The organism is Nocardioides ginsengisoli (assembly GCF_039537225.1).
Taxonomy (GTDB): Bacteria; Actinomycetota; Actinomycetes; order Propionibacteriales; family Nocardioidaceae; genus Nocardioides; species Nocardioides ginsengisoli.
Map to the genome: position 1 here is coordinate 1 of NZ_BAABAC010000040.1, position 53981 is coordinate 53981.

Consider the following 53981-nt stretch of genomic DNA (forward strand, 5'->3'; position numbering starts at 1 on the left):
GACAGGGGTGTACCGGCAACAACCGCTGGCCGACAGCGAGCCGCAACCACCCACCTCAACCACCGCGGCGCGCCACCACGCCATCGATAAAAAGAACCCCGCACCGCGCCCACCGCAACCGCTCGGCGCAGTACCCCCGAGAGCCTAGAGCCGCCCCCGCTGCTCGATCCGCTCGACGATCCCCCGCTCCCGATCCCGTACGGCGAGCACGGTGTCGACGAAGCGCGCGACCACCGGCGAGCGCTCCCCGACATGCCAGCCGAGCGCGACCGTCGAGCCCGGCCAGTCCTCGATCGGCAGGAACCGGATGCCGGGCGAGGGCGCATAGGCGATCACGGCTGCACCGGTGACGCCGATGGCGGCGCCCGCGGCGACGAGCGAGGTCTCCTCGGTGACCGAGGAGACCGCCACGAAGCGGCCGGGCTGGTCGCGGGCGGCGTACAGGCCCCAGAAGGCGCGGTAGACCTCGTCGGTCGTGTCGGAGAGCGTCAGCGGGTGGTCGATCAGGTCGCGCGCCGAGACCGACGTCCGCGCGGCCAGCGGGTGGCTCTCGGCGACCATCGCGACGACCGGGTCGACGAAGAGCTCCTCGGTCTCGATCCGCTGCGTGCCCTGCGGCAGCCGGATGAAGGCGACGTCGGTGACGCCCGACGCGAGGCCGGCCGAGGGGTCGTTGGCGGGAAACTCCCGCATCTCGACCTCGACGTCCGGGAACGCCTCCCGGTAGGCGGCCATGATCGGGCCGGTGAGCTCGAGCGCGGCGCCGGGGATGAAGCCCAGGCGGAGCCGGCCGGTCAGCACGCGACTCGTACGACGGGCCGCGGCGACCGCGTCATCGAGCCGGCCGAGCACCTCCCGCACCGCTTCGGCGAACGCCTCGCCCGCCGGGGTCAGCGCCACCTTCCGCGTGGTCCGCTCGAAGAGCCGGACGCCGAGCTCGTCCTCGAGCTCCTTGATCTGGCGGCTCAGGGCCTGCTGCGTGAGGAACACGCGGGCGGCCGCGCGGCTGAAGTGCAGCTCCTCCGCTACGGCGACGAAGTAGCGGAGCTTGCGGGTCTGGAGGTCGATGTCCGTGATGCTAGGGCATCCGGTCGCGGGAGGGCCGGGAGCGCCAGCAGGGTGATCGCGGCGAGCAGCAGGAAGGCGCCGAGCGGCGCGTGGACGAGGGTTCCGGCGACGCCGGTGACCACGAGCGCGCCGAGCTGGCCGGCGAGCCAGACCAGGCCGGCGGCGATGCCGGCGGCGGGCCCGGAGGCACGCTCGCTGATCTCGAGCACGATCGGCAGCGCGGGCAGCAGCAGCACGCCGATGACCACGAAGCTCACCAGTCCGGTGCCGAGCCCGGGCGCGAACCCGAGCAGCAGGCAGCCCACCACGGTGACCAGGACGCCGGCCAGGACGGCCTGGCGCTGGCGGCTGCGCGCGGCCGCCCAGACCGGTACGACGGCGCAGCCGACCACGCCCGCGGTCACGTTGAGGAGAAGCAGCAGCCCGGCCTGGTCGGCGCTGACGCCGGCCGGCTCGAGCAGCGGCTGACCCCAGGTGGTCAGTGCCGTGAACGTGCCGAACGGGATCGGCACCAGCAGGCACATCCGGCGCACGACCGGGTTGCGCCAGGCGTCGCGGAAGTCGCGGAGCCCGGCCGGCGCCAGTTCGGGCAGGAAGCCGGGCCGCGCCCGCAGCGCGACGAGCAGCACGCCGGCGGCGAGCACCGCGGCGACCGCACCCACGACGAGCGCGGTGTGCAGGCTGACGACGGTGCCGAGCAGGAAGGCGGCGATCATGCCGGCGAAGGTGCTGGCCGAGGCGGCGGCGATGCCCTTCGGCCGGTCCTCGGGGCGCAGGTAGCGCGCGGGCACTGCGGACGTCGCGGTCACGACGAGCGGCTGGGCGAGCGCGACCAGCGTCTGCCCGGCCAACGCGGTGCCGAAGTCGTCGCCGGCCAGGCGCACGCAGGCGCCGAGGGCGGTGAGGATCGCGCCGAGCGCGAGCGTCGGGCGCAGCCAGCGGTCGAGGGCGAGGCCGGTCGGGATGGCCAGCACGACGTACCAGAGCGGGAAGACGTTCGCGAGCCAGCCGATCGCCGCCTCGGAGACGCCGTAGTGGTGCGCGGCGACGGTCGTCACCGGCGCATAGGTGAGCCAGAGCAGCTGGGTCACCGCGCCGACGACGGCGAAGGCGGCGAGGACGGCCCAGCGTGAGCGCGGGCCCGGGACGGTGTCGGCCATGGGTGAAGCGTGACGCCGATCACGGCACCGGTGAAACACCAACCGGAGCCCGATTGACAACCGTTGCGATGTGGGTCGGACCCGATTCTCGTGCTTCACCGCGACGCCGGAGCGGGGCATCGTTCCTGGCAGGCCGAACCGAGGGAGTGAACATGTGGAGCAACTGGACCGGCGACCAGAGCTGTAGCCCGGCCCGCCGCGCGGAGCCGTCGTCGGTCGCCGAGGTCGCGGCCGTCGTGCGCGAGGCCGCCGCGCAGGGCCAGGGCGTCCGGGTCGTCGGCGCGGGCCACGCGTTCGGCGACAACGTGCTCACCGACGGCACCCTGATCTCGCTCGACCGGCTCTCCGGCATCCAGGTCGTCGACCGGCCCGCCGGCCGGGTCCGCGTCAGCGCCGGCACCCGTCTGTTCCGGCTCAACGAGCTGCTCGACGACCACGGCCTCGCCCTCGCCAACCTCGGCGACATCAACGTGCAGAGCGCCGCCGGCGCCATCTCCACCGCGACCCACGGCACCGGCGCGAAGCTCGGCAACCTGGCGACGCTCGTCGAGTCGATGGAGCTGGTCACCGCCGACGGCTCGATCGTCGAGCTCAGTGGCGAGGACCTGCGTGCCGGCCGGGTCAGCGTCGGCGCGCTGGGCGTCGTGACGGCGTACACGCTGCGGGCGGTGCCATCCTTCCGGCTGCACGAGCGCCGCGACCGCCTGCCGCTGACGCAGGTCCTCGCCGAACTCGACGCCTACGCCGACGGCAACGACCACTTCGAGTTCTTCGTCTTCCCGCACGCCCCCGACGCGCTCACCAAGGAGCTCAACCGCACCGAGGCGCCGATCAAGGCGAGCGGCAGGGCCAAGGCGTACGTCGACGAGGTGATCGTCGAGAACCGGATCCTCGACCTGGTCTGCCGCGCCGGACGCCGCTTCCCGTCGGCGATCCCGCGGCTCAACCGGATGGTCACCGGGCTGGCCGGCGCGTCGGAGCGGGTCGACGTCAGCCACCACGTCTTCTCCAGCCCGCGCCTGGTGCGCTTCACCGAGACCGAGTGGGCGTTCCCGCGGGAGGCGTGCGCCGACGCGCTGACCGACATCCTGGCGCGCATCGACCGGCGCCGGCTCGACGTGAACTTCCCGCTGGAGGTGCGCTTCGTCGCCGCCGACACCGAGTCGATGCTGAGCCCGTCGTACGGCCGGCCGACGGCCTATATCGCCGCGCACATGTACGCCGGCATGCCGTGGCAGGAGCTCTTCACCGAGGTCGAGACGGTCGCGGCCGCCTACGGCGCCCGCCCGCACTGGGGCAAGCGGCACACGCTCGGCGCCGACACCCTGAGCGGGCTCTACCCCGAGTTCGAGGAGTTCCGCGAGGTGCGCAAGCGGCTCGACCCCACCGGCGTCTTCGCGAACGCCCACGTCGAGCGGCTCTTCGGATGACGCCCACCCAGGCCCTCGACGTCGCCTCGATCTCCGCGACCACGAGCAGCTTCCCCGAGCTGGAGGCGGCGACCGCCGAGCTCGAGACGCCGTACGCCGTCATCGACCTCGGCGCCCTCGCCGCCAACGCCCGCGCGCTGACCACGCGGGCCGCCGGCAAGCCGGTGCGGCTGGCGACGAAGTCCGTGCGCTGCCGCGCGATCAGCGACGCCGTCCTCGACCTCGACGGCTATGCCGGCGTGCTCGCGCTGACCCTGCCCGAGGCGCTCTGGCTGGCGGAGTCGTGCACCGACGTCGTGGTCGGCTATCCGTCGGTCGATCGCGCCGCCCTGCGCCGGCTGGCGGCCGACGAGACGCTCGCGTCGCGGGTGACGCTCATGGTCGACTCGATCGAGCAGATCGACTTCATCGAGTCGACCGTGCCGGTGGGCGCGCCGCCGATCCGGGTCTGCCTCGACCTCGACGCGTCGCTGCGGCTGCTGCAGGGGCGGGTCCACCTGGGCACCCGCCGCTCCCCCGTCCACACGCCGGAGGCGGCGGGCCGGCTGGCCCTCGCGATCACGGCCCGGCCGCGGGTGCGGCTGGTCGGGCTGATGGCCTACGAGGGGCAGGTCGCCGGGCTCGGCGACAACACCGGGTCGCGGCTGCACCAGCTGCAGATCCGCGCGGTGCAGGCGCTCTCGATCGGCGAGCTGGCCCGGAGACGGGCCGCCGCCGTGGCCGCCGTACGGGAGGTCGTGGAGCTGGAGTTCGTCAACGGCGGCGGCACCGGCAGCATCGAGTCGACCGTCGCCGAGGACGCCGTCACCGAGGTCGCCGCCGGCTCGGGCCTCTACTGCCCGACGCTCTTCGACGGCTACCGGCGCTTCCGGCCGCGGCCGGCGGCGTACTTCGTCACCAGCGTCGTACGCCGTCCGTCCCCCACCATGGCGACCGTGCTCGGCGGCGGCTGGGTGGCGAGCGGCGTCCCCGCACCCGACCGGCTGCCCAGCCCCGTGTGGCCCACCGGACTCGCGCTCACCGGCCTGGAGGGGGCCGGCGAGGCGCAGACCCCGCTCGCGCACGGGGGCGAGCTGCGGGTCGGCGACCGGGTGTGGTTCCGGCACGCGAAGGCCGGCGAGCTGTGCGAGCGCGTCGACACGTTGCACCTGGTGCACGAGGGGCGGCTGGTTGCCTCCGTGCCGACCTACCGGGGCGAGGGGCGGGCCTTCCTGTAGCGCCCCACCCGTCTGCCTGACCCGACCGGAGGTACTGCCCAAGCACGACATGGGGACACAACCACACCGGGGGGACACCTCATGCACATCTCAGACAGTTTCCAGAACGCGATGGACAGGTTCATCGGGTTCCTGCCGAATCTCATCGGCTTCCTGGTCCTGCTGGTGATCGGCATCATCGTCGCCAAGCTGGTCCAGGTCGCCGTCCGCAAGGCGCTCGACATGTCGGGCATCGACGGCCACCTCGAGCGCTCCCACTCCCACGCCTTCGTCGCGCGGGTCATGCCGGGGATGGGGGTGGCGCGGGCCGTCTCGCTCGTCGTCTTCTGGTTCATCCTCGTGTTCTTCGCCGTCGCCGCGGTCACCGCCTTACAGGTTCCGGCTCTGACGACGTTCATGAACCAGGTGCTCGCCTACCTGCCGAACGTCCTGGTCGCCATCGCGATCTTCGTGATTGCCGCGCTGTTGTCGACGGCCCTCGCGACCAGCCTCACCCGGATGATGGGCGACACCGCGACCGGACGGATCATCGCCGTCGTCGTGCCCGCCGTGGTGATGGTCGTGGCGCTGTTCATGATCCTCGAGCAGCTGCGGATCGCGCCCGAGATCGTGCGGATCGCCTTCGCCGCGACCATGTTCGCGCTGGCGCTCGGACTCGCCCTGGCCTTCGGCCTCGGCGGACGGCCGGTCGCCCAGCGGGTGCTCGAGGAGGCCTACGCCCGTGGCCGTGAGGAGGCCGAGCGGGCCCGCCTGCACCGTCGTACGGCGGCCGCGTCGACCACGACCCAGCGCTACGACGTCCGCGCGGACTCGACCGGCACGGCCGAGACGCCGGCCGGCGGCCGCTACGCCCGGGAACGGGAGGACCCGGGCGCAGCGGGTCGCTGACGACGCCGCGTCAGACTGACCGGGATCAGGCGGTCCCGGTCAGTCGATCTCGTCGACGCCGTCGCGGCGGCGGACCACGGTCCGTCGCCGCCACGGCGGCGCATAGATCAGCGACAGCACGATCGCGAGCGCGCCCGCGAGGATGAGGATCCATCCGAGGGCGTGCTCGTCGACGTTCTTGATGTCGACGGTGATCACGTCCGTCTCGAGGACGAGTCCGGCGATGAGCAGGATGATGCCGAGTCCGATGTACATGGTCCGCCGGTACCCGCTGGGATTTCCGCCAGACCTCTGCGGCGCCTCAGCGGAAGTCGACCGAGCCGCAGCCGTCGCACGCGTACTCCGCGGCCGCAGCGCCATCCTCGAGATGGACGACGACCAGGTGCCACTCATGCTCGTGCACCAAGTGCCCCGTCAACGTCACCCCCGGACAGTACCCCGCCCGAGCGGCACGACACCTGCGTCGACGGCCGGTTCTGGCTGGGTCTCGCGGGATTCGGGCCCGACCTCAGGGCAGTCGCTCCGCCACGGCATCCTTGGCCTTCGACGCCTTCTTGCCCATGCTCTTGCTGGCGTTCTTGCGGGCCTTCCGGCCCGACCTGCGGGCCTTCTTGCCCTGCTTGCGGGCCTTCTTGCCCACGTCCTGGCCCTGCTGCTGCAGCTCCTCCAGCGGATGCCGCACCGGGTGCGGGATCACCAGCCGCCCGGCGAGACCGAACACCTTGCGCGCCAGGTAGAGCACCGGCAGACCCACCGGCGCCAGGACCAAGGTGACCGTCAGGAGCACGCCGACCAGCCCGAGCAGTCCGCCGACGATCCAGAGGAGACTCGCGAGCGTCCAACGCAGCAGCTTCATGGCGCGCTCCTCAGACCGACTGGGCGACTTCGACCAGATGGGCCATCATCGAGACGCTCGGGAACCGCGCCTCGCTGACCTTCTCCATCAGCACCGCCGCGTAGGCGGGCCTCTCCTCCGGCGTCAGGAGCTGCTCGAGCAGCACCATCATCGGCAGGGACGGGAAGGGGTCGTCCGCGATCTTCTCCAGCAGCATGTCGACGATCCGCGCGCGTACGTCGTCCTCGTCGCCGTGGTTGCCGTTGCCGTGTCGGTTGCCGCGGTTCTGGTCGTCCATCGTGCTCCCCCTAGGAATGGCCGTTCTCGGGCCTGTTCGGTACCCCGCACCACCCCCGCGGATGCGCCCGATCCGACCGTCTCGGCCTCCTTATCCCCCATATGGGGTAAGCCTCGGCGTCCTTGCCGTTCGTAGCCGAATGCCGCCCCGGTGGCGGGGTACGGCGCTCCCACGAGGGAGGCGGTCACGACCTGTACTCGGGGGGAGTGCATCGTGACCGAACGAGATGTCTGCCAATTCGAAGATCGCCCTGGCCGTCGCCGGGGGCTACCTGCTGGGGCGCACCAAGAAGCTGCGCCTCGCCGTCTCACTCGCCGGCCTGATGGCCGGGCGAAAACTCGCCACCAACCGGCAGCTGCTGGCCCAGGGGTCGAAGCTCATCGAGAGCAATCCCCAGCTCAAGCAGCTGCAGAACCAGCTCACCGGGCGGCTGATGGACGTCGCCAAGGAGGCCGCGATGGTCGCGGCCGCCGGACGCGTCGAGTCGATCACCGGGCGGTTGCAGGCGAGGGGCGCCGAGGACGAGGACGACGAGACCGACGAGGACTACGACGACGCGCCGGAGGACGAGACGTCCGACGCCGAGGCCGAGCCGGACGACGAGGCCGAGGACGAGGACGAGGACGAGGACGACGCCGAGGCCGAGGCCGAGGAGCCGGCCCCGCGGCGGCGTACCCGACGGAGCGCCGCGAAGCGGGCCCCGGCGAAGAAGACCGCCGCTCAGAAGACCCCGGCGAAGAAGGCCCCGGCGCGCAAGTCCGCGCCTGCGAAGAAGACCGCGGCGAAGAAGACCGCTCCCGCGAAGAAGTCCGCCGCGAAGAAGACGGCGTCGAGCCGATCCTCGGCCCGGAAGTCGACCAGCGGCTCACGCCGTACCGCTGCGAAGACGTCCTCCTCCGGCTCGAGGCGGTGATCGCGATGGCGAGCAGCACGGGTCGCGATCGGCTGAAGTCCGCGGGCGGCGGCTTGGCCCAGGCGCTCACCGAACGGGCGGCGAGCTCGATCGGCGACAAGCTGTCGGGCCTGACCGACCGGCTCGAGGACGTGGTGTCCGGCAACTCGTCGGGGAACGGCGGTGGATCGGGCCTTCTGGGGGGAGGCGTGGTCACCGGCGCGCTCAAGGGCGCGGCCGGCTCCGCTGTCGGGGCGGTGAAGGACAAGATCCCCGGCCTCGGCGGCGGGTCCGGCTCCTCCGGCTCCTCCGACGTGGCCAAGGCCACCAACATCATCGAGGAGATCGACGTCGGCGTCCCGGTCCGGACGGCCTACAACGAGTGGACCGAGTTCGGCCGCTTCCCGACCTTCATGAAGAAGGTCGAGACGGTCGAGGCCGAGGAGGACACCAAGCTCACCTGGCGGGCCCAGATCGTCTGGTCCCACCGAACGTGGGACGCGACCATCATCGAGCAGGTCCCCGACGAACGGATCGTGTGGCGCTCCACCGGCAAGAAGGGCCACGTCGACGGCGCGGTCACCTTCCACGAGCTGGCCCCGAATCTCACCCGGATCCTCGTCGTCCTCGAGTACCACCCGCAGGGCCTCTTCGAGCGCACCGGCAACCTCTGGCGCGCGCAGGGCCGCCGCGTCCGCGCGGAGCTGCGCAACTTCCAGAACCACGTGATGACCTCCGCCGTCCTCGATCTGGACGGCGCCGAGGGCTGGCGCGGCACGATCCAGGACAGCGAGGTCGTGGAGTCCCACGAGGACGCGATGGCCGCTGAGGAGGAGTCGCAGGACGAGTACGACGACCAGTCCGAGGACCAGTCCGACGAGGAGTCCGACGAGGGGCCCGTCGAGGAGCCGGAGGACGAGTACGAGGACGAGGAGTCCGACGAGGAGTCCGACGAGGAGCCCGACGAGGAGTCCGACGAGGAGCCCGAGGACGAGTACGAGGACGAGGAGTCCGACGAGGAGCCCGAGGACGAGTACGAGGACGAGGAGCCCGAGGACGAGTACGAGGACGAGGAGCCCGAGGGCGAGTACGAGGACGAGGAGCCCGAGGGCGCCGACGAGTACGAGGACGAGGACGAGTACGAGGAAGAGGAGCAGCCCGAGCCGGCTCGCTCCCGCTCGCGGCGCCGCGCCAGCTGACGCACCCCGACCCCCACCCGAACCACCTGATCTGGAGGCAAGGCAGTGACCGTGCAGACGACCCAGCGCCGCGGTGGCGGCTATCTCGAACGTCCCGCCCCGAGCGGCCTCGCCGACGTCATCGACGCGATCCTCGACAAGGGCATCGTGATCGACGCGTACGTGCGCGTCTCGCTCGTCGGCATCGAGCTGCTCACGATCGACGCGCGCATCGTGATCGCCAGCGTCGACACCTACCTGCGGTTCGCCGAGGCCACCGGCCGGCTGGACCTCTACGAGAAGGGCGGCAAGGACCTCGGCGAGATGGTCCACGACCTGCAGCAGTCCGGCGCATCCGGCAAGGCCCAGGGCGCGGTCGAGGGCGTCAAGCGCGCGCTCACCGGCGGGGGCAAGAAGGACGATGACGACGAGGAGAAGGAGCGCCGCCCGGCCCGCCGGCCCGCCAGCCGCCGACGCTCCGACGACGACCGATGAGCGCCGAGCTCGCCACGGCCGTCGATCCGGCCGCAGGTCCCCAGCCCCTCCTCGTGTACGGCGTCGTCCGCTCCGCCGACACGGGCGCTGACCGGCTCGACGGCCTCGCCGCCGAGCTGGTCGACGCCGGCGGCCTCGCCGCCGTCGTGGGCGAGGTCGACCCGGGCCGCATGCGGGTCCGCCGGGCGGACCTGCTGGAGTACAACTCCGTCCTCGACACCCTGGCCGGGCGCGGACCCGTGGTCCCCGTCCGCTTCGGCTCGGTGCTCCCGGATCGGGAGGCCGTCGCCGAGTTCCTCACGCAGCAGCGCGACCAGCTCGCGGCGGCCCTCGACCACCTCACCGGCCGTCGGCAGTACAACCTGCGCGTCTCCTACGTCGAGGAGGTCGTGCTCGCCGAGCTGGTGGCCGAGGACCCGGAGATCCGCGAGCTGCGCGCCCGCACGGTCGCGGCGCCCGGGCCGGCGTCGTACGGCGACCGGGTGCGGCTCGGCGAGCTGGTCGCGCGGGCGCTGGAGAACTGGAGCGTCCAGGACGGGCAGGCGCTGCTCGCCCGGATCGCCCCGGACGTGGCGGCGTACCGGGTGCGCAGCACGTCGTCGGCCACGCAGGTCCTCGACGTGGCCCTGCTCATCGACGACGCGCGCGCCGAGGAGGTCGTCGACCGCCTCGAGGATCTCGCCCGCGAGCACCGCGACAGCCTGCGGATGCGCCTGGTCGGCCCGCTCGCGGCGCACGACTTCGCGAAGGACGCCGGATGGGCCTGATCACGGGCATCCTCACCTTCCCGCTCGCTCCCGTGCGCGGGACGGTCGCCGTCGCCGACCAGATCCTGCGCCATGCGGAGGATCGCTACTACGACCCGGCCGCGATCCGCCGTGAGCTGGAGGAGGTCGACCGGCTGCGCCAGGACGGCCGGATCGACGAGGACACCGCGGTCGCCTGGGAGGACGAGCTGGTCGAGCGGCTGATGATCGGCCAGGAGCGGAACCGCCATGGCTGACGCCGAGCGAGCACCCGAGCGAGCACCCGAGCGCACACCCGAGCGGGCCGAGAAGAGGCCGGCCGCGAAGGCGCCTGCGGCCAAGCGCACGCAGCCGCGCCCGTCCCGGATCTCCGGGGCCGAGGCGGCCCTGCGGGGCGCGCAGCAGCTGGCCGCGCTGACCGGGCGGACCTTCGAGGGCATCGTCGGGTTCGCCAAGGACGGCGACGGCTGGTCGGTCGAGGTCGAGCTGCTCGAGATGCGGCGGATCCCCGACACCACCGACGTCCTGGGCGTCTACGAGCTCGACCTCGACCGGACCGGCGACCTGGTCGGCTACCGCCGCGTCGACCGCTACCTGCGCGGCGCTGCCGGGGAGGGTGAGCGATGAGCGAGACGCCGAGCACCCGGTACGCCGACCTGGCCCCCTCCGGCTACCACGGACGCCCCGAGCCGGCGTCCCTCGCCGACATCCTGGAGCGGGTCCTCGACAAGGGCATCATCATCGCCGGCGACATCCGGGTGAACCTGCTGGAGATCGAGCTGCTGACGATCAAGCTGCGGCTGCTCGTCGTCTCGGTCGACAAGGCCGAGGAGATGGGCATCGACTGGTGGCGCCACGACCCGATGCTCACCGTCGGCGAGCGCGGGATGGCCGAGGAGAACCGGCAGCTGCGCGAGCGGGTCGCCGAGCTGGAGGGCCGGTCGGGCCAGGAGGAGCGCGACGATGAGCGAGCCTGAGACCGGCCGCTACCTGTACGCCGTGTGCCGCGGCCTCGACCCGGCCGTCGTGCGCGAGGTCACCGCGCTGTACGCCGCGCCGCTCGAGCTGGTCGCCCACCAGGACCTCGCGGCCGTCGTCTCCACCGTCCCGATGGCGGTGTTCGGCGAGGAGGCGCTGCGCCGCAACCTCGAGGACATGACCTGGCTGGAGGACGTCGTCCGGCTGCACGACGACGTGGTGCGCGCGGTCGCCGTCCGGGCACCGACGGCGCCGATGCGCCTCGCGACGGTCTGCTTCGACGACGCGGCGGTGCGCGCCCGGCTGCGCGCGATGTACATCGACCTCAGCCACGTCCTCGACCGGGTCGAGGGCTGCTCGGAGTGGAGCGTGAAGGTGCTGGCCCCGCCCGACGAGCTCGCCGAGGCGCAGGTCGCGGCCGCGGCCCCGTCGAGCGGCGCGGACTACCTGCGCCGCAAGCAGACCGAGGCGAGGCGGCGCGCCACCCGCGACGACTCCGCGGCCGATGCCGCGGCCCGGATCCACGACGAGCTGGCCCGGCTCTCCCGCGCCAGCCGCCGGCTGCCGCCGCAGGACCCGCGGCTGTCCGGGCTGCGCGGCACGATGGTCCTCAACGCCGCCTTCCTCGTCCCGGACGCCGACCGCGCGAGCTTCGCGACCCTGCTCGACCAGCTGCGGGCCGACGGCGGCGAGGTGGTCGTCGACGCACGCGGGCCGTGGCCGCCGTACTCCTTCGCGATGCTGGACGCGCGGTGACGCCTGAGCGCACCCCGGCCCGCGACCTGGCGCCGGTCGCCCTCGTCGACCTGCTCGACCGGCTGCTCGGCACCGGCGTGGTCGTCGCCGGCGACGTCGTCGTCTCGCTCGCGGGCGTCGACCTGGTGGAGATCCGGCTGCAGCTGCTGATCAGCTCGGTCCGCGCGCGGATGGAGCCGAGCTCGTGACCGGTGCGACCGGGGGCCGCCACCGGGCCGTCGTCCCGCAGCGCCTGGAGACCGACGCCGAGGCGATCGAGCGCGACCTGCTCAAGCTCGTGCTGACGATCATCGAGCTGATCCGCCAACTGATGGAGAAGCAGGCGATCCGGCGGCTCGACGAGGGCGACCTCAGCGACGCGCAGATCGAGGGCCTGGGCAACGGCCTGATGCGGCTGGAGCAGGCGATGAACGACCTCAAGGACCGCTACGGCCTGTCGACCGAGGACCTCAACATCGACCTCGGCCCGCTCGGCACGCTGCTGCCCGAGTGACTCCCTTGCTCAGCCGCGGTCGTCCGCCAGCCCGGCGAGGACCGCGTCCACGTCGGCGGCGGAGGTCAGCGGGTTGACGAAGCACAGCCGGAGCACGGTCTCGCCGGCGAGCGTCGTCGGCGTGACCAGTGCCAGCCCCTGGCCGTGCACCTGCTGCGACCACCGCCGGTAGTCGTCGGGTGCCCAGCCGCGGCGCCGGAAGAGCACCACCGACAGCCCCGGCTCGGTGGCCAGCTCGAGCACCGGGCTCGCCTCGATCCGCCGTACGGCGTCGCGCGCGGTCGCCAGGCAGGTCGCGACCGCGTCCGCATAGGCCTCGACGCCGTTGGCGACGAGCGAGAGCCACAGCGGCAGGCCGCGGGCCCGGCGGGTCAGGTGCACCGCATAGTCGGACGGGTTGTCGTGGTGCTGCTCCGTGACCGGCTCGAGGTAGGCCGCGCGCTGTTCGTGGGCGGCCCGGGCGACGGCCGGCTCACGGTAGAGCACGCCGGCGCAGTCGAAGGGCGTGAACAGCCACTTGTGCGGGTCGATGGTGACCGAGTCGGCCCGCTCGATGCCCGCGAAGAGCGGGCGCAGCTCGGGAACGAGGAGCGCGCCGCCGCCGTACGCCGCGTCGACGTGGAGCCAGATGCCGCGCTCCGCGCACACCGCGGACAGCTCGTCGAGGGCGTCGACCACGCCGTTGTTGGTAGCCCCGGCCGTGGCGACGACCGCGACGACGGCACCCGGGTCGAGGGCGTCGAGCACCGGCGTCAGGTCGGCCGCCCGCAGCGGCACGTCCGGTGAGCCGGCCGACACGACTGAGCAGCCCATGATCCCCGCCGCGGCGGCGATCGACGCGTGGGCGGCGGCGCCCGCGACGATGGTGCCGGGCAGCGCACCGTCCGCCGTACGACGGGCGTGGCGCGCGGCCACCAGCGCGCTCAGGTTGGCGAGCGAGCCCCCGCTCACGAAGACGCCGTGGGCCTGCGGCGGATAGCCGACCAGGTCGCAGAGCCAGCGGGCCGCCGCCCGCTCGGCGGCCACCACCGCGCCCGCCTCGAGCTCGCTGCCGCCGTAGACCGCTGCCGCGGAGAGCGCGGCGTCGGCGAGGACGGCGGCCGCCGTCGGCGCTCCCCCGACGAACGCGAGGTAGCGGGGATGGTCGGCCGGGAAGACCGTCGGCAGCACCTGGTCGCGCAGCACCTCCCAGGCCGCCTCGATCCCGATGCCCGTCGGGCCGACCGCGGGCAGCCGCGGCCGGTCCGCGCCCGCGACCACGCCGCGCCGCCCGGAGCGGCTCAGCCGGCCGGCGATCCAGTCGGCGACGGCAGCGAGGACCCGGCGCTCATCCGGGGCGAGCTCGTGCACGAGGACCGATCGTAGGGCCGCGGCTCCCGGCGCGCTCCGTCCGGGACCGCCGGCTGCCACCGGGCGCGGTAGGCGATGCTGACCGCAGCCAGCTGCGACGTGACGCCGAGCTTGCGCAGGATCGAGCGGACCTGGGTCCGCACGGTGGCCTCGGCGACGACATTCACCTCGGCGATGTCGCTCACGCTGTCGCCGTACATGAGGTGGGCGAGGACCTCGCGCTCACGCTGGGTCAGCGACGCGAGCTGCTCGCGCGACGCCCGCCGCGCGCTGCGCTCGCGCTGGTACAGCTCCATCAGCCGGTGCCGCTCCTCACGCGGCATCAGCTCCTTGCCGGACGCCAGCGCACTGAGCCCGTCGAGCAGCGTGTCGAGCCGCACGGACGTCGCGACGACGCTGTGCGCGCCGAGCCACAGCCACTGCCCCCAGCGGGCCCGGTCGACGTCCTCGGTCAGGACGACGACGAGCACGCCCGAGTTGCTCAGGGTCCGCAGCACGACTGCGGTGTCGCTGCTGTCGGCCTCCGGCTCGACCAGCAGGATCTCGGGCCGCGCGCGCTGCAGCACCTGCAGCATGCGGGCCGGCGGCAGTGTCTGCTCGTACGGCGTGATCCGGTGGACCTCGTGACCGGCGCGCGTGAGCGCCAGCTCCAGGGTCTCCGCGAACAGCTCGTGGCGAGCGAGCACGGTGATGCGGGAAACGCGTGTGGGGCCCATCGGGCCACCCCCTCCGAGTCGGCGTTCCGCGGTTCCAGGGCGGAACCGGGAGCGGGGAGGTGATAGGGCCTCACGAAGAGACAGGCGCACGCCAAGGAGACATCAGAATGGTCATCACTCGGCGGCACGGATCCGGCACCGCTTGTTTGCCACGCCCGGACGCATCCGCAGATGCCCTCGAGCGCCGACTCCCCCGCCGGATCGGTATCCACCCTAGGCGCCGTACCCGGCGGCGTTCACGAAGTCTCACGAAATGTCGACAAGTTCATCCGATCGGACGGCCCCGACCGAGACGAAGTCCCGGCTCGAGGGCGTCTCACGCTGCCACCACTCCCCCGAGCGCGGCTCGTCAGGGAGGTATCCCCGCTCGGCGAGGCGACGCCGCCTCGACCGATCCGCCGCTCCGACCCGAGGGCGAGCCCGCAGACGACGGCGACGGGGCGGCCGGTACCGAGACTCCCCGGCCGGCACGGCATACTGAGCCCCCGGGGGCCCCTAGCTCAATTGGCAGAGCTGAGGACTTTTAATCCTTAGGTTGTGGGTTCGAGTCCCACGGGGCCTACTGCAGTCGGCACCCGCCGGCGTCACTGCGACACGACCGCTCCTCGGCGGCCCCGGCACGCTCGTCGTCCTCACGGCCGACGGCACGCCGTCCGACGAGATCGGCTACGTGCGCGCCGACGACGAGACGGTCAGCGCGATGCGCTTCCACGGTCGGCTCGGGCGGCGCATTCCGCGCACAGCCCCATGAGCTCGACCGTGTGACTGACCTCCGAGAACCCGTGCTCCTCGGCGACTGCGTGCGCCCACCGCTCGACCGCGGACCCGGTGATCTCGACAGTGCGGCCGCACGAGCGGCAGACCAGGTGGTGGTGGTGCGAGTCGCTGCACCGGCGGTACGTCGCCTCGCCCGCCGGGTTGTGCCGGACGTCGACGTCGCCGGTCTCGGCCATCGCCTGCAGCGTGCGGTAGACGGTGGCCAGGCCGACCTTGTCGCCCGCCTGGCGCAGGCTGTCGTGGATCTCCTGGGCGCTCTGGAAGTCGGTCGCCGCGGTCAGCGCATCGGTGATCGCGCGGCGCTGCCGGGTCGGCCGGAGCGCGGGCGAGCGGGACTCGGTCTCGGGCACCTGACCTCCTCGAGGGACTGGGAATCGCTCTCAAATCTACCGGCTCGACCCGCGGACGTCGTAGTCCGTCCGGTCCCGGCCCGCCGGGACCACCGGCACGGCCCGTCCGAACGAGGGACGGCGGCGCTACCGGCCGGTACCCTGAGCGGCGGGAGAGGGAAGGAAGGGACTCCGTCATGGGGAGCAGTGACGAGTTCGGGCCCGACACGGAGACGATCCGTGCCTGGCTGAACAAGCGCGCCACCTATGCGAAGGACGCCCGGGTCACCGGCGCGCCGCGCGGGGGCGCGCCCGCGCCGACTCCTGCGCCGACCCCTGCGCCGACCCCTGCACCGACTCCCGCGCCCGAGCCGCCCGCCGCCCGCGTCGACGGCACCACCGCGGGCCGTTCCGTGCTCGACGCGCTCGGCGTCGAGGCGCCGCCCGAGCCGCCGTCCCGGATCGCCCATGTCGACCTCGACAGCACCGACCTCGGCCGGTCCGTCGTCGACGCGCTGCGCGCCGACGCACCCCGCCGCGCCAAGCCCGAGCCGAAGCCCGAGCCGACACCCGAGCCGAAGCCGGCCCCGCGGACGGCGGTCCGGATGACCACACCGCCACCCGAGCCGATCGTCGCCGCCGACCCGCGCCCCGCTCCCCCGCCGCTGCACACCACGCCGCCCGAGATCCGCCGCGGGCGCTGGACCGAGCCCGCCGACAACCTCACCGCGCTCAACGCCAGCACCGACGCCGACTTCCCGGCCCGGGGCGGCGTACGCCGCACGCTGTCGATCGTCCTGCTGTCGGTGCTCGTCGCGACCGGCGTCGCGTCGTACGCCGCGGCGAAGTCACCCACCACCGCCACCCTCGGCGTCGCCGCGACGCTCGGCTTCCTGCTGCTCGTCGTCTGGGCGGTGCGGGCGGGCAGCACCACCACCCAGCTCTCGATCCGCCGCGGTCAGCTGACCATCCGGCGCAACGGCCAGTCCGAGCTGATCGACGTCGGGGCGGCGTACACCCCGATCGCGATCGTCGGCGAGCCCGGCGAGCGGCGCTGGACCGTGCTCATCGAGCGCGAGGGCCTGCCGCTGGTGGTGATCACCCGGACCATGGTCGACCCGCACTGGTTCACCACCGTGCTCTACCGGCTGCGCCCCGAGCTGCGCCCCTGAGCAGCCGGGATCCTAGGCAGTCGGGATCCAGAACCGCAGCTTGCCGTCCCGTTCGTCCTCGAGCACCCCGCCGCCGGACAGGATGGTCCGCCGCGACGCCTCGTTGTCGGCCTCGCAGGTGACCAGCACCCGGTCGAGGCCGAGCCCCGCCGCCGCCCGCACACCCAGCGCGAGCGCGCGCGACGCGTGTCCCTGACGGCGAGCGGACGGCTTCACGCCGTACCCGATGTGGCCGCCCTGCTCGAGCAGCCACGCGTTGAGCGTGTGCCGCAGGTGCAGGAAGCCGACCAGCTCGTCGTCGGGGCGGCCGTCGTCGGCCGCGATCCAGAAGTACGTCGACGCGACCCGCGTGCCGTCGAGGTCAGCAGTCGACGTCACCTCGGTCATGGTCACGTAGGCGTCGCACCCGGCCTGGGTGGGGACCGGTGGCCCCTCGAGCTGCCAGTAGCCGGAGCCGTGCATCTCCTCGACGCCGTCGAAGTCCTCGATCATCGCGGCCCACTGCTTCCAGCGGGCGGTGTCCGGTGCCACGAGCGCGGTCATGTCCCCATCCCATCATTCCGACGCAACGGCATTTCCCGGAGCCCCGAACGAGAACGTGTTCTACCCTGGCGGACATGACCGTCCACTTCCCCGAAGACGCCGCGTCCGACCCGGGCGCCGCCGAGGACGCCGCGACCTGGCGCCCGCTGGCCGAGGCCGCGCGCGAACTGGTCGACCTGTGCGTGATGTCGGACGTCGACGCCGAGGAGGTCCGCGCAGCCCAGGCAGACATCGAGGCGGCGGTCGCGCGCCTGCGCAAGGTACGGCGCGCCCAGACCATGGGCATGGAGTACCTCGCCGCCGGACGCCGACGCCCCTGGGGCAACCCGGTCATCGGCCTGCGCAACCCGATCGCCCCGCCGCTCGTCGTCCACAGCGACCCCAGCGGGCGGGTGGAGAGCGACTTCCACTGCGGCGCGGCGTACGAGGGCCCGCCGGGACTGGTCCACGGCGGCATGGTCGCGCTCATCCTCGACCAGATCCTCGGCCACGCCGTCGGCGCGGCCGGGCGCCCCGGCATGACCGGGACGCTGACCCTCGTCTACCGGCGCGGGACGCCGCTGGGCGACCTGCGCGCGGAGGCGTGGGTCGACCGCGAGGACGGCGTGAAGACGTGGGCCAAGGCCCGCATGATCGGCCCGCAGGGCGTGACCTGCGAAGCCGAGGGCGTCTTCATCCTGCCGCGCGCGGTGCGCGAGCGGCTCGGACTTCCTGACGGAAACTAGCGCTTCCTGACGGTTGCAACCGTCAGGAAGCGCAGGAATCCCCGCTGAAGCGGGGATTCCTGCAGCCGGGCGACAGCGTCAGCCGCCGACCTTCACCCCACGCTTGTTCTCGTCGGACAGCCGCGCCTCCTCGGCGGCGACCTGCTCGAGCTCGGCCCGGCGCAGCGCCTCGTCGAACTGCCCCGGCTCGGAGACCAGGTCGGTCGCACCGCGCGCGAGCCGCTGCAGCGCCACCCGGGCGAAGATCTGCTGCTCGGTCGAGGTGCGCTCGGAGCGGCCCTTGCCGATGAACGAGACGAACCAGTGCATGACCGCCGTGACGCGGTTCTTGAAGCCGGTGATGTAGAAGAGGTGGACGACCAGCCACATCAGCCAGGCCAGGATGCCGGTGAGCCGCAGCTTGCCGACCATCGCGACCGCGCGGAAGCGGCTGATGATCGCCATCGAGCCCTTGTCGAAGTACTTGAAGGGGCCCTGCGCGGGCTTGCCCTGCAGCCGGCCCTCGATCTCCTTGGCGGCGTACTTCGCGCCCTGGATCGCGACCTGCGCGACCCCCGGGAGGTTGTCGAGCGAGATCATGTCGCCGACCACGAACACCTCGGGGTAGCCCGGCAGGGTGAGGTCGGGGTTGACCGAGATCCGCCCGGCGCGGTCGAGCGGGGCGCCGGTCTGCGCGGAGAGCTGCTTGCCGAGCGGGTTCGCCTGGACGCCGGCGGCCCACACCTTGGCGATCGCGTCGATGCGCTTCTCGCTGCCGTCCTTGTACTTGACGGTCAGGCCGCGCTCGTCGACCTGGGACACCAGCGCGCCGAGCATGACCTCGACGCCGAGCTTCTCGAGCTTCTCCTGGGTCCACTTGCCGAGCTTGTGGCCGAACGGCGGCAGCACCTGCGGCGCCGCGTCGACCAGGATGACGCGCGCGTGGCGGGTCGAGATCGCGCGGAAGTCGCGGGTCAGCGTGCGGTGCGCGAGCTCGGCGATCTGGCCGGCCATCTCGACACCGGTCGGGCCGGCGCCGACGACGACGAAGGTGAGCAGGTGGTCGACGTTCTCACCGCGGGCGGCGCCGAGCTCGGCCATCTCGAAGGCGCCGAAGATCCGGCCGCGCAGCTCGAGGGCGTCGTCGATGCTCTTCATGCCGGGGGCGAACTCGGCGAAGTGGTCGTTGCCGAAGTAGGACTGGCCGGCGCCGGCGGCGACGATCAGCGAGTCGTACGGCGTCACGAGCTCGCGGCCCAGGACGTGGGAGGTGACCAGCCGGTTCTCGAGGTCGATGCCGGTGACCTCGCCGAGCAGCACCTGGGCGTTCTTCTGGCCGGCCAGGACCTCGCGGGTCGGCGGCGCGATCTCGCCCTCGGAGAGGATGCCGGTCGCCACTTGGTAGAGCAGCGGCTGGAAGAGGTGGTGGGTCGTCTTCGCGATCATCGTGACGTCGACGTCGGCATCCTTGAGCTGCTTGGTGCCGAACAGGCCACCGAAGCCGGAGCCGATGACCACGACCTGGTGACGGTCGGAGCGGGGAACGATGACGCGATCGGGCAGGTCCGGCTGGGTGTCGCCTGCTGCCATGGCTTCCTCCTGGGCGCTTCGGTTGGACGACGCTGTGGTGTCCTCTCGGTGCCCATTGTTCCGTGTCGTGTACGGGGCGCCCAATCCGAGGTCGCGGTCTGGTCGATCACACTCCTTGCGAACCCTCTTCTGGGGGCGCGAAAGACGTTGGTTTAGGGCAGGATCGAGCGGGGTATCGCACTCGGGATCGGGACCTCACCCACTCCCTGGAAGGTTCATCAGTGCAGAACCGGCAGACCCTGGACCTGGCCCCCGGGCCACGCATCGTGCACGACGCACGACGCTGGGTGGTCCAGACCTGTCAGCAGATCGGCCGCGACGACGTCGCCGACTGCGCCGAGCTCGCCGTCTCCGAGCTGGTGACCAATGCCGTCCTGCACGGGCTGCCCCCGGTACGCCTCCAGCTGCGCGGCACTGCCGAGCACCCCCGCTTCGAGGTCCACGACGCCTCGACCATCGCGCCGCAGCCGGCCACGCAGGGCGGCGGCTTCGACCTCGACGCCTTCGACCTCGACGCCTTCGACGCCCTCGACGAGGAGCAGCTCGCCGCGCTGACCACGGTCGGGCGCGGCCTCGACATCGTCTCGCGCGCCTCGACCGCGTGGGGCGCGGAGATCGAGGAGGACGGCAAGGCGGTCTGGTTCGAGCCTGCCGCCGAGCTCTCCGAGAGCGCGGGAGCGCCCTACCAGCTGACCCACAGCGCGCCGCCGCTTGCCGAGGACCACACCCGGGTCGGCGAGGTCGCCGTCCAGATCAACGGCGTGCCGGTCGTCGACTTCGGCCGCTTCCAGCGCCACTACCGCGACCTGCGCCGCGAGATCCGCCTGCTCGCGCTGGCCCACGAGGACGACTACCCCCTGGCCAAGGTGCTCTCCGAGCACTTCGACGCGCTCGAGCGTCCGCTGCGCTCCAACATGGGCCGCGAGCAGGTCGACACGGCCTACGACGAGGGGCGCTCCACCGTCGACCTGCGACTGCGCATGCCCCGCGAGGCGGCACGCCAGATCGGCGGCCTGGTCGACCTGCTCGACGCCGCCGACGAGTTCTCCCGCGCGCAGCGGCTGCTCACCGCGCCGCGCTCGCCGGACCAGCGTGCGTTCCAGATCTGGTTCCTCGGCGAGTTCCGCCGACAGTCGGTCGGCGCGCCGCCGGTCGCCTGGCAGGGCAGTGCCGGCTCCGGCGCGCCCTCACGCGCTCTCTAACCTGGCGGCATGACCCCGTCCCCGCGCGTGCTCCTGGCGGTGGCCGCGGGCGGCGCCGTCGGCGGCCTCGCGCGCTACGGGCTGACCCGGCTCGCGGCCGACGGCACCGGCTTCCCGTGGACGACCTTCGCGATCAACCTGTCCGGCTCGATGCTGCTCGCCGCGCTGCTGCTCCTCCCCCTCGCCCGCCAGTCGCCGATCTGGGCGGCGGCGCTCGGCCCCGGCGTCCTCGGCGGCTACACGACCTTCTCCGCCGCCTCCGAGCAGACCCGCGACCTGCTCGACCGCGGCTGCTACGGACTCGCGGCCGGCTATGTGCTCGGCTCGCTCGCCGCCTGCCTGGTCGCGGTCTCCGTCATCGGCCGGCTCGCTCCGCCGCTGCCCGAGGAGGACGAGCTGTGACGGCTCTCCTCGTCGCGCTCGGCGCGGCCGTCGGCGCCGCCCTGCGCTACTACCTCGGCCAGCGCCTCGACGGCCACTGGCACCACGGCACGCTCACCGCGAACACCCTCGCCAGCCTGCTGCTCGGCGCCTGCGTGGGCTGGTCGCTCGACGGCACCGGGCTGGCGCTGCTCGGCACCGGCCTCTGCGGCGGGCTGTCGACGTACTCCTCGCTCGCGGTGCAGACCCGCGACCTCGGCGTGGTGCGCGGCGCGATCTATGCCGGCGCGACGATCGCGCTCGGGCTGGGCGCGGCGGCGCTGGGGTACTGGGCGGCGCGTTGAGCCGGGGTCAGGCGTAGCCGAGGTCGTGCAGCCGGTCGTCGTCGATGCCGAAGTGGTGGGCGACCTCGTGGACGACGGTGATCCGGATCTCCTCGGCGAGCTCGTCGGCGTCGGCACACATGTCGAGCAGCGGGCGGCGGAACAGGAAGATCCGGTCGGGCAGCTGGGGCAGCATCGAGCCGTCGCGCTCGGTGAGCGCCACGCCGTCGTAGAGGCCGAGGAGGTCGTCGGGCTCGTCGTCGGGCGGCTCGTCCTCGACCAGGACCACGACATTGCTGACCAGCCGGGCGAGCTCGTCGGGGATCTCGTCGAGGGCACGGTCGACGAGGGCGTCGAACTCCTCGGGGCTCATCTCGACCGGCACGCTGCCATTGTGCGGGATCGCCCCAGGGGCCAGCGGCTCGGGCCTCGCACCCGAAGGACGTGAGAAAAACACATCAGGCGGCTTGTTCCGCGTTTCCGCAGATCCAAGCCGCCTGATCCTTGCGACCCTGACGAGACTCGAACTCGCGACCTCCGCCGTGACAGGGCGGCGCGCTAACCAACTGCGCTACAGGGCCAGATTTCGCTTTGCACTTGTCGTGCGCAGCGGATGGAACTCTAACCCATGGGCGGTCACAGCACCCAATCGGGAGCGCACCCGTGAAGATCGGGGTGGACCGCGGGGTAAACCGGCGGGGGGACCGCGGGCTGGACCGCAGGGTGGACGCCGGGGTCGACACCGGGGACTTCCGGCCCCACCACCCGGGATCATCGGATGTCTGGTCCAGGACTCCGGCCCGATCCGCTCAGGTCGCCCCGAGGTGCCCCGACCGGTGGGGGAAGCGCCCGCTTGGTTGGTGAGCGGGCTCATCTCGAGGAGATTCACCGATGCCCCTTCCCCCCGACCTGACCATCGACGAGATCCGCGCGACCGCCCGGCGCGATGCCGACCGGATCCTGCACGACCACTGGCCCTCCCGTACGACGTCCGTCGACCCGCGCGCCATCGCGCACGCCCTCGGCGCCCGGGTCCGCACCGCCCCCCTCGGCGAGCACGCCTGGGGAATGCTCGTCGGCCAGGCCGACGGCGTCGACCTCGTCGTCGACGACCACGGCTCCGAGCTGCGCTCGCGCTTCGCCTGCGCCCACAAGATCGGCCACCTCGTCGAGCGCGGCGGGGCCATCTCCCCGCAGGAGGCGCTCACCGACATGCGCTCCGCCCACCATCGCACCCGCGCCGAGGAGACCTACGCCAACGAGTTCGCGGTGGCGCTGCTGCTGCCCGAGTCCCCCTTCCTCGCCGCCCGCGCGAACGGCGACGACGACGTCGCGATCGCCCGGAGGTTTCTCGTGCCGCCGGTCGCCGTGCGGTGGCGGGGCATGCACCTGCGCCGGGAGGGGAAGGCCGCGCGGCCCGCGGCCTGAGCCGGGATCGGGCGGACTCGCTCCGCGCGCCGAAGCCCCCGTGATGCACGAGGCCCTGCTCGTTCGAGCAGGGCCTCTGTCGTACCCCCAACCGGATTCGAACCGGCGTACCCGCCGTGAAAGGGCGGTGTCCTAGGCCGCTAGACGATGGGGGCCCGCCGCGGTGGCACGAGGCCGTCGCGGCGCGGGCCAGCATAGTCCCCCGGCCGCACGGCCCACTCATCGCGCGCGCGGGCGAACACCGGACGACGTCCGGATGTCGCGCCGCTTTCGCCCCTGGGCCCACCCTCCGGTAGGGTTGGCGACTGCTTGGGCAGGTAGCTCAGTTGGTACGAGCGATCGCCTGAAAAGTGATAGGTCGGCGGTTCGACCCCGCCCCTGCCCACCAGCACGACGAAACCCCGCCGGGTGATCCCGGCGGGGTTTCGTGTCTGTCGAGCGAGCTAGAGCCCGAGGAAGCGCTCGGCGTTGCCGAAGCGCAGCGCCGCCCGGTCGGCGTCGCTGAGGAAGTCGGCGTCGTCGACGACCTTGCCGACCGGCCGCTCCCCCAGCGGATAGGGGTAGTCGCTGCCGACCATGACCTGCTCGACGCCGAGCGTGTCGACGAGGGTGCGCAGGGCGCGGGGGTCGAAGACGACGCTGTCGACGCTGAACCGGTTGACGTACGACGACGGCGGCTCCGCCGAGGTCGCGATCAGGTCGGGGCGCCGGTGCCAGGCGTTCTCGAACCGGCCGAGCCAGAACGGGAACGAGCCGCCGCCGTGAGCGAAGCAGATCCGCAGCGTGTCCGGGACCTTGTCGAAGACGCCGCCGAGGATCATCGCCAGCACCGACAGGTGGGTCTCGGCGGGCATGCCGGCCAGCCAGCGCGCCATCCAGCGCTCGAGACGCGGCGAGGACGCCATGTCCCACGGGTGCACGAAGACCGGTACGCCGGCGTCCGCGGCGTGCTGCAGGAAGGTCACGACGCCGCCGTCGTCGAGGTCGCGGTCGCCCACGTGGTTGCCGATCTCGACTCCGTGGTGCCCGGCCGCGACGGCGCGGTCGAGCTCGGCGCAGGCGAGGTCGGGGTCCTGCAGCGGGACCTGGGCGAACGGCAGCAGCCGGTCGCCGCCGGGCTCGCAGATCTCCAGCGCCAGGTCGTTGAAGATCCGGCAGACCGAGGCGGCCTGGGCGCCGGGCAGGTCGTAGGAGAAGAAGACCGGCGTCGGCGAGACGACCTGCCGCGCGACCCCGTCGGCGTCCATGTCGGCGAGGCGTACGCCGGCGTCCCAGCAGTCGCTCTGGATCCGGCGGAACTCGCTGTCGCCGACCAGGATCATCGCGTCCCGCTCGGAGTCGACGCGCAGCCAGGGCTGTCCCTCGCCGAGGTCGGGCCAGCCGCGCGGGACGTAGTGGGTGTGGACGTCGACGGTGCCACGTGGGTCCATCGACTCAGCCCTTGCCGGGGTGCAGGGTGCCGCAGTTGGCGCAGGTCCGCGCCTCCACCGAGCCGTAGAACTGCTCGAAGACGGGCGGCAGGTCGGCGACGATGTCGCGGACCTGGAGCTCGACCTCGTGCACCTGGTGGTGGCAGGACTCGCAGAACCAGACGAACTTCTCGAGCGTGCCCTCCTCGCGGATCCGCTCGATCACGATGCCGATCGAGCCCTCCTGCGGACGCTGCGGCGAGTGGTGGACGTTGCGCGGCAGCATCCACATCTCGCCCTCGCGGATGTCGATGCGCACCGGACCGTCGTCGGTCATCAGGTTGACGTGCATGTCGCCCCTGACCTGGTAGAACCACTCCTCGTACGGGTCGAGGTGGAAGTCGGTGCGCTGGTTGGGTCCGCCGACGACCTGGACGATGAAGTCACCCATCGGCTCCCACATCTGGCGGTTGTTCACCGGCGGCTTGAGCAGGTGCTCGTGCTCGGCGACCCACTTCTTGAAGTCGATGACGGGCGGGATGGTCATGCGTCGTCCTTCCGGTCGTCGGCGCCTGGCAGGCAGGCCACCGCTTGGATCTCGATGAGCAGGTGCGGGTGCGGGAGCTGGTGGACGGCGACCGTCGTCCGGGTCGGGCCGGTGTGGTCGAAGTACTCGCCGTAGACCTCGTTGTAGCCCCCGAAGTCGTTCATGTTGACCAGGTACGTCGTGACCTGGACCAGGTCCTCGAGGCCGGCGCCGGCCGCCTCCAGGAGATCGCGGATGTTCTCGATGACGGCTCGCGTCTGCGCGCGGATGTCGAGGTTCGTCACGCCGAGCTCGTCGACCTCGACGCCCTCGAAGGTGTTGTCGGGACGGCGGCTGCTCGTGCCCGAGACGTAGACGAAGCCGCCCGCGATCTTCACGTGCGGGAAGCGTCCCCGCGGCGTCGCCTTGCCGGCGACCAGGTGCGCCTCAGCCATCGGTGCCCCCGATGGTGACCGACACGCGGCCGAGGCCGGCGACCGAGGCCACCACCTCCGCCCCCGGCCGGTCGGGCAGGGGGACGGCGGCGGTGGCCGCGCCGGCGAGGATGATCGATCCGGCCGGCACGCGAACGCCGTAGCGGGTCGCCATCCGTACGACGGCGGCCACGGCGTGCAGGGGGTCGCCGAGGATGTCGCCGGTGGAGCCGGTGGCGGCGGGCTCGCCGTCCACCGCCAGCTCGACGGCGAGGTCGGCGAGGTCGAGCTCGGCGCGCACGGCGGCGAGCTCGCGCCACGGCCCGATGACGAAGCCGGCGGCGGAGGTGTTGTCGGCGACGACGTCCTCCAGCGCGAACCGGAAGTCGCGGTAGCGGCTGTCGATGATCTCCAGCGCGGGCGCGACCTGCGCGACGGCGGCGAGCTGGTCGTCGGCCGGGGCGTCGGGGTCGAGGTCGGCGCCGAGGAGGAAGGCCACCTCGGGCTCGATCCGCGGGTGGATGAAGCGGCTGCGGTCGACTGCGTCGCCGTCGCCGACCTGCATCTCGTCGGTGATCACGCCGAGGATGACGTCGGAGACGCCCATCTGCTCGGCCTTCGCCTTGCTGGTGAAGCCGAGCTTGACGCCGACGACGGACTCGCCGCGGCCCCGGCGCAGCTCGATGCCCGCGCTCTGCACGTCGTACGACGCGTCGAGGTCGACGGACTCGGCCTCCGCCAGCTGCGGGATCGGCACGCGGTCGAGGCGCGCCCGGTCGATCCGGGCCGCGAGCTCGAGGATGTCGGTCACAGGCTCTCCCTGGAGTCGTGGGTCTGGTGGATGCTCTCGATCATGCCCCCGCGCCGGCTCATGCCGCCTCCCCCGCCACGAAGGTCGCGGTGACCGCGCCGAGGCCGGCGATCCGCGCGTGGAAGGAGCCGGGCCCGCGGACCGGGACGACCGGTCCGACCGCGCCGGAGAGGACGACGTCGCCGGCGCGCAGCATGGTGCCGGCGGCGGCGAGGGTTCGGGCCAGGCAGGTGACCGCGACGACGGGGTTGCCGAGCTGTCCGTAGCCGCAGCTCTCCAGCTCGAGGCCCGCGCCGACCAGCTCGACCTCGCGCAGCGCGCGCGGCGTGCTGCCGAGGACGTACGCGCCGCTGCACGCGTTGTCGGCGATGGTGTCGGCGACGGTGGTGTCCCAGTCGAAGATCCGCGAGTCGATCACCTCGATCGCCGGCAGCACGAACTCGGTCGCCCGGATCACGTCGCTCACCGTCGGCCGCTCCATGGCGAGGTCGCGCCCGAGGACGAACCCGACCTCGGCCTCGACCCGCGGCTGCAGCAGGGTGCCGAGCGCGATCGGCTGGCGGTCGCCGTAGGCCATGTCGTCGAAGAGCGTCCCGAAGCACGATGACGGGCCGATCTTGCGCCCGACGACGCGATGGCCGTTCTCCTGGCGGTGCCGGCTGACCAACGCCTGCACGGCGTACGCCGTGACCAGGTCGTCCTCGTCGATCAGGTCGCGGACCGGGTCGCAGGGCTCGCCCCACTTGGCGGCCGCGACCAGGCGGAAGGCGGCGTCGGTGACGTCGTCCGGGTCGGTCACAGCTGCACGCACACGTTCGTGGGCTCGGTGTAGAAGTGCATCGAGTGGGTGCCGCCCTCGCGGCCGATGCCGGAGAGGCCGACGCCGCCGAACGGCGAGCGCAGGTCGCGCAGGTACCAGGTGTTCACCCACGACATGCCGACCCGCATCTGCTGCGCGACCCGGTGGCCGCGCTCGAGGTCGCTGGTCCAGGTCGCGGCGGCGAGCCCGTAGCGGCTGTCGTTGGCGAGCTTGACCGCCTCGTCCTCGCTGTCGAACGGCATCAGCGCCGCGACCGGCCCGAAGACCTCCTCGCGCAGCACCCGCGAGGAGTGGTCGAGCCCGGCCCACAGGGTCGGCTCGATCCACGCGCCGTCGGCGAGGTCGGCGCCGAGGTCGGGGATCCCGCCGCCGACGAGGACGTCGGCGCCGTCCTCGCGGGCGAGGTCGAGGTAGCCGTGGACCTTGGCGCGGTGCTCGCGGGAGATCAGCGGTCCGGTGGTGGTGCCCTCGGCCTCGGGGCGGCCCAGCCGGAGGCCGCGCGCGTGCTCGACGAGACCGGCGACCACCTCGTCGTACACGGGGCGCTGGATGTAGACCCGCTCGGTGCACAGGCAGACCTGGCCGGTGTTGGTGAAGATCGAGCGGCCGAGTCCGGCGACGGCCTTCTCGAGGTCGGCGTCGGCGAAGACGAGGGCGGCGTTCTTGCCGCCGAGCTCGAACGAGACCGGCCGGACGTACGGCGCCACGCCGCGCATGATCGCCGCGCCGGTCGCGGACTCGCCGGTGAACGTGACGCCGTCGATGTCGGGGTGGGTGGTCAGCATCTCGCCGGCGGAACCGGGCCCGAAGCCGTGCAGCACGTTGTAGATGCCCGCGGGCGCGCCGGCCTCGGCGATCACCTCGGCGAGCAGGGTCGCCGTCGACGGCGTCTCCTCGGACGGCTTCACGATGACCGCATTGCCGCAGGCCAGCGCCGGCGCGACCTTCCAGGTCAGCAGCAGCAGCGGCAGGTTCCACGGGACGACGACCGCGACCACGCCCAGCGGACGGGGCACCGCGTAGTTGAGCGCGCGCCGACCGTCGGCCAGCTCGGTGAGGAAGGAGTCGAGCCCCGTCGCGCTCACCGTGTCGGCGAACGAGCGGAAGTTGACGACCGCCCGGGCCACGTCGAGCTCGCGCGCCTGCTTCAGCGGCTTGCCGGTGTCGCCGATCTCGGCCGCGACGAAGTCGTCGAAGCGGGCCTCGATCCGGTCCGCGATCCGGCGCATGAGGGCGGCACGCTCGGCGACCGAGCTGCGGCCCCACGGCCCCTCGAGCGCGCGCCGGGCCGCGGCGACGGCGGCGTCGACCTGCTCGGCCCCCGCCTCCTCGACGACGGCGACGAGCGAGCCGTCGACGGGACTGCGCTTCTCCCAGCTGGAGACGCCGTCGATGTAGGCGCCGTCGACGAAGCTCTGCAGACGTCGTACTGATTCGTTGACCACCCGCCGAGCGTAAGAACGGCGAGATATGTCCGTCCAATGCCCTTTTGCGGATCAGGCATGCCCGGAAGGACATACTTGGTGGCATGGTCAGCGATCGCCTCCTCGACGGCAGGCTCAAGCTCCGGCACCTGGTGCTCCTGGTGCGGATCGAGGAGGCCGGCAGCCTCGCCGCCGCGGCCGAGGCGCTGCACATCACCCAGCCCGTCGTCACCCGCGGGCTGCGCGAGGTCGAGGACATCCTCGGCGTCAGCCTGTTCGACCGCGGCCGCCGCGGCGTCACCCCGACCCTCTTCGGCGAGGCCTTCCTCGAGCACGCGCGCGCCGTCATCGCGCAGCTGCGCCAGGCCGACCGGCAGATCGAGCAGCTCGCCCAGGCCGACCTCGGCAGCGTCACCGTCGGCACCCACCTGGCCGGCTCGAATGTCGTCCTGCCGCGCGCGATCGTGGCGCTCAAGGAGGCGCACCCGCGGCTCACGGTCGTCGTACGGGAGGCGACGCCGGACGCGCTCCAGGCCGCACTGCTCGCCGGCGAGTGCGACCTGGTGCTCGGGCGACTCACCGGCAGCGCGCCGAGCTCGATCGTGCAGCACATGCTCTACCGCGAGCCGATCCGCGTCGTCGTGCGCGAGGGGCACCCCGTCACCCGGCTGGGGGAGCCGACGCTGGCGCAGCTCGCGCCGTACCCGTGGGTGCTGCCGGTCGACCAGACGACGCTGCGCCAGGAGCTCGAGGACGCCTTCCTGCACGAGGGCGTCGACCTGCCCGCGAACCGGATCGAGTGCACCACGATCCTCACCCTGCGCGAGCTGGTGCTCACCTCGGACGCCGTCGCCGTCCTGCCCGAGCTGATCGCGACGCGCGACCGCGAGCTCGTCGTCCTGGATGCGCCGCTCGGGTCGATCCGGCGCGCGGTCGGCGTGTCGCGTGCCAAGAACCGGCCGCTCTCGCCGGCCGCGCATGCGCTGTTGGAGCACCTGCGGACGCAGGCGTCGGCGCTGCCGCGGGAGCGCTGAGGCCGGACTTCCTGACGAAAACTGGCACTTCCTGGCCGTTGCATCGGCCAGGAAGTGCAGGAATCCCCGCTGAAGCGGGGATTCCTGCACCCGCGTCAGCGGCGCCGCAGCACCTTCACCGCGGCGCCGACCACACCCACCACACCGGCAGCCGCCGCGCCGGACAGCACCCGACTCTGCAGCCGGCTCCGCCGCAGCACCTCCGCATACGGCACCGTCGAGAACGACACCAGCTCGTATCGCGACACCACCAGCGACGGCAGCCACCGCTCCAGTGCGTGCACGATCGTGTTCTTCGTGCGGTGCACCCGCGAGTTGACCAGGTCCCGCATCTCGACGAAGTTCTGCAGCGCCATCTCGGCGATCGCGTCGGTGTTGGGCTTGCGCGCGGCCTCGTACGCCGGGAGCACGCGCGACCAGTCGCCGTCGTGCTTCTCGAGGAGCGCGTCGATCTCGATGGCGTCCTCGAAGGCGCAGTTGGCGCCCTGCCCGTAGAAGGGCACGATCGCGTGCGCCGCGTCGCCGACCAGGGCGACGGATGCCCGGGCGCCGTGGGCGGTCCAAGGCCAGGCGCGGACGGTGACGAGCGAGCCGACCGGGTTGATGAGGTAGTCCTCGACGAGGGTCGGCATCAGGTCGACGACGTCGGGATACTCGCGCTGGAAGTGGGCGCGCACCGCCTCGGGCGTGGTGAGCGAGGCGAGGCCGCCGGGGCCCTCCTTGGGCCAGAAGAGCGTGCAGGTGAACGACTTGTCGAGGTTCGGCAGGGCGATCATCATCGAGCCGCCGCGCGCCCAGATGTGCAGCGCGCCGGGGTCGACGGCGAAGTCGCCGTCGCGCGCGGGGATGGTGAGCTCCTTGTAGCCGTGCTCGAGGAAGTCCTGCGCATAGTTCGCGCCCTCACGGAACTGCACCGCGCGCCGGGTGGCGCTGTAGGCGCCGTCGCAGGCGAGCACGATCGACGCGGCCCGCTCCTGGACGCCGTCCGGCCGGGCGACCGTGACGATGCCCCGGTCGAGGTCGACCGCCTCGACGCGCGACTCGAAGAGCACCGTGACGCCCGGGGTCTTCTCGGCGGTCTCGAGCAGTGCCTCGTTGAGACCGGAGCGGCTGATCGAGTTGATCGCCCGCGTGCCGTCGGCGCTGTAGGACTGGAAGTTCGGGCTCGCGCCGAGCGGGTGGACCATCCGGCCGCGCATCGGCAGCGCGGCGGCGAGGGCGTCCTCGCGCAGCCCGACCCGCTCCAGCGCGTCGAGGCCGCGGGCCGAGAGCGCGAGGTTGATCGAGCGGCCGCGCTCGGCGCCCGCGAGCCGCGGGTCGGAGCGGCGCTCGAGCACCGTCACCTGGTAGCCGCGGCGCCCGAGCAGGGTGGCGAGCAGGCAGCCCGCCAGGCCGGCGCCGACGAGGGTGACGTCCTTCTCGGTGGACTTGTCGGTGGTCACGCGGACTCCTGGATCCGGCGCAGCGCGTCGTACGCGCGCCAGCAGTCGTGGTAGGTCGAGTAGAGCGGCACCGGCGCCAGCCGGATCACGTCGGGACGACGCGCGTCGGCGACGACGCCGTACTGGTGGCGCAGGGTGTCGGCGAGCTCGGTCACGTCGATGTGGTGCGAGCGCAGCGACAGCTGGCAGCCGCGGCGGGCGGGGTCACGCGGGGTGATCACCTCGAAGTGCTCGGTGCCGAGCGTGTCGAGGAGGCTCTCGAGATAGCCGGTCAGCCGCAGGCTGCGCTCGCGCAGCGCCGGCATCCCGACCCGGTCGAAGAGCTCGAGGCTGAGCAGCACCGGCGCCATCGCCAGGATCGGCGGGTTCGACATCGACCACGCGTCGGCGCTCGGCTGCGGGGTGACCTCGGGCGCCATCTGGAAGCGGACGGCGGGGTCGGTGCTCCACCAGCCCTCGAGCCGGGGCAGCGACCGGTCCTGCAGGTGCCGCTCGTGCACGAACGCGCCGGCCACCGCCCCAGGCGCGCTGTTGAGGTACTTGTAGGTGCACCAGGCCGCCCAGTCGACGCCCCACTCGTGCAGCTTGAGCTCGACGTTGCCGGCCGCGTGGGCCAGGTCGAAGGCGACGATCGCGCCGGCGGCGTGGCCGGCCCGGGTGATCAGCTCGAGGTCGAGGTGCTCGCCCGAGTAGTAGTTGACCGCGCCGAGCAGCACCAGCGCCACGGTGCTCCCCTCCTCCTCGAGGAAGGCGACGACGTCCTCGCTGCGCAGGTTGTTCTCGCCCTCGCGCGGCTTGAGGCGGACGACGGTCTTGTCCGGGTCGAGCCCGTGCCAGGCGGCCTGGCTGCGGACGGCGTAGCTGTCGCTGGGGAAGGTGGTGTCCTCGATGACGATCCGCGTGCGGTCGCCCTCCGGCCGGTAGAAGGAGGCCATCAGCAGGTGCAGGTTGACCGTCAGCGAGTTCATCATCACGACCTCCTCGGGTCGTGCGCCCACCAGCCGGGCCGCGGGCTCGCGGAGCAGCTCGTGGTAGGAGACCCACGGGCGGCGGGCCTCGATGTGTCCCTCGACGCCGAGGTTCGCCCAGTCGGTCAGCTCCTCGGTGAGCCGCTCGGCCAGTGCCGCCGGCTGCAGGCCGAGGGAGTTGCCGGCGAAGTACGCGATCCGGTCGTCGCCGTGCGGCGGCACCAGGAACTCGCCGCGCAGCGAGCCCTCGGTGTCCGAAGCGTCCAGCGCGAGGGCGTCCCGCTCAGTCGGTGCGGGGTAGGAATCCATGACTCTCCCAAACTCGTCTCTTGTCCACCTGGGCCGAGCGTAGGAACGGTCTGCTATGTCCGTCCAATGCCCTTTTCCAGGTCAGGCATGCCCAGACGGACATGCCTGCTCCCGTTCGTACGGCGCTCAGCGCACCCGTCGCAGGAAGCTCGCCGTGCGCTCGTGCCGGGGGTCGTCCAGCACCTCGCTCGCCGTACCCTCCTCGACGACCACGCCCTGGTCCATGAAGACCACGCGGTCGGCCACCTCGCGGGCGAAGCCGATCTCGTGGGTCACCACGACCATCGTCATGCCACCCTCGGCCACCCGCTTCATGACCGCAAGCACCTCGCCGACGAGCTCGGGGTCGAGCGCGCTCGTGGGCTCGTCGAACATCATCAGCTGCGGCCGCATGGCCAGCGCCCGGGCGATCGCCACCCGCTGCTGCTGACCGCCGGACAGCTCGGAGGGATAGGAGTCCTCCTTCTGCCCGAGCCCGACGCTGGCGAGCAGCTCGCGCCCGTGGGCGACGGCCTCGGCCCGTGGCCGCCTGAGGACCTTGACCGGGCCGTAGGTGACGTTCTCCAGCGCGGTCAGGTGCTGGAAGAGGTTGAAGTGCTGGAACACCATGCCGATCCTGCGCCGGGCCCTGGCGACGTCCCGCTCGGACTGCTCGTAGAGCGTGCCGCGCCTGGTCTCGTAGCCGATGCGCTCCGACTCCACCTCGACCACGCCACCGTCGACGGGGTCGAGGTGGTTGATGCAGCGCAGCAGCGTGGACTTGCCGGACCCGGAGGGCCCGAGGATGCAGACGATCTCGCCCTGGCGCACCTCGAGGTCGACGCCGCGGAGCACGTGGTTGTGCCCCATCCACTTGTGCACGCCCTCGACCCGGAGCATGGTCGGGGCTTCGGTCAGGGTGCTCATGACGTTGCCTTTCGGGTACGGCGACCGCGGCTGCCTGCGGCCTTGCGGTGCCCGGCCGACGCGCTGAAGTGGCGCTCGAGGAAGTGCTGGCCCACGGAGGCGATGCTCACCAGCGCGAGGTACCAGATCGTGGCGACCGCGAGCAGCGGGAGGATCTTGAAGTTCTGCCCGTAGATCAGCTGGGTCTTGGTGAGCAGGTCGCTGCCGCCGATGACCGAGACCAGAGCGCTGGCCTTGAGCAGGCCGATGAACTGGTTGCCGGTCGGCGGGATGATGACGCGGATGGTCTGCGGCAGCACGATCCGGCGCAATGCCTGCGGCCGGGTGAGGCCGATGCTGACCGCGGCGTCGGTCTGGCCCGGCGGCACCGACAGGATGCCGCCGCGGATGATCTCGGCCATGTAGCCGGACTCGGCGAGCGAGAGCGCGCAGAGACCGGCGGTGAAGCCGGAGATCAAGGTGTTGGTGTCCTGTCCGAGGATCCGCGGGAAGAGGACCGCCATGTTGAACCAGAGCAGCACCTGGACGAGCATCGGCACGCCCCGGAAAAACCACACGTAGGCCCGTCCGATCAGCGAGGCGACCTTGTTCTGGCTCTGGGTCATCAGCGCGACGACGAACGCCATCACGATCGAGATCAGCATGCTCAGCACCGAGAGCAGCAGCGTGATCTTGATGCCGTCGAGGATCATCGGGTGGAAGAGGTACTGACCGGTGACGGCCCAGTCCAGGTTGGGGTTCGTGGCCTGGCTGCGCACCAGGGCTGCGAACGCCGCGAGGGCGAGGACGGCGGTCAGCCACTGGCCGTAGCGCGGGCGACGGCGGGCCTTGACGGCGACCGACCGCCGGTCCACCTCCCCCTGCTCGGGGAGGCGACCGGCGACCGGCGCGGCGACGCGTTCGAGATTCATCGCGGCGCTCATCGTCAGGAGGTGGCCAGGTTGATGCCGGGCGTGGGAAGGTCGATGACCTCGACGTCCCACTTCTTCAGGATCTTGGCGTAGGTGCCGTCCTCGTGGATCGCCTTGAGGGCGGCGAAGAAGGCGTCCCGAAGCTGCGTGTCGTCCTTGCTGAACGTCGCGCCGAGGTAGACCTTCGGCTCGAAGTTCACCGGCAGCGACTCCAGCTTGTTGTCCGTCTCGCGGTTGATGACGGAGACGGCCATGTCGGGCCAGAACATCGCGTCGACCCGGCCAGAGACGAGCGCCAGGTTCTTGTCGCTGCTGCTCGGGAAGGAGATGAGCTGCGTCGGCGCCTTGCCCTCCTTGACGCAGGCGGCGGCCATCATGTCGACCAGGCGCTTGGCGTCGCTGCCCTTGACGTCGCCGATCTTGATGCCGCAGCCGCCGTCGACCTCGCTGGTGATCTTCTTCGGGTTGCCCTTCTGCACCATGAAGACGGTGCCGGCGACCTGGTAGTCGATGAAGTCGACCTGCGCCTGGCGCTCCTTGCGGTCGGTCATGCCGGCGATGGTGGCGTCGAACTTGTGGCTCTGCATGCCGATCAGCAGCTGGTCGAAGGGCACCTTCTGCCAGTCGACCTTGAGGCCGAGCTTGGCGGCCATCGCGTCCATCAGGTCGATGTTGAAGCCCTTGATCTGCGACTCGCCGACCGGCGTGAAGTTGGCCGGCTCGAAGTCGGGCTGGGTGCCGACGACGATGGTGCCCTTCTTGGCGAGCGCCGACGGGACCAGCTTGGTCAGCGCCGGGTCGCCCTTGGGCTGCGCCTGGTCCGTGCTGGCCCCGCTGGTGCCACACGCGGCGACAGACAGCAGGACGGCGCCGAGGGTGGCGCCGGCGATGCCCCGGCGGACGAGGGTCCGGCGGTTCGGGGTGTGGATGTTCATCTGGGTGACTCCTCCGTGGGTGCTGACCGGGATGGGCAGCAGCGGGTGTGGGTTGGGTCCGAGAGGGGTGGTGGTCAGCAGCAGGCGGGGACGACGTCGTGGTCGGGCTGGTCGACGAAGACGTCGTGGCGCTCCATGTCGTCCCACATGGCCTGCACGATGCGGCCGGACTCCGCGAGCACCTTGTTCTCGTCGAGGCCGAGGACGTGGCCGTCGCGGATCTGCCAGTTGCCGTCGGTCATCACATTCCGTACGGCGAGCCCGTTCGCGTAGAACAGGTGGTTGAGCGGCTCGCGCGGCACCGTGCCGACGCCGACGAGCAGGCTGGTGACGTCGATGCTGGTGAGGTCGGCCTTGGCGCCGGCCTCGATCCGGCCGAGATCGTCCCGGCCGAGACCTCGGGCGGCAGAGACGGTGGCCGCCTCGAGGCCGGTCCACATCGACGGGCGGACCATCGGCACGGGCGTGCTGTCGCCGAGGAAGTCGGCGCGGATCCGGCCGTAGATCACGGCCATCTTGAGGTTCTCGATGTAGTCGTTGGAGTGCGTGTCGAGGCCGATGCCCGAGTTGACGCCCGCGCCGAGCGCCTCGGGCCACGGCCACTGGGCCGGCGTCACGCCGGCGCCGGTACCGGACGGGCAGTTGGCGAAGGTGAACGAGTCGTTGGCCAGGATCGGCAGGTCGCGGACGAAGTCGATGCCGAGCAGGTGGGCGCCGAAGACGCGGACCGAGCCGTCGAAGATCCCGAGGCTCTCCAGCCACGGCACCTCGCCGTGGCCCCACAGTCGCTGCAGCGCGACGGTGTCGGGCTGGGGCGCACGGCCGTAGCCGGACTGCAGGTGGATGTGCAGGCCGTTGAGCTCCCGCGCGGCCGCCTTCATCGCGAGGTAGGTCTCGGGCGTGTGGACGGCGTTGGTCGCCGGGGCCATCATCGGCAGGATCCGGCCGTCGTCGGCCCCGTTGATGCTGCGCGCGTAGACCAGGTTCTCCTCGATCTCGTCGAGGGTGCCGGCGATCGAGTCGAACAGCGGGCCGTCGTCCTCGCCGCGCTTCCAGATCGGCAGGATCCGCTTCATGCCCGGGACGGCGCCCGAGGGGTAGCCGCGGATGCCGAGCTCGCGGGCGACGCGGACGTAGCTCTGCATCTGCCGCAGGCTCTTCGACATCTCGACCTGGGTCGTGCAGCCGCCGCGCAGGATCTCGACCAGGTTGAGCGCGGTCATCAAGTCGAGGTCCTCGTCGCTGAGGTCGTCGAGCATGACCATCGCGTGCAGGAACTGCCGGCCCTGGCGCAGCTCGACGCCCTTGGCCATCGGGGTCAGGTTGCCCTCGACGTAGCCGCGGGTGGCGGCGCCGCCGGCGACGTGGCTGTGCATCGAGATCAGGCCGGGCACGAGCACCTGGCCGTGCATCTCGACCCGCTCGTCGGTCGACCCGCGCTGCGGGCGGACCTCGACGATGCGGTCACCCTCGACGACCACCTCGTGGTCGCGCAGCAGGGTCATCTGCTCGTCCTGCCAGGCGAGCACCCAGCTCGGCGCCAGCACCACGGGGCCGGTCGTGCGGACGGTGGTCCGCTCGCCCCGCACCTTGTCCAGCAGGGCGCCCCGCGCCTCCAGGCTCGCCTCGAGCCCCTCGCGTCGCGTGCTCTCCACGGTCACCGCGGCCTCCACTCTCGTCGTCGTCTTCGGTTGATGGACTATGGTCTACCATTTACCGAAACGACGTGGCAAGGCTCACATCCTGAAATTCTCGCCCCGCGAACGCCGTCCACCGACGGCCTTCAGATGGTCTTCGGATGGCTTTCCAGCGGCACCGGAAAGGCGTCCGGGCAGGCCGGAGACCGCCCTCGGGCGAGGCCCGGGGCGGTGGGTCAGCGGTGGGTCAGCCAGGCGCTGGGATCAGAGCGTGAGCAGCTTCAGGGTCGCCGCCGCGGTCTCCTGGATGTGCTCGCGGGCGAGCTGCTCGGCGAGCTCGGCCTGACGGGTCAAGATCGCCTCCAACAGCCGCGCGTGCTCGTCGACGTGGTGGGTCTGGTGCTCGCGGGTGAGCCAGAACAGCCGGCGCAGGTGGCCCTGCAGGCTGGCCATGTGGGTCTCGAGCAGCATGTTGCCGGTGCAGCGCCCGATCTCCTCGTGGAACTGCACGCTGGCAGCCGCGGCCGCCTGCAGGCTCCCCCGCTCCAGGGCGTTGCGCGACTCCGCGTGCACCGCCTGGAGCCGCTTGGCGCCGGCGTTGTCGTGCCGCTCGGCGGCGAGCCGGGCGGTGAGCACCTCCAGCGGCTCGCGCAGCTCGAGCAGGTTGCGGATCTCGACGATCCCGAACTCGGTGACGACCGAGCCGCGCCGGGGCAGCTGGATGACCAGGCCCTCGGCGGTCAGCTGCTGCAGCCCCTCGCGGATGGTGATCCGGGAGACCTCGAGCTCGTCGGAGAGATCGCGCTCGACGAGCCGGTGTCCGCCGGGCAGCTCGCCCTCGACGATCCGGTCACGGAGGTTGTCGACGACCTGGTCCCGCAGCGAGCGGAACTGCGAGCCGAGCGTGACCTGGGACGAAACCATGGTCCGATCCTTCCAGGGGGTGAGCCGATGATGCTTGGTCTACCATAGTCCGGAGCAAAGGAGCCTGACCAGTGATCGCCTCGACAATCCTGCAGAACGTCCGCGTCGCCGACGGCGCGGAGCCCGTCGACCTGGCCCTCGCCGCGGGCCGGATCGCCGAGCTCGGCCCCGCGCTCGCCGTACCGGACGACGCCGTGGTGGTCGACGGCCGCGGCGGCGTGGTGATCCCCGGGCTGGTCGACGCGCACTGCCACCTCGACAAGACCCTGTGGGGCCAGCCCTGGGAGCCGCACGGGGCCGGCGCCCCCATCGAGGACCGGATCCGCCAGGGCGAGGCGCGCCGGGCCGAGTTCGGCCTCCCCCACCACGACGGCATCCACGCCCTGCTCGCCCGGATGGTCGGCCTCGGCACCACCCTGGTCCGCACCCACACCGACGTCGACCCCAGCTGCCGCCTCGACGGCATCGCGATGGTCGCCAAGGTCGCCGCCGAGTTCGCCGGCGCCGTGGACGTCGAGCAGGTCGCCTTCCCGCAGGGCGGCCTGCTCACCCGCCCCGGCACCGCCGAGCTGCTCGCCGCGGCCGTCGACGCGGGCGCCACGGTCGTCGGCGGCATCGACCCCTCGGCGCTCGAGCGCAACCCGGTGCAGCATCTCGAGACGGTGTTCACCATCGCCGCCGAGAAGGGCGCCGGCGTCGACATCCACCTGCATGAGCGCGGGACGCTCGGCGCCTTCGCGATGGAGCTGACCGTCGAGCTGACCGAGCACTTCGGCCTGCAGGGCAGGGTCACGCTCTCCCACGCACCCGCCATCGCCGAGATCGAGCCCGACCGCGCCCGCGCTCTCGCCGACCGCCTGGCGGCCGCCCGGGTGTCGCTGGCCACCGCGACGCCGTACAACACGCCGGTGCTGCCGATCGCCATGCTCGCCGAGGCCGGCGTGGTGGTCGCCTCCGGCAACGACGGCATCCGCGACCTGTGGGGGCCCTGGGGCACCGGCTCGATGCTCGAACGCGTCCACCAGCTGGCCATTCGCAGCAACGCCCGCCGCGACGACCAGATCCACCAGGCCCTGGCCACCGCGACCGACGGCGGCCGCCGGCTGACCGGCCGCGAGCTCGTCGCGATCGCGCCGGGATCTCCGGCCGACCTCGTCGTGCTGCCCACCGCCTGCGTGCCCGAGGCGGTGGCGATGCGCCCCGCGCCGTCGTACGTCGTCAAGGGCGGTGTGGTCGTCGCGCGGGACGGCGTCCTGGTCTGACCGCCCCGCGGACACCGCCGGGGACTACGAGCGTCCGCGAGGTCGGGGACGTGCTTCTCCGAGCACGTCCGCCCGGTCCTCCGGTACGACGAACCCGGCGGCGATCGCCGCGTCCGTGGCCCGCTCGTAGGCGGCGAGGTAGTCGTCGTGGCTCGGCCAGAGCCGGTCCCACGCGCCCGCGGGCAGCGGGGTGGTGCGCCCGAACAGGCCGCAGATGACCGAGGCGCCGGGGCCCGCCGTACCGGACACGACGTCGGCGGGCGCGTCGACGACGGGCGTCCGGACACCGCCGCGCACGATGCCGAGATCGTCGCGGACGAACGCACCGTCGACGATCTCGAGCGGCGGCGCGCTCGGGGGCGCGTCCCCGCCGCGGGCCCAGGCGTCGAGGTGACGCAGCGCGGCGCGGGCGACGTAGGCCTGCTGGCCGCGGTTGACCGGGTCGGGACAGCCGAGGAAGGCCTCGAACTCGCCGATCTGGAAGATGTCGGCGTGCGCGGCGCCGGCCACCTCCCAGACGCGGAGCAGCGGGCCGTCGGGCTGGCGCGCCGGCAGGAAGTTGAGCCGACCGAGCAGGTCGCCCTCGGTCTGCAGCACGATCACCGGGACGCCGACGTCCTCGCGGATCGTCGTCGCCGTGCCCGCCCGCGCCTCGATCAGGTCGATGCCGCGGCCCGCCTCCCCCAGGGGCGCGGCGACGTCGCCGCGGCTGTGGATCAGGAAGCCGTCGAAGAGCCGCTCGCGGGCGTGCACCTCGTTGACGTACGTCGTGAGCAGGTACGCCGACTGCGACTCCCCCATCGCCAGCACCCGGTCGGCACCGGTCAGCGCCGCCAGCTCGCGGGCGATCTCGGTGAAGATGCCGTAGGCATACGCGTCGCCGGGGTGGTGGAGGTCGCCGTACCGGACCGGGTCGACGCCGGTCAGCCCCTGCAGCGCGACGCCCTCGACGGCGACCGTGGCGGCGCCGCTGGCGACGCCGTTGTACTGCGCCGACACCCCCGCCCACGCGTGGCCGCGGCGCACGAGCTCGTCGGCCACGAACGTCCAGTCCGGCGCCGCGTCCGCGCCCGAGCTGACGTTGAGCCACTCCACGACCAGCGTGCCGCTCGCCGGTGCCGACTCCGGCCCCCGGACGACGACCCGCGTCGTGAACTCCGCCGACCCGAGCGCCGGGTCGGCGGCCGCGGCGACCCCGGAGGCGGCGTACTCGGTCTCGGACCAGCCGGCGGCCGCGAGGTCGGGACCGGGGCGGGCGGAGGTGAGGGCGATGCCGTTGCCGCCGGTGAGGGGCGTCAGGAGGACAGAGGCCATGCGCCGGAAGGTACCGCTCCGTGGCGCTCGGCGTGGGCGACGACCGCGTCGAGGAAGGCGCGCAGCCGCGGGGCCGCCGCGGGCGCGGGGCAGCCGTCGTCGTCGACGAGGTCGTCGGTCCAGGCCAGGCAGAGCTCCGGCCCGCCGAGGACGTGGGCGCCGCAGGCGCCGAGCACCGCGCGCAGATGGGCCTGCGCGACCGCCGTACCGGCGCCGTTGAGGCCGACGCCCGCGATGGCCACCGGCCGGTCCTGCCAGGTGTTCTCGCCCCACGGTCGCGACGCGTAGTCGACGGCGTTCTTGAGCACCGGCGGCAGCGAGCGGTTGTACTCCGGCGTCAGCACCACGACGGCGTCGACCGACGCGAGGTCGTCCTTGAGCCGACGTGCGGCCGGGGCGAAGGAGCCGTCGTGGTCGGGGTTGTAGAGCGGCAGGTCGTCGATCCGCAGCTCGCGCAGGACGACGCCCGCGGGCGCGACGCGGCACAGCGCCATCGCCAGCCTGCGGTTGATCGAGGCCTGCGACAGGCTCCCGACGAGATAGCCGATCTCGGTCATCGTTGTTCCTCTCGTGGATGCCGCCCGCCCTGGACGGCAGCTCCATCCAAGGCCCGCCCGCGGCGGCGCAGAAGAGCCGTCGATGCGCCAGACCCATACGCTGTGCGCATGGACGACGTCGAGGTGCGCGAGCTGCGGACCTTCCTGGCCGCCGTCGACCACGGCAGCTTCAGCGCCGCCGCCCGCGTGCTCGGCACGACGCAGCCCACGGTCTCGCGCACGGTCGCGCGGCTCGAGGAGGTGGTCGGCGCGCGGCTGGTCGAGCGCAGCACGCGGGCGCTCACGCTCACCGCGTCCGGCTCCGCCCTCGTCGCGCACGCCCGGCGGGCGCTCGACCAGGTCAGCGCCGCGGTCGAGCTGGCCCGTCGGGCGGCCCACGAGCCGGGCCGCCTGGTCGTCGCGGTGAAGCCGGACGGCGACGCCGGCCTGCTCGACGCGGCGGTGGCGACCTTCGAGACTCCCGACCGGACGGTCAGCCTGATCCTCGGCGAGACCGAGACCCTGGCCGACGCCGTCCGCACCGGACGGGCCGACGTCTGCCTGGTCGCCGGGCCGGTCGACCTCGCCGACCTCGACACCGACCTGGTGCTGAGCGAGCCGCGGTACGCCGTCGTGCCCGCGGACCATCCGCTCGCGGGGCGGGACTCGATCCGGCGCGACGACCTCGCCGACGTGCCGGTGCTGACCTGGCCGGACGTCTCGCCCGCGCTCGACCGCCACTACCAGGGGCTGCTGGCGTCCGAGCCGGCCCGCACGGTCGCGGCGCCGGGTGCGGCGACCCTCGCCGACGCGATCCGGCTGGTCGAGCTGAGCCGCGGCGTCACCCTGCTGCCGGCGAGCGTGTGCGCGCGCTTCGCGGGGCGTCGGGTCGCCGTCGTACCGGTCGACGACCTGGCGCCGAGCGAGCTGCGCATCGCCTGGCGGCCGTCGAGCCGCGACCTCACCGTGGCCGCCTTCGTGCGCCACGTTCATGCCCGCGCGGCCGGTCGGTAGCCTGCGCGAGTGCTGCCGCCGTTCGAGATCGTCGCCCGGCGTCGTCCGATCGCGCTGGTCGGCACCCCCGACGCTCCCCTGCTCGCGCCCTATGCGGCGATCGACGCGCGCCTCGACGGCGGTCGCGCCGAGCTCGCGCTGACGCATCCGGACGGCACCCGGCTCGCCGTCGCGTTGGACGACGGCCGCGCCTCCCTCACCGTCGGCGATCGCGTCGTGCGCAGCCGCCGGCACGGCCGGGTGAAGGTCGCGCCGGAGCGGCTCGGGCTGACCCTGACCGGCAGCCACCTCGCCGTCCTCACCCACGAGACCGACCGGTGGGTGGTCCGCGGGCGGGTCGACCTGCGCGAGGCCGGCGGCCCCGACACCCGCGCCGCCGGCTGGGCCGCGGGCCTGACCGCCGCCGCCGAGGGCGACATCGCGGACCTGCGGGCCGGAGGCTTCGGGCAGCTCGGCCTGCGCGACATCCGGCTGGTGTCGCACGCCGACGGAACGCCGTACCGGGTCGGGGGCGCGGTGCTCTTCACCGCGACCAGCGCCGGGCCGGGCTTCTTCGACACCGCGCACACCTCGGTGTGGGCGCTCACGCGCGACGACGAGATCGAGCACCGCGCCGACTTGTGGTTCGGGCGGCCCGACGCCCCCGGCGTGTACGGCGACCACGCCACCCACCTGCTGCGCGACGACGCGCACGACCGCTGGCTGGTCACGACCAGCACCTGGTCGGACTTCCCCGCCGACAAGCGCGAGCGGGTCGCCGGCCGGCTGCGGATCACCCTCGCCGAGTCGCGCGACGACCTCACGTCCGGGCAGCACCTGCTGCCCACCCGCGAGCTGCCGCTGCCCACGCCGGACGGCGTACCGAGCGTCGGGGTCTGGGACCCCCACCTCGCCTTCGACGCGGCCACCGGCGCGTGGCTGGTCGGCTACGTCAGCGCACGGCGGTTCTTCGACTTCCACCCCGTGCTGGCGTCCGGCCCCACGCTCGACGACCTCACGCTGCGGGGCGCGGCGACCGAGCGACGCGCCACCGAGGGCACCACGCTGGTGCGGCTCGGCGACACCTGGCGGGTCCTCGCCAGCGACGGCAGGGACAACCGCCGGGCGATCCGCGCCCGCTTCCCGATCTTCGACACCTCACTGCGCGAGATCGGCGCGCTCGCGGCGCCGTACCCCATCAACATCCCGTGGCCGACCGTCGTACCGCCCGACCCGGACGTGCCGGGCGACGAGTGGCGGCTGGTGACGTTCAACGGCCGACCGGCGGGTGGAGCCCTGGCCGGTTACGGCACGCACGGAGACGTGGTGATCATGCGGAGCGACTCATGAGACGCGGTCGGAGACCACCGAACAGCGTCACGCGCTCCCGCGGGAGCGCGTGCGACTCAGCTCAGTCTCGGCGGTCGACGTAGTCCGACCACTTGTCGTCGACATCGACCTCATCGGTGGTCGTGTCGACCTCGTCGGACTCACCATGGAGCTCACGCGCAAGAGCGCCGAGGTCCGTGTCGTGAGTGCGGTACTTCAGGTCGCGAGCGACCTTCGTCTGCTTGGCTTTCGCACGGCCGCGGCCCATAGGGTCCAGCCCCCTCGCACACTTGGCCGGGAACCCTCCGGGCCCCGGACTGCTGAATCAGAGTCTCGTGGGTCCAACGGTACATGGCCGATGGCTGTTCCCGCACGTCGGGTGACCCTTTCGGGCCAGGCGTGAGGCGGAGGTCACCAGGAAGGTCACCAGGAAGGTCACCAGGAAGGTCACCAGGAAGGTCACCAGGAAGGTCACCAGGAAGGTCACCAGGAAGGTCACCAGGAAGGTCACCAGGAAGGTCACCAGGAAGGTCACCAGGACGGCGACCAGGCGGGTCACCAGCCGGGGTGCTGACCGACCAGCTCGACGGTGCCCTTCTGCTCCGGGTCGACCGCGACCTCGCCGGCGACCCAGGAGTCGATGCCGAAGTCGGCGAGACGCGCCAGGGCGCCGTCGACGGCGTCGGGTGCCACGAGGGCGACCATGCCGACGCCACAGTTGAGCGTGGCCTCCAGGTCGGGCTGAGCGACCTCGCCGAGGGTGCGGACGACGTCGAAGACGGGGGCCGGCGTCCAGGTGGCGCGGTCGAGGGTCGCCTTCAGCTCCGGCGGCATGACCCGCGCGAGGTTGTTGGCGAGGCCGCCGCCGGTGATGTGGGCCATCGCGTGGGTCTCGGTCTCACGGGCGATGGCCAGGGCCGGCTTGGTGTAGATCCGGGTCGGCTCGAGGAGCTCCTCGCCGAGCGTGCGGCCGAACTCCTCGACGTGGCGGTCGACGGTCCAGCCGGCCTGCGTGAAGAAGACGTGGCGGGCCAGGGAGTAGCCGTTGGAGTGCAGGCCGCTGGCGGCCATCGCGATGACGACGTCGCCCTCGCGGACCAGCGCGGGGCCGAGCAGCGCGTCGGCCTCGACGACGCCGGTGGTGGCGCCCGCGACGTCGTACTCGTCGGGGGCGAGCAGGCCCGGGTGCTCCGCGGTCTCGCCGCCGACCAGCGCGCAGCCCGCCTCGACGCACGCCTCGGCGATGCCCTTGACGATCGCAGCGATCCGCTCGGGGACGACCTTGCCGGTGGCGATGTAGTCGGTGACGAACAGCGGCTCGGCGCCGCAGACGACGAGGTCGTCGACGACCATGCCGATGAGGTCGAAGCCGATCGTGTCGTGCTTGTCCATCATCTGCGCGACGGCGACCTTGGTGCCGACGCCGTCGGTCGAGGTGGCCAGCAGCGGGCGCTTGTAGGACAGCAGCGCGGAGGCGTCGAAGAGGCCGGCGAAGCCGCCGAGGCCGCCGAGCATCTCGGGGCGGCGGGCCTTCTCGACCCACTCCTTCATCAGGTCGACGGCGCGGTCCGCGGCCTCGATGTCGACGCCGGCGCGGGCATAGGCGTTGTCGGCCACGATTCCCTCGGTCTCCTTGCTTCGTTCGGTACGACGGTGGGGGCTCAGGGGTTGTTGAAGACGGGCAGTGCCTCGCCGTGGGTGCTCGGGCGGAGCGTCGCCTCGAGCAGGTGCTTGCCGAGCAGGCTCTCGTCGGGCAGCTCGATCGGGTACTCGCCGGTGAAGCACGCGGTGCACAGCGTGCTCTGCGGCTGACCGGTCGCCTCGACCATGCCCTCGAGCGAGATGTAGCCGAGGCTGTCGGCGCCCACCGACGCCGCGATCTCGTCGACGTCGAGGCCGTTGGCGATCAGCTCGGCGCGGGTCGCGAAGTCGATGCCGTAGAAGCAGGGCCACTTCACCGGCGGGCTGGAGATCCGGACGTGGACCTCGGTCGCCCCCGCCTCGCGGAGCATCCGCACCTGGGCGCGCTGGGTGTTGCCGCGCACGATCGAGTCGTCGACGACGACGATCCGCTTGCCGCGGATCATGTGCTCGAGCGCGTTGAGCTTGAGCCGGATGCCGAGCTGGCGCAGGGTCTGGCTGGGCTGGATGAAGGTGCGGCCGACGTAGGCGTTCTTGACGAAGCCCTGGCCGAACGGGATGCCGCTCTCGAGTGCATAGCCGGACGCCGCCGGCGTCCCGGACTCGGGCACGGGGATCACCAGGTCGGCGTCGACGGGGAACTCGCGCGCCAGCTGTCGGCCCATCTCGACGCGCGCCTCGTGGACGCTGCGGCCGGCGATCGTGGCGTCGGGGCGGGCGAGGTAGACGTACTCGAACACGCAGCCCTTGCGCTGCGGCTCGGCGAACTTGTGGGAGCGCAGGCCGTCCTCGTCGATGACGATGAGCTCGCCCGGCTCGACCTCGCGCACGACGCTCGCGCCGGTGGTGGCGAGCGCGGCGTCCTCGCTGGCGACGACCCAGCCCCGCTCGAGCCGGCCGAGGACGAGCGGCCGGATGCCCTCGGGGTCGCGGGCGGCGTAGAGGGTGTTCTCGTTCATGAAGACGAAGGAGAAGGCGCCCTTGACCTGGGGCAGCAGCTCCATCGCGCGGGCCTCGAGCGACTGGTCGGGGTGGTGCGCGAGCAGCGCGGTGACCAGGCTCGTGTCGTTGGTGGAGGCCTCGAGGTCGCGGGCGTGGATGTCGAGCTCGCCGCCCTCGGCGGGCAGCTCGGCGACCATCTGCGCGAGCTGCGCGGTGTTGATCAGGTTGCCGTTGTGGCCGAGCGCGATCGAGCCGTCCTCGGTGGGCCGGAAGGTCGGCTGCGCGTTCTGCCAGGTGCTCGCACCGGTGGTGGAGTAGCGGCAGTGGCCGACCGCGAGGTGGCCGGTGAACGACTCGAGAGTGTTCTCGTCGAAGACCTGGGAGACGAGCCCCATGTCCTTGTAGACGAGGATCTGTCGCCCGTTGCTGACCGAGATGCCGGCTGACTCCTGGCCGCGGTGCTGCAGCGAGTAGAGGCCGAAGTAGGTCAGCTTGGCGACGTCCTCGCCCGGGGCCCATACGCCGAACACACCGCACACGTGCTTCAGCGTACCGGCCGAGGGGCCATAGCCCTCAGTTCGCGACGACCGCGCGAGACGTGCGCTCCACCACCAGGCGCGCGACCTGCGCCGCCTGGGCCCGGATCTCGGGGATCGCCGTCGACTCCCACAGCGTCCCCTTGCGCGGCGGACCGACCACGAACAGCCCCTCGACGACCCGTCCGCCGGCCCCGATCAGGCGGCCGTCGACGGTGGAGTCGAGGCCGAGCGCGAGCGGGTCAGGGGCGGCGGTGCCGCGGGCGACGAGGGCGCGGAGCAGCGGGTCGTCGCTGAGGCGTACGTCGGCGAGCGGGCCGGTGCAGTTGACGATCGCGTCGGCGACGACCGAGTCGGGGTGGGCCGAGGTGCGCACCTCGGCCCGGCTGCCGAGGTCGGTAACCTGCTGCAGCGTGCCGGCGCGGACGGCGAGCCGGCCGTCGTAGCGGTAGGACTGCAGGCGCAGCGCGACCGCGGGCGCCATCCGGTGCCGGCGCACCTCCCAGCCGCGGGCGTGGACGTCGAGGAAGCGGCGGCGCTCGGCGTACGGGAGGCGGAGCCAGAGCCCCTGGGTGAGCGGCCGCAGCCCGTCGACCACGGCCCGCCAGCCGACCCCGCGCTCGGCGGCGGCGCGACACTCGTCGGCCACCGCGGCCGCGACCTGGTCGGCGGTGACCGCGTCGGCCGGGACCTTGGTGACCCACGCGGTGTGCGCCTGGCCGACGTGCGGCTTGGGCAGCACGCCGCCGCGGCTGAGCATGGTGACGTGACGGTCGGGGCCGTCCTCGAGCAGGGTGATGACGGTGTCGACGGCGGTGAGCCCGGTGCCGACGACGATGACGCGGGCGTCGGCGGGCAGCGCGCGGAGGCGGGCGAGCTCCCACGGGTTGGCGACGTGCCAGGGCGCCTCGGGGAGACCTTCCAGCGCACGCGGCGGCTGGTTGCCGTGACAGAGCACCACCGCGTCGGCGTACGACGTCGAGCGCTCGGTCACGACCTCGAAGCCGACCTCGGCGGGCACGACGTCGAGCACCCGGCCGGCGCGGATCCGGAGCCGGTCGTCGGCGACGTCGGCGAGCCGGTCCTGCAGGTAGGTGGCGTAGTCGGCACGCGGCAGGAACGCCTGCGGGTCGCTGCTGCGGCCGGTGCGCCGCGCCCAGTCGAGCAGGTCGGACGGCGCGTCGGGGAAGGCGCTCATGTGCCGGGCCCGGACGTTGAGCAGGTGGCGCTGGTCGTTGGTGCCGTAGGCGATGCCGCGGCCGACGATGCCGCTCGCCTCGTGGATGACGACCTCGAGGCCCGGATCGTCCGAGCGGACGAGCAGGTTGATCGCGGTCAGGACGCCGCTCGCACCGCCGCCGATCACCGCCACCCGGGTCCGCGTCCGTGGGGCCGTCGTCGCGCTCGTCGCCGTCATGCCAGCAAGTCTAGCGAATCACTGGACTTAAAAGGGAAAGCCGACGCCCCGGGCCGTCGGGCCGCGGGGCGTCGGTGTCGCGCGGTGGGAGGGGTCAGGCGCCGAGGTTGCGGAGCAGCAGCGCCTCCGCGAGCAGCACCTTCTCGAACTCGGCGAGGTGGAGACCCTCGTTCGGGCCGTGCGCGCGGGTGTCGGGGTCCTCGACACCGGTCACCAGCACCGAGGCGTCCGGGAAGGACTCGAGGAACTCCGCGATGAACGGGATCGAGCCGCCGACGCCCATGTCGACGGGGGCGGTGCCGTCCCAGGCCTCGGTGAACGCGGCGCGGGCGGCGTCGTAGGCCGGGCCGGTGACCTCGAGCTCGATCGGCTCGCCGGTGTCGACGATCTCGATGCCGAGCTGCGCGCCCCACGGGACGTGCTTCTCCAGGTGCGCGCGCAGGCAGGCGACCGCGTTCTCGGACGTCTCGCCGGGGGCGGTGCGCAGCGCGAGGCGGGCGCGGGCCGAGGGGATGAGCGTGTTCGAGGAGCCGTCGACCTTGGGCGCGTCGAGGCCGATGACCGACAGCGCGGGCTGGGTCCAGAGCCGCTCGACGGCCGGGCCGGAGCCGACCCACTCGACCCCCGGGGCGACGCCGGACTCGGCGCGCAGCCGCTCCTCCGGGTACTCCACGTCGGCGGCCGGGCCGCGGTGCAGGCCCTCGACGAGCAGGTTGCCGTCGTCGTCGTGCAGGCTGGCGATGAGCCGGGAGAGCGTGATCAGGGCGTCGGGCACGAGGCCGCCCCACATGCCCTGGTGGACGGCGTGGGTCAGCGTGCGGACCTCGACGTTGAGCCGGACCAGGCCGCGCAGGCTGGTGGTCAGGGCGGGAACGCCGATGTCCCAGTTGCCCGAGTCGGCGATGACGATGACGTCGGAGCGGAGCTCGTCGACGTACTTCTCCAGCAGCTGCGGGAGGGTCGCGCTGGCAACCTCCTCCTCACCCTCGATGAACAGGCGGACCGTGACCGGCAGGTCGTCGCCCAGCAGCCGCAGCGCGGCGATGTGGGTCATGATGCCGGCCTTGTCGTCGGCCGCACCGCGGCCGTAGAGGCGGCCGTTGCGCTCGGTCGGCTCGTACGGCGGGCTGTCCCACTCGGCGTGGTCGTTCTCGGGCTGCACGTCGTGGTGGGCGTAGAGGAGCACCGTGGGCGCACCCTCGGGCCCCAACTTCTCGCCGATCACGGCCGGCGGCGCGCCGTCGAACGCGCGCACGATCTGGACGTCGACGCCCTCGGCGGCGAACAGGTCGGCCGTCGCCCGCGCGCTCACCTCGACCTGGTCGAGGCGGGCGGGATCGGCGCTGACGGACTGGATGCGGACGAGCGCCTCGAGGTCCGATCGGACACCCGGGAGGATCTCGGCGAGACGCGTACGCAGGTCGGTGGTGGAGACGGATCCGGTCATGCACCCCAACCTAGAACGTGGGGGCCGGTCGGGCATGATCGAGGGCATGGCAGTTTCTCGGTTGCTCCAGGCCATGACCGTCTCCACCACCCTCACCCTCGCCCTCACCGCGTGCGGGAGCGGCGACTCCGCCAAGCCCACCGACGCCGGCAAGCGGCCGGTGCCGTCGTCCGACGCGCCGTCGAGCGAGGCCACGGCCACGCCGTCCGGCAAGGCGTCCGCCGCGCCCGGCGGCCCGCTGCAGGTACGCCGGGTGCTCGAGGCGACCGGCATCCCGGCGGCCACCGAGGCCGCCTCTCCCCTGCCGACCGACTGCGACGACCAGCCCGCGGGCCAGCCGAAGGCGAACGCCGCGGCGATCGCGTGCGACGACGCGGGCGTGGTCTACCGGCTCGCGCCGGCCGAGGTGGTCGGGGGCGTGACGTCCGCGAAGGCCGAGCGCCCGCAGGGGCTCACCGACTGGGTGGTCTCGCTCGAGCTCGACCCGGCGGCGACCCCGAAGTTCGCCGCGCTCACCCAGGACGTGACCGGCACCGACAAGCTGATCGCCTTCGTCCTCGACGGCGAGGTGATCAGCGCGCTCACCGTGCAGACGCCGATCGATGACGGCAAGCTGCAGATCGGCGGCACGTTCACCGAGAAGCAGGCACAGGCCTTCGCCGCGCAGCTCGGCTCGTAGCCCGGCTCATAGCTCGGCCCGCAGCGACCGGCCTCAGAGCGGCAGGTACGGCGCCAGGTCGGTCCGCTCGCCGCTCGCGACCACCCGCCCGTCGCCGACGGCCGTCGCCCACTCGAGCTGGCCGGTGGCGAGCGCGATCCAGGTCGCCGCGTCGGTCTCGATGACCGCCGGCGGGGTGCCGCGGGTGTGCCGCACGCCCTCGACCACCTGCACCGCCGCGAACGGCGGCACGCGGACCTCGACCGAGCGGCCGGGCGCACGCTCCTCGAGCAGCGCCAGGTAGTGCTTGGTGAGCAGCTTGAGGTCGGCCCGCTCGGCGGTGTCGGCGGCCACCCGGGCGAGCGCCTCAGCGACCTCGCCGGCGGAGGCGGGGCGCAGCCGGGCGGGCATCAGGCGCCCCCGTCCACGTCGGCGTCGGCGTCGGCGTCGGCGTCGGCGTCGGCGTCACCCTGGTCCGCGGACGCCGGCAGGTCGGGATAGGGCTGGATGAGCTGGAAGATCGAGTAGGTCTCGCGGCCCTCGCCCTCGGGCGCGCGCTGGCCGGCGAGCCGGCGCTCGTTGATCAGGGCCGACAGCTCCTCCATCAGCGCGATCGCCTCGTCGGAGGTGAGCTGCAGCGACCACTCCGAGATGCTGCGGCCGGGGTGGTCCTCGCCGTCGGGCTGGTAGGCCCGCTCGACCAGGTGGCGGCCCCACTCGACGGCATTGCGCTGGAAGACGGCGTACGCCGCGCGGCCGCCGGGCTGGGCGAGCATGTCGGACGCGCGGAACTGGATGCCGTCGGGCTCGGTCAGCCGCCAGACCCGGTCGCGCCGGTCGTTGGCGGCGTCCGGGTCCTCCTCGACCAGGCCGTACTTGGCGAGCTGGCGCAGGTGGAAGCTCGCCTGGTTGGCCGGGATGTCGATGCGCCGCGCGATGTCGGCAGCGCGCAGCGAGCCCGCCGCGGACAGCTCGTGGAGCACCCGGTTGCGCGTGGGGTGGGCGATCGCGCGGAGGATCCGCGGGTCGTCGTACATCACCATGACGCCAGCCTACCGATCGCGCATCACCCATTGCGCAATATAAGTTGCGCACTTGTCATTGCGCAACTTATATTGCGAAACATGCCCAGCTTTCGCACCCTCGCCCGGAACCACGACTTCACCGCGCTCTGGGTCGGCGCCACCACCGCCGAGCTCGGCACCCGGGTGACGACCTTCGCGGCGCCGCTCGTCGCCTATGCGCTCACCCGCTCCGCGCTCTGGGCGGCCGCCGCCGAGGCCGCCTGGCTGCTCGGCCTCGTCGTCACCCTGCTGCCGGCGGGTGTGCTCGCCGACCGGCGGCACCGGCTGCGGATCATGCGACTCTCGCTCGGCGCCGGCGTGCTGCTCTACGCCTCGCTCGCGGTCGCCGGGGCGCTCGGCGCGCTCACCATCGGCCACCTGCTCGTCGTCCTGCTGGCGACCGGCGTCGTCACCGGCCTGTTCGGACCGGCGGAGTACTCCTCGATCCGCGCCATCGTCAGCGACGACGAGCTGCCCACCGCGCTCAGTCAGCAGCAGGCGCGCCAGCACGTCGCCGCGCTGCTCGGCGGACCGCTCGGCGGCGCGCTCTACGGCCTGGCCCGGTGGGCGCCGTTCGCGACCAACGCCGTCATGTACGCCGTCGGGTGGCTGCTGCTCGGCCGGGTGCGCGCCGACCTCGCGGCCCGCCCCGCCACGCCCGGCGCGCCCGCCGCCCGGCCGCTGCAGGACATCGCCGAGGGCGCCCGGTTCATCTGGGGCCGGCCGTTCCTGCGGGTGCTGCTGTTCTGGTCACCGGCGGTCAACCTGACCACCAACGCCCTCTTCTTCGTCGCCCTGCTGCGCCTCATCGACGCCGGCTTCCCCGCCGGGCAGATCGGCCTGGTCGAGGCGGCGATGGGCGCCTTCGGCGTCCTCGGCGCGATCGCGGCGCCCACCCTGGTCGAGCGGTTCGCGACCGGACGGCTGACCGTCCTGGTGGCGTGGAGCTTCGTGCCGCTGGCGATCCCGCTCGCCTTCTGGAACCACCCGCTGAGCCTGGCGACCGCCGCATCGGTCGGCGTCTTCCTCAACCCGGCGGGCAATGCGGGCGTCGGCGCCTACCGGATGGCCATCACGCCGCGGCAGATGATCGGGCGGGTGCAGTCGACGACCCAGTTCGTCTCCATGGTGACGATGCCGCTCGCCCCCGCGCTCGCCGGCGCGCTGCTCACCGGCCTCGGCGGCCGCGACGCCGTCCTCGCCTGCGTCGGCGCGACCGCCGCGCTGGCCCTGGTGCCGACGCTGGCCCACTCGGTGCGCAGCGTGCCGCGGCCCGCGGCCTGGCCGCGGCTGGAGGAGCCGGCGCCCCAGCCCGTCGCGGTCTGACCGGGTCGGACGGCACCGGCGGCGGGGCAGTTTCCGCGCGTCGATGCGGACGTACCCGCATCTGGCGAGGGGCCACCCACCACAATGAGCCCATGCGTCTTCGTCGTTGCTCCGCGACCTTGCTCGGTCTACTGACCCTGACCGCCACCCTCGCCGCCTGCGGCAGCGACCCGGGGGTCGCGACCGGCGACGTCGTACCGGCGCGCGACGACACGCAGTTCGCCGACTCCGGCAACGAGTCGGTGGTCGCCCTGCCGATCGGCCGACTGGAGATCTCGCTCGGCACGCCCACCCGCAAGCTCGCCGCGGACGACACCAGCCAGCTCGAGGAGCTGACCGCGCCGGCCGGGTCGGCGTTCGTGCCGATCACCTGGCAGTACGACGCGAAGACGTTCGGCGACTACGCCCAGTACCTCGACACCGACGCCTCCCCCGTGATCGATCTGGTCGCGAGTGGCGCGTCGTACCGACTGCCGGCGCCGCAGACCAGTGGCCAGGGCGCGGAGTCCTTCTACGTCCTGGTCACCGGCGACGGACAGAAGCCCAGCCTCAAGGTCGGCTACGACGGCGTCGTCCAGACCGTCGACCTCACCACCGGCGACCACGAGGCGGGCCCCGCCGCGCCGCTCTACGACCTCGGCTCACCCAAGGACAAGCTCAGCCCGTGCGGCGGCCCGGTCGACTACGGCCGCAAGCTGGTCGGCAACGGCACCTTCTCGTGCACCGTCGGCCAGCCGGTCCGACTGCCGTACGCCGGCGACAGCTGGGCGCCCGAGGGCAAGAGCTGGCTCGCCGTCACGGTCCGCACCGCGCAGGGCAGCTGGAACGAGACCACATCCGACCTGGCGTCGGGCGGCATCTACTACCCCGACAAGGTCGAGGGGAAGTTCGGCCTCGGCGACATCGCGCCCACCAAGATCATCCGGCCGCCGGCCGAGAGCAACTGCCCCAACAAGACCGACGGCATCTGCACCGTCCAGTGGGAGCTGCTCTTCCTGGTGCCCGACAAGGCCCCCCAGGAGCTCGTCATCGAGCAGGACTACCACCTGATCCTGACGTCCAACTGGGGCTCCACCGACAGCAAGGACTCCCTCGCGATGTCGGTCACGACCTCCACCAAGCTCGGCTGAGGGTCGGTCTTATCCGTCGTACCGGACGTTTCGGTCGCTCTTTCGGCAGAAAGGCGACCGAAACGTCCGGTACGACGCGGAAGAGTCAGCCGAGGGCGGCCGGCAGGGTCGCGGTCCAGGCCTCGCGCAGCTCGGCGAGCGGCACCGTGAACTGACCCTCGACGACGAGCGCGTCGCCGCCAGTGACGCCGAGCTCGGCCATCGGGACGTCGTGGCGGGCGCAGAGGGCGCGCAGCTCCTCGACGTCCTCGGCGGCGACGGTGACGATCGCGCGGGCGGCCGACTCGGAGAACAGGCCGACGAAGGCGTCGTCCTCGAGAGTCACCGTGGCGCCGATGCCGCTGACCATGGCCGACTCGGCCAGCGCCTGGGCGAGGCCTCCGTCGGAGAGGTCGTGGGCGCTGGTGGCGATGCCGACCAGGTCCTTGAGCAGGCGAGCCAGGTTGCGCTCGGCGCGGAGGCTGACCTTCGGCGGGAGGCCGCCGAGGTGAGCGTGGACGACGTGCGCCCACTCCGAGCCGGAGAGCTCCTCGCGGGTGCGGCCGAGCAGGACGACCTGCTCGCCCTCGGCCTGGAAGGACGACGGCGTCCGGCGCCGGACGTCGTCGATCACGCCGAGCACCGCGACGACCGGGGTCGGCAGGATCGCCGTCTCGCCGGTCTGGTTGTAGAGGCTGACGTTGCCGCCGGTGACCGGGATGCCGAGCTCGAGGCAGGCCTCCTTGAGTCCACGGCAGGCCTCGGCGAACTGCCACATCACGTCGGTGTCCTCGGGCGAGCCGAAGTTGAGGCAGTCGCTGACCGCGAGCGGCACCGCGCCGCCGGTGGCAACATTGCGGTAGGCCTCGGCGAGCGCGAGCTGCGCACCAGTGAAGGGGTCGAGCTTGGCGAAGCGGCCGTTGCAGTCGGTGGCGACGGAGACGCCGAGGTGGGTCTCCTCGTCGACG

General features: G+C 72.6%; 61 protein-coding genes and 4 tRNA genes (1 of these 65 running past the window's edge). 28 read left to right on the plus strand and 37 right to left on the minus strand.

Annotated features, from left to right (window positions below; translation table 11 throughout):
• Positions 1–144 precede the first annotated feature (144 nt).
• Both AB4880_RS20465 and AB4880_RS20470 read right to left on the minus strand, forming a co-directional pair.
• The gene (locus AB4880_RS20465; protein ID WP_367921239.1) at positions 145–1077 is read right to left on the minus strand and encodes a LysR family transcriptional regulator; all 933 of its coding nucleotides are present in this window, start codon (positions 1075–1077) and stop codon (positions 145–147) included.
• Positions 1026–2228, minus strand: a complete 1203-nt coding sequence (locus AB4880_RS20470) for an MFS transporter (protein WP_367921061.1) — start codon at positions 2226–2228, stop codon at positions 1026–1028. Before AB4880_RS20470 ends, AB4880_RS20465 begins: the two co-directional genes overlap by 52 nt.
• A 152-nt stretch (positions 2229–2380) precedes the next feature.
• Between AB4880_RS20470 and AB4880_RS20475 the strand changes: the two genes are divergently transcribed.
• The 3 genes from AB4880_RS20475 (at position 2381) to AB4880_RS20485 (ending at position 5763) form a co-directional block, all read left to right on the plus strand.
• Positions 2381–3658 (plus strand): D-arabinono-1,4-lactone oxidase, encoded by a 1278-nt coding sequence (locus AB4880_RS20475; RefSeq protein WP_367921062.1) that lies wholly within the window; start codon positions 2381–2383, stop codon positions 3656–3658.
• Positions 3655–4875, plus strand: a complete 1221-nt coding sequence (locus AB4880_RS20480) for an alanine racemase (protein ID WP_367921063.1) — start codon at positions 3655–3657, stop codon at positions 4873–4875. The genes AB4880_RS20475 and AB4880_RS20480 overlap by 4 nt, the downstream gene beginning before the upstream one ends.
• A gap of 111 nt (positions 4876–4986) precedes the next feature.
• Positions 4987–5763 (plus strand): mechanosensitive ion channel family protein, encoded by a 777-nt coding sequence (locus tag AB4880_RS20485; protein ID WP_367921064.1) that lies wholly within the window; start codon positions 4987–4989, stop codon positions 5761–5763.
• A gap of 39 nt (positions 5764–5802) precedes the next feature.
• On the opposite strand, the gene AB4880_RS20490 is transcribed toward AB4880_RS20485, so the two are convergent.
• The 3 genes from AB4880_RS20490 to AB4880_RS20500 form a co-directional block, all read right to left on the minus strand.
• Positions 5803–6018 (minus strand): DUF6458 family protein, encoded by a 216-nt coding sequence (locus tag AB4880_RS20490; protein ID WP_367921065.1) that lies wholly within the window; start codon positions 6016–6018, stop codon positions 5803–5805.
• A gap of 253 nt (positions 6019–6271) precedes the next feature.
• Positions 6272–6619 carry a hypothetical protein gene (locus tag AB4880_RS20495; protein ID WP_367921066.1) on the minus strand — a complete coding sequence of 116 codons (348 nt, stop codon included), beginning with the start codon at positions 6617–6619 and terminating at the stop codon, positions 6272–6274.
• Positions 6620–6629: 10 nt separating this feature from the next.
• The gene (locus AB4880_RS20500) at positions 6630–6896 is read right to left on the minus strand and encodes a hypothetical protein (protein WP_367921067.1); all 267 of its coding nucleotides are present in this window, start codon (positions 6894–6896) and stop codon (positions 6630–6632) included.
• Between the two features lie 226 nt (positions 6897–7122).
• On the opposite strand from AB4880_RS20500, the gene AB4880_RS20505 reads away from it, so the two are divergent.
• From AB4880_RS20505 to AB4880_RS20550, 10 genes are read left to right on the plus strand one after another with little or no spacing between them, the layout of a single operon-like run.
• Positions 7123–7809, plus strand: coding sequence for a hypothetical protein (locus AB4880_RS20505; RefSeq protein WP_367921068.1), 687 nt, complete (start codon positions 7123–7125; stop codon positions 7807–7809).
• A 5-nt stretch (positions 7810–7814) separates the two neighbouring features.
• A complete protein-coding gene (locus tag AB4880_RS20510) occupies positions 7815–8987 on the plus strand; it encodes an SRPBCC family protein (RefSeq protein WP_367921069.1) in 1173 nt (390 codons plus the stop codon).
• 51 nt (positions 8988–9038) lie between these two features.
• Positions 9039–9461, plus strand: a complete 423-nt coding sequence (gene gvpJ, locus AB4880_RS20515) for a gas vesicle protein GvpJ (RefSeq protein WP_367921070.1) — start codon at positions 9039–9041, stop codon at positions 9459–9461.
• Positions 9458–10228 carry a GvpL/GvpF family gas vesicle protein gene (locus tag AB4880_RS20520; RefSeq protein ID WP_367921071.1) on the plus strand — a complete coding sequence of 257 codons (771 nt, stop codon included), beginning with the start codon at positions 9458–9460 and terminating at the stop codon, positions 10226–10228. Before gvpJ (AB4880_RS20515) ends, AB4880_RS20520 begins: the two co-directional genes overlap by 4 nt.
• Positions 10219–10464 carry a gas vesicle protein GvpG gene (locus tag AB4880_RS20525; RefSeq protein WP_367921072.1) on the plus strand — a complete coding sequence of 82 codons (246 nt, stop codon included), beginning with the start codon at positions 10219–10221 and terminating at the stop codon, positions 10462–10464. The genes AB4880_RS20520 and AB4880_RS20525 overlap by 10 nt, the downstream gene beginning before the upstream one ends.
• Positions 10457–10834, plus strand: coding sequence for a gas vesicle protein GvpO (locus AB4880_RS20530; RefSeq protein WP_367921073.1), 378 nt, complete (start codon positions 10457–10459; stop codon positions 10832–10834). Before AB4880_RS20525 ends, AB4880_RS20530 begins: the two co-directional genes overlap by 8 nt.
• Positions 10831–11184, plus strand: coding sequence for a gas vesicle protein (locus AB4880_RS20535; RefSeq protein WP_367921074.1), 354 nt, complete (start codon positions 10831–10833; stop codon positions 11182–11184). The genes AB4880_RS20530 and AB4880_RS20535 overlap by 4 nt, the downstream gene beginning before the upstream one ends.
• On the plus strand, positions 11171–11941 hold the full coding sequence (locus tag AB4880_RS20540) for a GvpL/GvpF family gas vesicle protein (protein WP_367921075.1): 771 nt from the start codon (positions 11171–11173) through the stop codon (positions 11939–11941). Before AB4880_RS20535 ends, AB4880_RS20540 begins: the two co-directional genes overlap by 14 nt.
• On the plus strand, positions 11938–12129 hold the full coding sequence (gvpJ, locus tag AB4880_RS20545; protein WP_367921076.1) for a gas vesicle protein GvpJ: 192 nt from the start codon (positions 11938–11940) through the stop codon (positions 12127–12129). The genes AB4880_RS20540 and gvpJ (AB4880_RS20545) overlap by 4 nt, the downstream gene beginning before the upstream one ends.
• On the plus strand, positions 12126–12434 hold the full coding sequence (locus AB4880_RS20550; RefSeq protein WP_367921077.1) for a gas vesicle protein K: 309 nt from the start codon (positions 12126–12128) through the stop codon (positions 12432–12434). Before gvpJ (AB4880_RS20545) ends, AB4880_RS20550 begins: the two co-directional genes overlap by 4 nt.
• Before the next feature lie 9 nt (positions 12435–12443).
• Here the strand turns inward: AB4880_RS20550 and AB4880_RS20555 are convergent, their stop codons facing one another.
• Complete coding sequence (locus AB4880_RS20555; protein WP_367921078.1) at positions 12444–13784, minus strand: pyridoxal phosphate-dependent decarboxylase family protein; 1341 nt, start codon at positions 13782–13784, stop codon at positions 12444–12446.
• Positions 13715–14500, minus strand: a complete 786-nt coding sequence (locus tag AB4880_RS20560; RefSeq protein ID WP_367921079.1) for a helix-turn-helix transcriptional regulator — start codon at positions 14498–14500, stop codon at positions 13715–13717. Before AB4880_RS20560 ends, AB4880_RS20555 begins: the two co-directional genes overlap by 70 nt.
• 489 nt (positions 14501–14989) lie before the next feature.
• Here AB4880_RS20560 and AB4880_RS20565 point away from each other — a divergent pair.
• Positions 14990–15062: transfer RNA gene (locus tag AB4880_RS20565), tRNA-Lys, on the plus strand.
• A 130-nt stretch (positions 15063–15192) separates the two neighbouring features.
• On the opposite strand, the gene AB4880_RS20570 is transcribed toward AB4880_RS20565, so the two are convergent.
• The gene (locus tag AB4880_RS20570) at positions 15193–15627 is read right to left on the minus strand and encodes a Fur family transcriptional regulator (protein ID WP_367921080.1); all 435 of its coding nucleotides are present in this window, start codon (positions 15625–15627) and stop codon (positions 15193–15195) included.
• Positions 15628–15803: 176 nt separating this feature from the next.
• Between AB4880_RS20570 and AB4880_RS20575 the strand changes: the two genes are divergently transcribed.
• Positions 15804–16778, plus strand: a complete 975-nt coding sequence (locus AB4880_RS20575; protein WP_367921081.1) for a hypothetical protein — start codon at positions 15804–15806, stop codon at positions 16776–16778.
• Between the two features lie 12 nt (positions 16779–16790).
• On the opposite strand, the gene AB4880_RS20580 is transcribed toward AB4880_RS20575, so the two are convergent.
• Positions 16791–17321 carry a GNAT family N-acetyltransferase gene (locus AB4880_RS20580; protein ID WP_367921082.1) on the minus strand — a complete coding sequence of 177 codons (531 nt, stop codon included), beginning with the start codon at positions 17319–17321 and terminating at the stop codon, positions 16791–16793.
• 74 nt (positions 17322–17395) lie between these two features.
• Here AB4880_RS20580 and AB4880_RS20585 point away from each other — a divergent pair, with 74 nt between their 5' ends.
• Entirely contained in the window at positions 17396–18046 is a 651-nt protein-coding gene (locus AB4880_RS20585) for a PaaI family thioesterase (RefSeq protein ID WP_367921083.1), read from the plus strand.
• 78 nt (positions 18047–18124) lie between these two features.
• Here AB4880_RS20585 and AB4880_RS20590 read toward each other — a convergent pair whose 3' ends face one another.
• On the minus strand, positions 18125–19615 hold the full coding sequence (locus AB4880_RS20590) for an NAD(P)/FAD-dependent oxidoreductase (protein WP_367921084.1): 1491 nt from the start codon (positions 19613–19615) through the stop codon (positions 18125–18127).
• Positions 19616–19836: 221 nt separating this feature from the next.
• On the opposite strand from AB4880_RS20590, the gene AB4880_RS20595 reads away from it, so the two are divergent.
• From AB4880_RS20595 to AB4880_RS20605, 3 genes are read left to right on the plus strand one after another with little or no spacing between them, the layout of a single operon-like run.
• A complete protein-coding gene (locus tag AB4880_RS20595) occupies positions 19837–20817 on the plus strand; it encodes an ATP-binding protein (protein ID WP_367921085.1) in 981 nt (326 codons plus the stop codon).
• A gap of 9 nt (positions 20818–20826) precedes the next feature.
• On the plus strand, positions 20827–21219 hold the full coding sequence (locus tag AB4880_RS20600) for a fluoride efflux transporter FluC (protein ID WP_367921086.1): 393 nt from the start codon (positions 20827–20829) through the stop codon (positions 21217–21219).
• On the plus strand, positions 21216–21542 hold the full coding sequence (locus tag AB4880_RS20605) for a CrcB family protein (protein ID WP_367921087.1): 327 nt from the start codon (positions 21216–21218) through the stop codon (positions 21540–21542). Before AB4880_RS20600 ends, AB4880_RS20605 begins: the two co-directional genes overlap by 4 nt.
• Positions 21543–21549: 7 nt before the next feature.
• Here the strand turns inward: AB4880_RS20605 and AB4880_RS20610 are convergent, their stop codons facing one another.
• Both AB4880_RS20610 and AB4880_RS20615 read right to left on the minus strand, forming a co-directional pair.
• Complete coding sequence (locus AB4880_RS20610) at positions 21550–21906, minus strand: metallopeptidase family protein (RefSeq protein ID WP_367921088.1); 357 nt, start codon at positions 21904–21906, stop codon at positions 21550–21552.
• Between the two features lie 122 nt (positions 21907–22028).
• Positions 22029–22102, minus strand: a tRNA-Asp gene (locus AB4880_RS20615).
• Between the two features lie 310 nt (positions 22103–22412).
• Here AB4880_RS20615 and AB4880_RS20620 point away from each other — a divergent pair.
• Positions 22413–22949 (plus strand): ImmA/IrrE family metallo-endopeptidase, encoded by a 537-nt coding sequence (locus AB4880_RS20620; RefSeq protein WP_367921089.1) that lies wholly within the window; start codon positions 22413–22415, stop codon positions 22947–22949.
• An 82-nt stretch (positions 22950–23031) separates the two neighbouring features.
• Here the strand turns inward: AB4880_RS20620 and AB4880_RS20625 are convergent.
• Positions 23032–23104: transfer RNA gene (locus AB4880_RS20625), tRNA-Glu, on the minus strand.
• 156 nt (positions 23105–23260) lie between these two features.
• On the opposite strand from AB4880_RS20625, the gene AB4880_RS20630 reads away from it, so the two are divergent.
• Positions 23261–23337 (plus strand) — tRNA-Phe (locus tag AB4880_RS20630).
• 55 nt (positions 23338–23392) lie between these two features.
• Here AB4880_RS20630 and AB4880_RS20635 read toward each other — a convergent pair.
• The 6 genes from AB4880_RS20635 to AB4880_RS20660 are packed head-to-tail and all read right to left on the minus strand — an operon-like array spanning position 23393 to position 28394.
• Complete coding sequence (locus tag AB4880_RS20635; protein WP_367921090.1) at positions 23393–24379, minus strand: amidohydrolase family protein; 987 nt, start codon at positions 24377–24379, stop codon at positions 23393–23395.
• Between the two features lie 4 nt (positions 24380–24383).
• Entirely contained in the window at positions 24384–24905 is a 522-nt protein-coding gene (locus AB4880_RS20640; RefSeq protein WP_367921091.1) for a 3-hydroxyanthranilate 3,4-dioxygenase, read from the minus strand.
• A complete protein-coding gene (locus AB4880_RS20645; protein WP_367921092.1) occupies positions 24902–25339 on the minus strand; it encodes a RidA family protein in 438 nt (145 codons plus the stop codon). The genes AB4880_RS20640 and AB4880_RS20645 overlap by 4 nt, the downstream gene beginning before the upstream one ends.
• The gene (locus tag AB4880_RS20650; RefSeq protein WP_367921093.1) at positions 25332–26129 is read right to left on the minus strand and encodes a 2-keto-4-pentenoate hydratase; all 798 of its coding nucleotides are present in this window, start codon (positions 26127–26129) and stop codon (positions 25332–25334) included. Before AB4880_RS20650 ends, AB4880_RS20645 begins: the two co-directional genes overlap by 8 nt.
• Positions 26130–26187: 58 nt before the next feature.
• Positions 26188–26928, minus strand: a complete 741-nt coding sequence (locus AB4880_RS20655; RefSeq protein WP_367921094.1) for a 2-keto-4-pentenoate hydratase — start codon at positions 26926–26928, stop codon at positions 26188–26190.
• The gene (locus AB4880_RS20660) at positions 26925–28394 is read right to left on the minus strand and encodes a 2-hydroxymuconic semialdehyde dehydrogenase (RefSeq protein ID WP_367921095.1); all 1470 of its coding nucleotides are present in this window, start codon (positions 28392–28394) and stop codon (positions 26925–26927) included. Before AB4880_RS20660 ends, AB4880_RS20655 begins: the two co-directional genes overlap by 4 nt.
• Before the next feature lie 83 nt (positions 28395–28477).
• On the opposite strand from AB4880_RS20660, the gene AB4880_RS20665 reads away from it, so the two are divergent.
• Positions 28478–29407 carry a LysR substrate-binding domain-containing protein gene (locus tag AB4880_RS20665; RefSeq protein WP_367921096.1) on the plus strand — a complete coding sequence of 310 codons (930 nt, stop codon included), beginning with the start codon at positions 28478–28480 and terminating at the stop codon, positions 29405–29407.
• Between the two features lie 95 nt (positions 29408–29502).
• Here the strand turns inward: AB4880_RS20665 and AB4880_RS20670 are convergent, their stop codons facing one another.
• The 7 genes from AB4880_RS20670 to AB4880_RS20700 all read right to left on the minus strand — a co-directional run bounded on the left by AB4880_RS20670 (position 29503) and on the right by AB4880_RS20700 (position 37439).
• The gene (locus AB4880_RS20670; RefSeq protein WP_367921097.1) at positions 29503–30849 is read right to left on the minus strand and encodes an FAD-dependent oxidoreductase; all 1347 of its coding nucleotides are present in this window, start codon (positions 30847–30849) and stop codon (positions 29503–29505) included.
• On the minus strand, positions 30846–32126 hold the full coding sequence (kynU, locus tag AB4880_RS20675) for a kynureninase (RefSeq protein ID WP_367921098.1): 1281 nt from the start codon (positions 32124–32126) through the stop codon (positions 30846–30848). Before kynU ends, AB4880_RS20670 begins: the two co-directional genes overlap by 4 nt.
• 126 nt (positions 32127–32252) lie before the next feature.
• Positions 32253–33032 (minus strand): amino acid ABC transporter ATP-binding protein, encoded by a 780-nt coding sequence (locus AB4880_RS20680; RefSeq protein WP_379229073.1) that lies wholly within the window; start codon positions 33030–33032, stop codon positions 32253–32255.
• A complete protein-coding gene (locus tag AB4880_RS20685) occupies positions 33029–33943 on the minus strand; it encodes an amino acid ABC transporter permease (protein ID WP_367921099.1) in 915 nt (304 codons plus the stop codon). The genes AB4880_RS20680 and AB4880_RS20685 overlap by 4 nt, the downstream gene beginning before the upstream one ends.
• A gap of 14 nt (positions 33944–33957) precedes the next feature.
• Positions 33958–34878 carry an ABC transporter substrate-binding protein gene (locus AB4880_RS20690; RefSeq protein ID WP_367921100.1) on the minus strand — a complete coding sequence of 307 codons (921 nt, stop codon included), beginning with the start codon at positions 34876–34878 and terminating at the stop codon, positions 33958–33960.
• A 74-nt stretch (positions 34879–34952) separates the two neighbouring features.
• Positions 34953–36539: an amidohydrolase family protein gene (locus AB4880_RS20695; protein WP_367921101.1), complete on the minus strand. Its 1587-nt coding sequence runs from the start codon at positions 36537–36539 to the stop codon at positions 34953–34955.
• Between the two features lie 240 nt (positions 36540–36779).
• Positions 36780–37439 (minus strand): GntR family transcriptional regulator, encoded by a 660-nt coding sequence (locus tag AB4880_RS20700; protein ID WP_367921102.1) that lies wholly within the window; start codon positions 37437–37439, stop codon positions 36780–36782.
• Between the two features lie 71 nt (positions 37440–37510).
• Here AB4880_RS20700 and AB4880_RS20705 point away from each other — a divergent pair, with 71 nt between their 5' ends.
• The gene (locus AB4880_RS20705) at positions 37511–38701 is read left to right on the plus strand and encodes an amidohydrolase (protein WP_367921103.1); all 1191 of its coding nucleotides are present in this window, start codon (positions 37511–37513) and stop codon (positions 38699–38701) included.
• 24 nt (positions 38702–38725) lie between these two features.
• On the opposite strand, the gene AB4880_RS20710 is transcribed toward AB4880_RS20705, so the two are convergent.
• Together AB4880_RS20710 and AB4880_RS20715 are read right to left on the minus strand one after the other, a co-directional pair.
• Positions 38726–40015, minus strand: coding sequence for an alpha/beta hydrolase domain-containing protein (locus AB4880_RS20710; protein ID WP_367921104.1), 1290 nt, complete (start codon positions 40013–40015; stop codon positions 38726–38728).
• Complete coding sequence (locus tag AB4880_RS20715; protein WP_367921105.1) at positions 39997–40572, minus strand: NADPH-dependent FMN reductase; 576 nt, start codon at positions 40570–40572, stop codon at positions 39997–39999. The genes AB4880_RS20710 and AB4880_RS20715 overlap by 19 nt, the downstream gene beginning before the upstream one ends.
• 108 nt (positions 40573–40680) lie before the next feature.
• Between AB4880_RS20715 and AB4880_RS20720 the strand changes: the two genes are divergently transcribed.
• A complete protein-coding gene (locus AB4880_RS20720; protein WP_367921106.1) occupies positions 40681–41565 on the plus strand; it encodes a LysR family transcriptional regulator in 885 nt (294 codons plus the stop codon).
• 9 nt (positions 41566–41574) lie between these two features.
• Entirely contained in the window at positions 41575–42894 is a 1320-nt protein-coding gene (locus tag AB4880_RS20725) for a hypothetical protein (protein ID WP_367921107.1), read from the plus strand.
• A 61-nt stretch (positions 42895–42955) separates the two neighbouring features.
• Here the strand turns inward: AB4880_RS20725 and AB4880_RS20730 are convergent, their stop codons facing one another.
• The 6 genes from AB4880_RS20730 to AB4880_RS20755 all read right to left on the minus strand — a co-directional run bounded on the left by AB4880_RS20730 (position 42956) and on the right by AB4880_RS20755 (position 48856).
• Positions 42956–43141 (minus strand): DUF3073 domain-containing protein, encoded by a 186-nt coding sequence (locus AB4880_RS20730; RefSeq protein ID WP_367921108.1) that lies wholly within the window; start codon positions 43139–43141, stop codon positions 42956–42958.
• 57 nt (positions 43142–43198) lie between these two features.
• On the minus strand, positions 43199–43432 hold the full coding sequence (locus AB4880_RS20735; protein WP_367921109.1) for a hypothetical protein: 234 nt from the start codon (positions 43430–43432) through the stop codon (positions 43199–43201).
• Positions 43429–44490 (minus strand): phosphoribosylformylglycinamidine cyclo-ligase, encoded by a 1062-nt coding sequence (gene purM, locus AB4880_RS20740; protein WP_367921110.1) that lies wholly within the window; start codon positions 44488–44490, stop codon positions 43429–43431. Before purM ends, AB4880_RS20735 begins: the two co-directional genes overlap by 4 nt.
• A 44-nt stretch (positions 44491–44534) precedes the next feature.
• Positions 44535–46004 carry an amidophosphoribosyltransferase gene (purF, locus tag AB4880_RS20745; RefSeq protein ID WP_379229199.1) on the minus strand — a complete coding sequence of 490 codons (1470 nt, stop codon included), beginning with the start codon at positions 46002–46004 and terminating at the stop codon, positions 44535–44537.
• 25 nt (positions 46005–46029) lie between these two features.
• Positions 46030–47409 (minus strand): FAD/NAD(P)-binding protein, encoded by a 1380-nt coding sequence (locus AB4880_RS20750; RefSeq protein WP_367921111.1) that lies wholly within the window; start codon positions 47407–47409, stop codon positions 46030–46032.
• Between the two features lie 94 nt (positions 47410–47503).
• Positions 47504–48856, minus strand: coding sequence for a dipeptidase (locus tag AB4880_RS20755; RefSeq protein WP_367921112.1), 1353 nt, complete (start codon positions 48854–48856; stop codon positions 47504–47506).
• 46 nt (positions 48857–48902) lie between these two features.
• Between AB4880_RS20755 and AB4880_RS20760 the strand changes: the two genes are divergently transcribed.
• Entirely contained in the window at positions 48903–49535 is a 633-nt protein-coding gene (locus AB4880_RS20760) for a SecDF P1 head subdomain-containing protein (RefSeq protein WP_367921113.1), read from the plus strand.
• Between the two features lie 33 nt (positions 49536–49568).
• On the opposite strand, the gene AB4880_RS20765 is transcribed toward AB4880_RS20760, so the two are convergent.
• Both AB4880_RS20765 and AB4880_RS20770 read right to left on the minus strand, forming a co-directional pair.
• The gene (locus AB4880_RS20765) at positions 49569–49925 is read right to left on the minus strand and encodes a sterol carrier family protein (RefSeq protein ID WP_367921114.1); all 357 of its coding nucleotides are present in this window, start codon (positions 49923–49925) and stop codon (positions 49569–49571) included.
• Positions 49925–50557, minus strand: a complete 633-nt coding sequence (locus tag AB4880_RS20770) for a helix-turn-helix domain-containing protein (protein WP_367921115.1) — start codon at positions 50555–50557, stop codon at positions 49925–49927. The genes AB4880_RS20765 and AB4880_RS20770 overlap by 1 nt, the downstream gene beginning before the upstream one ends.
• Before the next feature lie 81 nt (positions 50558–50638).
• Between AB4880_RS20770 and AB4880_RS20775 the strand changes: the two genes are divergently transcribed.
• Both AB4880_RS20775 and AB4880_RS20780 read left to right on the plus strand, forming a co-directional pair.
• Positions 50639–51904: an MFS transporter gene (locus AB4880_RS20775; RefSeq protein ID WP_367921116.1), complete on the plus strand. Its 1266-nt coding sequence runs from the start codon at positions 50639–50641 to the stop codon at positions 51902–51904.
• 92 nt (positions 51905–51996) lie between these two features.
• A complete protein-coding gene (locus AB4880_RS20780; protein ID WP_367921117.1) occupies positions 51997–53034 on the plus strand; it encodes a hypothetical protein in 1038 nt (345 codons plus the stop codon).
• Positions 53035–53119: 85 nt separating this feature from the next.
• Here the strand turns inward: AB4880_RS20780 and purL are convergent, their stop codons facing one another.
• Positions 53120–53981, minus strand: partial view of a phosphoribosylformylglycinamidine synthase subunit PurL gene (purL, locus tag AB4880_RS20785; protein ID WP_367921118.1) — the 3' end only. 1412 nt of this gene lie beyond the right edge of the window; the window shows 862 of its 2274 coding nt (coding positions 1413–2274); its start codon lies off the right edge, out of view; it ends in the stop codon at positions 53120–53122.

Bases quoted from the DNA above. Each gene is read 5' to 3' on its own strand.
- AB4880_RS20775 (WP_367921116.1), top strand. From the start codon at position 50,639: ATGCCCAGCTTTCGCACCCTCGCCCGGAACCACGACTTCACCGCGCTC.
- AB4880_RS20505 (WP_367921068.1), top strand. From the start codon at position 7,123: ATGTCTGCCAATTCGAAGATCGCCCTGGCCGTCGCCGGGGGCTACCTG.
- AB4880_RS20715 (WP_367921105.1), bottom strand. From the start codon at position 40,572: ATGACCGAGATCGGCTATCTCGTCGGGAGCCTGTCGCAGGCCTCGATC.
- AB4880_RS20510 (WP_367921069.1), top strand. From the start codon at position 7,815: ATGGCGAGCAGCACGGGTCGCGATCGGCTGAAGTCCGCGGGCGGCGGC.
- AB4880_RS20690 (WP_367921100.1), bottom strand. From the start codon at position 34,878: ATGAACATCCACACCCCGAACCGCCGGACCCTCGTCCGCCGGGGCATC.
- AB4880_RS20780 (WP_367921117.1), top strand. From the start codon at position 51,997: ATGCGTCTTCGTCGTTGCTCCGCGACCTTGCTCGGTCTACTGACCCTG.
- AB4880_RS20470 (WP_367921061.1), bottom strand. From the start codon at position 2,228: ATGGCCGACACCGTCCCGGGCCCGCGCTCACGCTGGGCCGTCCTCGCC.
- AB4880_RS20770 (WP_367921115.1), bottom strand. From the start codon at position 50,557: ATGGTGATGTACGACGACCCGCGGATCCTCCGCGCGATCGCCCACCCC.
- AB4880_RS20635 (WP_367921090.1), bottom strand. From the start codon at position 24,379: ATGGACCCACGTGGCACCGTCGACGTCCACACCCACTACGTCCCGCGC.
- AB4880_RS20575 (WP_367921081.1), top strand. From the start codon at position 15,804: ATGGGGAGCAGTGACGAGTTCGGGCCCGACACGGAGACGATCCGTGCC.
- AB4880_RS20640 (WP_367921091.1), bottom strand. From the start codon at position 24,905: ATGACCATCCCGCCCGTCATCGACTTCAAGAAGTGGGTCGCCGAGCAC.
- AB4880_RS20475 (WP_367921062.1), top strand. From the start codon at position 2,381: ATGTGGAGCAACTGGACCGGCGACCAGAGCTGTAGCCCGGCCCGCCGC.
- AB4880_RS20620 (WP_367921089.1), top strand. From the start codon at position 22,413: ATGCCCCTTCCCCCCGACCTGACCATCGACGAGATCCGCGCGACCGCC.
- AB4880_RS20525 (WP_367921072.1), top strand. From the start codon at position 10,219: ATGGGCCTGATCACGGGCATCCTCACCTTCCCGCTCGCTCCCGTGCGC.
- AB4880_RS20765 (WP_367921114.1), bottom strand. From the start codon at position 49,925: ATGCCCGCCCGGCTGCGCCCCGCCTCCGCCGGCGAGGTCGCTGAGGCG.
- AB4880_RS20580 (WP_367921082.1), bottom strand. From the start codon at position 17,321: ATGACCGCGCTCGTGGCACCGGACACCGCCCGCTGGAAGCAGTGGGCC.
- AB4880_RS20730 (WP_367921108.1), bottom strand. From the start codon at position 43,141: ATGGGCCGCGGCCGTGCGAAAGCCAAGCAGACGAAGGTCGCTCGCGAC.
- AB4880_RS20585 (WP_367921083.1), top strand. From the start codon at position 17,396: ATGACCGTCCACTTCCCCGAAGACGCCGCGTCCGACCCGGGCGCCGCC.
- AB4880_RS20750 (WP_367921111.1), bottom strand. From the start codon at position 47,409: ATGACGGCGACGAGCGCGACGACGGCCCCACGGACGCGGACCCGGGTG.
- AB4880_RS20535 (WP_367921074.1), top strand. From the start codon at position 10,831: ATGAGCGAGACGCCGAGCACCCGGTACGCCGACCTGGCCCCCTCCGGC.
- AB4880_RS20520 (WP_367921071.1), top strand. From the start codon at position 9,458: ATGAGCGCCGAGCTCGCCACGGCCGTCGATCCGGCCGCAGGTCCCCAG.
- AB4880_RS20710 (WP_367921104.1), bottom strand. From the start codon at position 40,015: ATGGCCTCTGTCCTCCTGACGCCCCTCACCGGCGGCAACGGCATCGCC.
- kynU (WP_367921098.1), bottom strand. From the start codon at position 32,126: ATGGATTCCTACCCCGCACCGACTGAGCGGGACGCCCTCGCGCTGGAC.
- AB4880_RS20490 (WP_367921065.1), bottom strand. From the start codon at position 6,018: ATGTACATCGGACTCGGCATCATCCTGCTCATCGCCGGACTCGTCCTC.
- AB4880_RS20480 (WP_367921063.1), top strand. From the start codon at position 3,655: ATGACGCCCACCCAGGCCCTCGACGTCGCCTCGATCTCCGCGACCACG.
- AB4880_RS20530 (WP_367921073.1), top strand. From the start codon at position 10,457: ATGGCTGACGCCGAGCGAGCACCCGAGCGAGCACCCGAGCGCACACCC.
- AB4880_RS20560 (WP_367921079.1), bottom strand. From the start codon at position 14,500: ATGGGCCCCACACGCGTTTCCCGCATCACCGTGCTCGCTCGCCACGAG.
- AB4880_RS20590 (WP_367921084.1), bottom strand. From the start codon at position 19,615: ATGGCAGCAGGCGACACCCAGCCGGACCTGCCCGATCGCGTCATCGTT.
- AB4880_RS20540 (WP_367921075.1), top strand. From the start codon at position 11,171: ATGAGCGAGCCTGAGACCGGCCGCTACCTGTACGCCGTGTGCCGCGGC.
- AB4880_RS20600 (WP_367921086.1), top strand. From the start codon at position 20,827: ATGACCCCGTCCCCGCGCGTGCTCCTGGCGGTGGCCGCGGGCGGCGCC.
- AB4880_RS20685 (WP_367921099.1), bottom strand. From the start codon at position 33,943: ATGAATCTCGAACGCGTCGCCGCGCCGGTCGCCGGTCGCCTCCCCGAG.
- AB4880_RS20495 (WP_367921066.1), bottom strand. From the start codon at position 6,619: ATGAAGCTGCTGCGTTGGACGCTCGCGAGTCTCCTCTGGATCGTCGGC.
- AB4880_RS20760 (WP_367921113.1), top strand. From the start codon at position 48,903: ATGGCAGTTTCTCGGTTGCTCCAGGCCATGACCGTCTCCACCACCCTC.
- AB4880_RS20720 (WP_367921106.1), top strand. From the start codon at position 40,681: ATGGACGACGTCGAGGTGCGCGAGCTGCGGACCTTCCTGGCCGCCGTC.
- AB4880_RS20680 (WP_379229073.1), bottom strand. From the start codon at position 33,032: ATGAGCACCCTGACCGAAGCCCCGACCATGCTCCGGGTCGAGGGCGTG.
- AB4880_RS20700 (WP_367921102.1), bottom strand. From the start codon at position 37,439: ATGGTTTCGTCCCAGGTCACGCTCGGCTCGCAGTTCCGCTCGCTGCGG.
- AB4880_RS20645 (WP_367921092.1), bottom strand. From the start codon at position 25,339: ATGGCTGAGGCGCACCTGGTCGCCGGCAAGGCGACGCCGCGGGGACGC.
- AB4880_RS20755 (WP_367921112.1), bottom strand. From the start codon at position 48,856: ATGACCGGATCCGTCTCCACCACCGACCTGCGTACGCGTCTCGCCGAG.
- AB4880_RS20500 (WP_367921067.1), bottom strand. From the start codon at position 6,896: ATGGACGACCAGAACCGCGGCAACCGACACGGCAACGGCAACCACGGC.
- AB4880_RS20485 (WP_367921064.1), top strand. From the start codon at position 4,987: ATGGACAGGTTCATCGGGTTCCTGCCGAATCTCATCGGCTTCCTGGTC.
- AB4880_RS20665 (WP_367921096.1), top strand. From the start codon at position 28,478: ATGGTCAGCGATCGCCTCCTCGACGGCAGGCTCAAGCTCCGGCACCTG.